General features: G+C 70.9%; 55 protein-coding genes, 1 tRNA gene and 1 other RNA gene (1 of these 57 running past the window's edge). 17 read left to right on the top strand and 40 right to left on the bottom strand.

The window, feature by feature from the left end; translation table 11 throughout:
- The 3 genes from JWR33_RS11680 to JWR33_RS11670 form a co-directional block, all read right to left on the bottom strand.
- Positions 1-333, bottom strand: partial view of an ABC transporter substrate-binding protein gene (locus JWR33_RS11680; protein ID WP_297412086.1) — the start only. 669 nt of this gene lie to the left of the window's left edge; 333 of the gene's 1002 nt are visible here — the first part of the coding sequence; its start codon is at positions 331-333; its stop codon lies beyond the left edge, outside the window.
- Between the two features lie 206 nt (positions 334-539).
- Positions 540-1559, bottom strand: a complete 1020-nt coding sequence (locus JWR33_RS11675; RefSeq protein WP_297412085.1) for an ABC transporter permease — start codon at positions 1557-1559, stop codon at positions 540-542.
- A complete protein-coding gene (locus tag JWR33_RS11670) occupies positions 1556-3073 on the bottom strand; it encodes a sugar ABC transporter ATP-binding protein (protein WP_297412084.1) in 1518 nt (505 codons plus the stop codon). Before JWR33_RS11670 ends, JWR33_RS11675 begins: the two co-directional genes overlap by 4 nt.
- A 222-nt stretch (positions 3074-3295) precedes the next feature.
- Here JWR33_RS11670 and JWR33_RS11665 point away from each other — a divergent pair, with 222 nt between their 5' ends.
- The gene (locus JWR33_RS11665) at positions 3296-4165 is read left to right on the top strand and encodes a sugar phosphate isomerase/epimerase (protein WP_297412083.1); all 870 of its coding nucleotides are present in this window, start codon (positions 3296-3298) and stop codon (positions 4163-4165) included.
- Positions 4166-4341: 176 nt separating this feature from the next.
- Positions 4342-7248, top strand: coding sequence for an aminotransferase (locus JWR33_RS11660; RefSeq protein WP_297412082.1), 2907 nt, complete (start codon positions 4342-4344; stop codon positions 7246-7248).
- Between the two features lie 67 nt (positions 7249-7315).
- On the opposite strand, the gene ssrA is transcribed toward JWR33_RS11660, so the two are convergent.
- From ssrA to prfB, 5 genes are all read right to left on the bottom strand, one after another.
- Positions 7316-7686: a transfer-messenger RNA gene (gene ssrA / locus JWR33_RS11655) on the bottom strand.
- Positions 7687-7863: 177 nt separating this feature from the next.
- Positions 7864-8340 (bottom strand): SsrA-binding protein SmpB, encoded by a 477-nt coding sequence (gene smpB / locus JWR33_RS11650; protein WP_297412081.1) that lies wholly within the window; start codon positions 8338-8340, stop codon positions 7864-7866.
- Positions 8341-8415: 75 nt separating this feature from the next.
- The gene (gene ftsX / locus JWR33_RS11645) at positions 8416-9330 is read right to left on the bottom strand and encodes a permease-like cell division protein FtsX (protein WP_297412080.1); all 915 of its coding nucleotides are present in this window, start codon (positions 9328-9330) and stop codon (positions 8416-8418) included.
- Positions 9327-10955 (bottom strand): cell division ATP-binding protein FtsE, encoded by a 1629-nt coding sequence (gene ftsE / locus JWR33_RS11640; protein ID WP_297412079.1) that lies wholly within the window; start codon positions 10953-10955, stop codon positions 9327-9329. The genes ftsX and ftsE overlap by 4 nt, the downstream gene beginning before the upstream one ends.
- A gap of 126 nt (positions 10956-11081) precedes the next feature.
- Positions 11082-12200, bottom strand: a complete 1119-nt coding sequence (prfB, locus tag JWR33_RS11635) for a peptide chain release factor 2 (RefSeq protein WP_297412078.1) — start codon at positions 12198-12200, stop codon at positions 11082-11084.
- A 63-nt stretch (positions 12201-12263) separates the two neighbouring features.
- Between prfB and JWR33_RS11630 the strand changes: the two genes are divergently transcribed.
- Positions 12264-13505 carry an MFS transporter gene (locus JWR33_RS11630; RefSeq protein ID WP_297412077.1) on the top strand — a complete coding sequence of 414 codons (1242 nt, stop codon included), beginning with the start codon at positions 12264-12266 and terminating at the stop codon, positions 13503-13505.
- Here JWR33_RS11630 and JWR33_RS11625 read toward each other — a convergent pair.
- Genes JWR33_RS11625 through JWR33_RS11610 form a run of 4 tightly spaced genes read right to left on the bottom strand, consistent with a single transcriptional unit; the run spans position 13487 to position 17165 of the window.
- Positions 13487-14305 (bottom strand): sugar phosphate isomerase/epimerase, encoded by an 819-nt coding sequence (locus JWR33_RS11625; protein WP_297412076.1) that lies wholly within the window; start codon positions 14303-14305, stop codon positions 13487-13489. The two genes, JWR33_RS11630 and JWR33_RS11625, sit on opposite strands and share 19 nt — an antisense overlap.
- Complete coding sequence (locus JWR33_RS11620; protein ID WP_297412075.1) at positions 14302-15375, bottom strand: Gfo/Idh/MocA family oxidoreductase; 1074 nt, start codon at positions 15373-15375, stop codon at positions 14302-14304. The genes JWR33_RS11625 and JWR33_RS11620 overlap by 4 nt, the downstream gene beginning before the upstream one ends.
- Positions 15376-15427: 52 nt before the next feature.
- Entirely contained in the window at positions 15428-16687 is a 1260-nt protein-coding gene (locus JWR33_RS11615) for an RNA polymerase sigma factor (RefSeq protein ID WP_297412074.1), read from the bottom strand.
- A gap of 52 nt (positions 16688-16739) precedes the next feature.
- On the bottom strand, positions 16740-17165 hold the full coding sequence (locus JWR33_RS11610; RefSeq protein ID WP_297412073.1) for a YciI family protein: 426 nt from the start codon (positions 17163-17165) through the stop codon (positions 16740-16742).
- Positions 17166-17403: 238 nt separating this feature from the next.
- Between JWR33_RS11610 and JWR33_RS11605 the strand changes: the two genes are divergently transcribed.
- Positions 17404-18450: an LLM class flavin-dependent oxidoreductase gene (locus JWR33_RS11605; RefSeq protein ID WP_297412072.1), complete on the top strand. Its 1047-nt coding sequence runs from the start codon at positions 17404-17406 to the stop codon at positions 18448-18450.
- On the opposite strand, the gene JWR33_RS11600 is transcribed toward JWR33_RS11605, so the two are convergent.
- The 7 genes from JWR33_RS11600 to JWR33_RS11570 form a co-directional block, all read right to left on the bottom strand.
- The gene (locus JWR33_RS11600; protein ID WP_297412071.1) at positions 18447-19769 is read right to left on the bottom strand and encodes an HNH endonuclease signature motif containing protein; all 1323 of its coding nucleotides are present in this window, start codon (positions 19767-19769) and stop codon (positions 18447-18449) included. The genes JWR33_RS11605 and JWR33_RS11600 overlap by 4 nt on opposite strands.
- Before the next feature lie 293 nt (positions 19770-20062).
- Entirely contained in the window at positions 20063-20500 is a 438-nt protein-coding gene (locus JWR33_RS11595) for a pilus assembly protein TadG-related protein (RefSeq protein ID WP_297412070.1), read from the bottom strand.
- Positions 20497-20865 carry a pilus assembly protein gene (locus JWR33_RS11590; protein ID WP_297412069.1) on the bottom strand — a complete coding sequence of 123 codons (369 nt, stop codon included), beginning with the start codon at positions 20863-20865 and terminating at the stop codon, positions 20497-20499. The genes JWR33_RS11595 and JWR33_RS11590 overlap by 4 nt, the downstream gene beginning before the upstream one ends.
- 34 nt (positions 20866-20899) lie before the next feature.
- Positions 20900-21283 carry a TadE/TadG family type IV pilus assembly protein gene (locus JWR33_RS11585; protein WP_297412068.1) on the bottom strand — a complete coding sequence of 128 codons (384 nt, stop codon included), beginning with the start codon at positions 21281-21283 and terminating at the stop codon, positions 20900-20902.
- A gap of 6 nt (positions 21284-21289) precedes the next feature.
- On the bottom strand, positions 21290-21466 hold the full coding sequence (locus JWR33_RS11580; protein WP_297412067.1) for a hypothetical protein: 177 nt from the start codon (positions 21464-21466) through the stop codon (positions 21290-21292).
- Positions 21467-21556: 90 nt separating this feature from the next.
- On the bottom strand, positions 21557-23221 hold the full coding sequence (locus JWR33_RS11575; RefSeq protein WP_297412066.1) for a GTPase: 1665 nt from the start codon (positions 23219-23221) through the stop codon (positions 21557-21559).
- Positions 23218-24927 carry a GTPase domain-containing protein gene (locus tag JWR33_RS11570; protein WP_366074151.1) on the bottom strand — a complete coding sequence of 570 codons (1710 nt, stop codon included), beginning with the start codon at positions 24925-24927 and terminating at the stop codon, positions 23218-23220. Before JWR33_RS11570 ends, JWR33_RS11575 begins: the two co-directional genes overlap by 4 nt.
- 252 nt (positions 24928-25179) lie before the next feature.
- On the opposite strand from JWR33_RS11570, the gene JWR33_RS11565 reads away from it, so the two are divergent.
- Positions 25180-25809, top strand: coding sequence for a histidine phosphatase family protein (locus JWR33_RS11565; protein WP_297412065.1), 630 nt, complete (start codon positions 25180-25182; stop codon positions 25807-25809).
- Positions 25810-26517: 708 nt separating this feature from the next.
- Here the strand turns inward: JWR33_RS11565 and JWR33_RS11560 are convergent.
- From JWR33_RS11560 to JWR33_RS11550, 3 genes are read right to left on the bottom strand one after another with little or no spacing between them, the layout of a single operon-like run.
- Positions 26518-27465, bottom strand: coding sequence for a type II secretion system F family protein (locus JWR33_RS11560; protein WP_297412064.1), 948 nt, complete (start codon positions 27463-27465; stop codon positions 26518-26520).
- Positions 27453-28313 (bottom strand): type II secretion system F family protein, encoded by an 861-nt coding sequence (locus tag JWR33_RS11555; RefSeq protein WP_297412063.1) that lies wholly within the window; start codon positions 28311-28313, stop codon positions 27453-27455. The genes JWR33_RS11560 and JWR33_RS11555 overlap by 13 nt, the downstream gene beginning before the upstream one ends.
- The gene (locus JWR33_RS11550) at positions 28310-29539 is read right to left on the bottom strand and encodes an ATPase, T2SS/T4P/T4SS family (protein WP_297412062.1); all 1230 of its coding nucleotides are present in this window, start codon (positions 29537-29539) and stop codon (positions 28310-28312) included. Before JWR33_RS11550 ends, JWR33_RS11555 begins: the two co-directional genes overlap by 4 nt.
- 176 nt (positions 29540-29715) lie before the next feature.
- Between JWR33_RS11550 and JWR33_RS11545 the strand changes: the two genes are divergently transcribed.
- Positions 29716-30312, top strand: a complete 597-nt coding sequence (locus tag JWR33_RS11545; RefSeq protein WP_297412061.1) for a sigma-70 family RNA polymerase sigma factor — start codon at positions 29716-29718, stop codon at positions 30310-30312.
- A gap of 280 nt (positions 30313-30592) precedes the next feature.
- Entirely contained in the window at positions 30593-31282 is a 690-nt protein-coding gene (locus JWR33_RS11540; protein ID WP_297412060.1) for a hypothetical protein, read from the top strand.
- Positions 31283-31389: 107 nt separating this feature from the next.
- Here JWR33_RS11540 and JWR33_RS11535 read toward each other — a convergent pair whose 3' ends face one another.
- A complete protein-coding gene (locus tag JWR33_RS11535) occupies positions 31390-32214 on the bottom strand; it encodes a DUF1206 domain-containing protein (protein WP_297412059.1) in 825 nt (274 codons plus the stop codon).
- 97 nt (positions 32215-32311) lie between these two features.
- On the opposite strand from JWR33_RS11535, the gene JWR33_RS11530 reads away from it, so the two are divergent.
- From JWR33_RS11530 to JWR33_RS11505, 6 genes are all read left to right on the top strand, one after another.
- Positions 32312-32393 (top strand) — tRNA-Leu (locus JWR33_RS11530).
- Positions 32394-32442: 49 nt separating this feature from the next.
- On the top strand, positions 32443-33153 hold the full coding sequence (locus JWR33_RS11525) for a GNAT family N-acetyltransferase (protein ID WP_297412058.1): 711 nt from the start codon (positions 32443-32445) through the stop codon (positions 33151-33153).
- A complete protein-coding gene (locus tag JWR33_RS11520) occupies positions 33047-35005 on the top strand; it encodes an amino acid transporter (RefSeq protein ID WP_297412115.1) in 1959 nt (652 codons plus the stop codon). Before JWR33_RS11525 ends, JWR33_RS11520 begins: the two co-directional genes overlap by 107 nt.
- Before the next feature lie 87 nt (positions 35006-35092).
- Positions 35093-35251: a hypothetical protein gene (locus tag JWR33_RS11515; protein WP_297412057.1), complete on the top strand. Its 159-nt coding sequence runs from the start codon at positions 35093-35095 to the stop codon at positions 35249-35251.
- A gap of 114 nt (positions 35252-35365) precedes the next feature.
- The gene (locus JWR33_RS11510) at positions 35366-35566 is read left to right on the top strand and encodes a hypothetical protein (protein ID WP_297412056.1); all 201 of its coding nucleotides are present in this window, start codon (positions 35366-35368) and stop codon (positions 35564-35566) included.
- Between the two features lie 111 nt (positions 35567-35677).
- Positions 35678-36430, top strand: coding sequence for a VTT domain-containing protein (locus tag JWR33_RS11505; RefSeq protein ID WP_297412055.1), 753 nt, complete (start codon positions 35678-35680; stop codon positions 36428-36430).
- Positions 36431-36451: 21 nt separating this feature from the next.
- Here JWR33_RS11505 and JWR33_RS11500 read toward each other — a convergent pair whose 3' ends face one another.
- The 6 genes from JWR33_RS11500 to JWR33_RS11475 form a co-directional block, all read right to left on the bottom strand.
- Complete coding sequence (locus JWR33_RS11500; protein WP_297412054.1) at positions 36452-37693, bottom strand: Nramp family divalent metal transporter; 1242 nt, start codon at positions 37691-37693, stop codon at positions 36452-36454.
- Positions 37694-37748: 55 nt separating this feature from the next.
- The gene (locus tag JWR33_RS11495) at positions 37749-38654 is read right to left on the bottom strand and encodes a cation diffusion facilitator family transporter (protein WP_297412053.1); all 906 of its coding nucleotides are present in this window, start codon (positions 38652-38654) and stop codon (positions 37749-37751) included.
- A 64-nt stretch (positions 38655-38718) separates the two neighbouring features.
- Positions 38719-39321, bottom strand: a complete 603-nt coding sequence (gene rdgB, locus JWR33_RS11490) for an RdgB/HAM1 family non-canonical purine NTP pyrophosphatase (protein WP_297412052.1) — start codon at positions 39319-39321, stop codon at positions 38719-38721.
- Entirely contained in the window at positions 39318-40061 is a 744-nt protein-coding gene (gene rph, locus JWR33_RS11485) for a ribonuclease PH (RefSeq protein WP_297412051.1), read from the bottom strand. The genes rdgB and rph overlap by 4 nt, the downstream gene beginning before the upstream one ends.
- A complete protein-coding gene (murI, locus tag JWR33_RS11480; protein WP_297412050.1) occupies positions 40058-40909 on the bottom strand; it encodes a glutamate racemase in 852 nt (283 codons plus the stop codon). Before murI ends, rph begins: the two co-directional genes overlap by 4 nt.
- A 51-nt stretch (positions 40910-40960) precedes the next feature.
- Positions 40961-41131, bottom strand: coding sequence for a hypothetical protein (locus tag JWR33_RS11475; protein ID WP_297412049.1), 171 nt, complete (start codon positions 41129-41131; stop codon positions 40961-40963).
- A 183-nt stretch (positions 41132-41314) separates the two neighbouring features.
- Between JWR33_RS11475 and JWR33_RS11470 the strand changes: the two genes are divergently transcribed.
- A complete protein-coding gene (locus JWR33_RS11470; protein ID WP_297412048.1) occupies positions 41315-42631 on the top strand; it encodes a nicotinate phosphoribosyltransferase in 1317 nt (438 codons plus the stop codon).
- A gap of 31 nt (positions 42632-42662) precedes the next feature.
- Here the strand turns inward: JWR33_RS11470 and JWR33_RS11465 are convergent, their stop codons facing one another.
- Both JWR33_RS11465 and JWR33_RS11460 read right to left on the bottom strand, forming a co-directional pair.
- Entirely contained in the window at positions 42663-42929 is a 267-nt protein-coding gene (locus tag JWR33_RS11465) for a DUF3039 domain-containing protein (protein ID WP_297412047.1), read from the bottom strand.
- 41 nt (positions 42930-42970) lie between these two features.
- Entirely contained in the window at positions 42971-44542 is a 1572-nt protein-coding gene (locus JWR33_RS11460; RefSeq protein ID WP_297412046.1) for a hypothetical protein, read from the bottom strand.
- Positions 44543-44689: 147 nt separating this feature from the next.
- Between JWR33_RS11460 and JWR33_RS11455 the strand changes: the two genes are divergently transcribed.
- Positions 44690-45349 carry a pentapeptide repeat-containing protein gene (locus JWR33_RS11455; protein WP_297412045.1) on the top strand — a complete coding sequence of 220 codons (660 nt, stop codon included), beginning with the start codon at positions 44690-44692 and terminating at the stop codon, positions 45347-45349.
- Between the two features lie 23 nt (positions 45350-45372).
- On the opposite strand, the gene JWR33_RS11450 is transcribed toward JWR33_RS11455, so the two are convergent.
- From JWR33_RS11450 to JWR33_RS11440, 3 genes are all read right to left on the bottom strand, one after another.
- Positions 45373-45609, bottom strand: coding sequence for a hypothetical protein (locus tag JWR33_RS11450; protein ID WP_297412044.1), 237 nt, complete (start codon positions 45607-45609; stop codon positions 45373-45375).
- Positions 45610-45804: 195 nt separating this feature from the next.
- Complete coding sequence (locus JWR33_RS11445; protein WP_297412043.1) at positions 45805-46161, bottom strand: hypothetical protein; 357 nt, start codon at positions 46159-46161, stop codon at positions 45805-45807.
- Positions 46162-46246: 85 nt separating this feature from the next.
- Positions 46247-47035, bottom strand: coding sequence for an ABC transporter ATP-binding protein (locus JWR33_RS11440; RefSeq protein WP_297412114.1), 789 nt, complete (start codon positions 47033-47035; stop codon positions 46247-46249).
- A gap of 1057 nt (positions 47036-48092) precedes the next feature.
- Between JWR33_RS11440 and JWR33_RS11435 the strand changes: the two genes are divergently transcribed.
- Both JWR33_RS11435 and JWR33_RS11430 read left to right on the top strand, forming a co-directional pair.
- The gene (locus JWR33_RS11435) at positions 48093-48785 is read left to right on the top strand and encodes an NTP transferase domain-containing protein (RefSeq protein WP_297412113.1); all 693 of its coding nucleotides are present in this window, start codon (positions 48093-48095) and stop codon (positions 48783-48785) included.
- Positions 48786-48869: 84 nt separating this feature from the next.
- A complete protein-coding gene (locus tag JWR33_RS11430) occupies positions 48870-49694 on the top strand; it encodes a hypothetical protein (RefSeq protein WP_297412042.1) in 825 nt (274 codons plus the stop codon).
- Positions 49695-49851: 157 nt separating this feature from the next.
- Here the strand turns inward: JWR33_RS11430 and JWR33_RS11425 are convergent, their stop codons facing one another.
- The 6 genes from JWR33_RS11425 to JWR33_RS11400 all read right to left on the bottom strand — a co-directional run.
- Positions 49852-51120: a CDP-glycerol glycerophosphotransferase family protein gene (locus tag JWR33_RS11425; protein ID WP_297412041.1), complete on the bottom strand. Its 1269-nt coding sequence runs from the start codon at positions 51118-51120 to the stop codon at positions 49852-49854.
- Between the two features lie 22 nt (positions 51121-51142).
- The gene (locus JWR33_RS11420) at positions 51143-52036 is read right to left on the bottom strand and encodes a glycosyltransferase (protein ID WP_297412040.1); all 894 of its coding nucleotides are present in this window, start codon (positions 52034-52036) and stop codon (positions 51143-51145) included.
- Positions 52023-52868 (bottom strand): CDP-alcohol phosphatidyltransferase family protein, encoded by an 846-nt coding sequence (locus JWR33_RS11415; protein WP_297412039.1) that lies wholly within the window; start codon positions 52866-52868, stop codon positions 52023-52025. The genes JWR33_RS11420 and JWR33_RS11415 overlap by 14 nt, the downstream gene beginning before the upstream one ends.
- A gap of 2 nt (positions 52869-52870) precedes the next feature.
- Entirely contained in the window at positions 52871-53962 is a 1092-nt protein-coding gene (locus JWR33_RS11410) for a glycosyltransferase family 2 protein (RefSeq protein ID WP_297412038.1), read from the bottom strand.
- A gap of 105 nt (positions 53963-54067) precedes the next feature.
- Positions 54068-55534, bottom strand: a complete 1467-nt coding sequence (locus JWR33_RS11405; RefSeq protein WP_297412037.1) for a trypsin-like peptidase domain-containing protein — start codon at positions 55532-55534, stop codon at positions 54068-54070.
- A gap of 125 nt (positions 55535-55659) precedes the next feature.
- A partial coding sequence (locus JWR33_RS11400; protein WP_297412036.1) for a hypothetical protein occupies positions 55660-56315 on the bottom strand: 656 nt, incomplete at its 5' end.

Here is a 56315-nt window from a genome sequence, read left to right as displayed (position 1 = left end):
GAGGACTGCCCAGCCGATGGCGTCGGGCTGCTTGTCGAGCGCGGCCTGGACCATCGAGAGCTGGTTGTCGATCTCGGTCTCGGAGGCGGGGCCATCGAACGTGATGGTCACCCCGAGCTCCTTGGCCTTGCTCTCGGCGCCCTGCTTGACGGCCTGCCAGAACTGGTGCTGGAAGCCCTTGGAGATGAGGGCGATGTACGGCTTGTCGCCGCTGCCCGTTCCTGCGCTCGAGCCGGAGCCCGAGCCGCCGCCCGAAGCGCCGGCACAGCCGGCGAGGGTGATGGCTGCTGCGGCAGCGACCGCGACGAAGGCGGCCCTTCTAGCTGATTTCATCGAGTTGACTCCATTGTTCATCGGCGGCCAGCAGCTTCGCTGGCGTTGCCAGGTTAGGTGGATCGAGGGGCCGGATCCGCAGAAAGATACAACTAGATACAAGATCGTTATCTTCGCTGTGATCGCGGGGCGGCGCAGTGCTGCGTGCGCCGCCGGAGGAGCGACCCGACCCCTCGTCGGAGTCGCTGCCCCACATCGGGGAAGGACTAGGAGGCGGACCGCCGCTGGCGCAGCGAATCGGTGAACACGGCGATCAGGATCACGATGCCGACCACCACGTTCTGCCACTCGGTCTGGATCGAGAGGATGCGCAGGCCGTTGATCAGGACGCTCATGATGAGCGCACCGATCAGGGTGCCGAGGATGGAGCCGCGGCCGCCGAGCAGCGACGTGCCGCCGATGATGACGGCGGCGATCGCCTGCAGCTCATAGCCGGAGCCGAGCTGCGGCTGGGCGGACTGGAGCCGCGAGGCGATGACCACGCCGGCGACACCGGTGAAGAGGCCGGACACCGTATAGATGATGATCTTCCACTTGCGGGTGTCCACACCGGAGAGGCGGGTCGCCTCCTCGTTGCTGCCGATGGCGAAGGTGTAGCGGCCGAGGATGGTCTTGCTGAGCACCAGGTAGGCCAGGATCGCGAGCACGAACAGGATGAGCACCGCATTGGGCAGTCCGGGGATCAGTGCGCCGAGGGCGATGTCCTTGTAGCCGACGACGCCGCTGAGGTAGATCGGCCGGACGCCCGAGATGACCAGGGCGAGCCCCTGCGCCACGAGCATCATCGCCAGGGTCGCGATGAAGGGTGGGAGCCCGAGGATCGCCACGTTCACGCCGTTGATGAAGCCCATCAGCGCGCCCGTGAGGATCCCGCCGATCACGCCGACGATCAGGGGCAGCCCCATGTTGGTGAGGAAGACCCCGGTCATCACGGCGCAGAGGGTCATGCCGGTGCCGATCGACAGGTCGATGCCGCCGGTGATGATCACGAACGTCGTGCCGAGGGCGAGGATGCCGACCACCGCGGTGGAGAGCAGGATGCCGGAGATGTTGCTGGGGGTGAAGAAGTTGCTGCTGGCGATCGAGAAGAAGACCAGCAGCACCACGAGGGTGGCGAACGCCAGCGACTGCTGCACCTGCTTGCGCAGGAACGCGCCGGTGCCGGCCCGGCCGCTCGTCGGCTTGACGGCCACATCCTCGGGCCGCTCGGTCACGGGAGTCGTCATTGAACCGTTCCTTTCTCGTCTTCACCGGTCATGGTCGCGAAGTGCATGATCTTGGCCTGGTCGGCCTTGGCGTTGTCGATCTCACCGGTGATCCGCCCGCCGGCCATCACGATGATGCGGTTGGAGAGCCGGAGGATCTCGGGCAGCTCTGAGGAGATCATGATGATCGACTTGCCCTGATCCGCCAGGGTGCGGAGGAGCTTGTAGATCTCCTCCTTGGCGCCCACGTCGATGCCGCGGGTGGGCTCGTCGAAGATCAGCACGTCGCAGTTTCGGGCGAGCCACTTGGCGATGACCACCTTCTGCTGGTTGCCGCCGGAGAGGTTCTTGGTCGTCGAGGTGATCGACGGGGTCTTGATGCGCAGCGATGAGACGTACTCGCGGGTCTTCTGCTTGCCCTTGCCGGTGTGCACGAAGCCGATCGCGTCCGTGTAGTCGCGGAGGCTGGCGAGGAGCACGTTGGTGTTGACGTCCTGCTCGAGGAGCAGGCCGAGCAGCTTGCGGTCCTCGGAGAGGTAGCCGACCCCGTTGCGCACCGCGTCGGCCGGCTTGGTGATGTGCACCGGCGTGCCGTTGATCGACACCGTGCCGCTCACCCGCGGGTCTGCGCCGATGATCGCCCGGGCCACCTCGGTCCGGCCGGCGCCCATGAGCCCGGCGAAGCCGAGGATCTCGCCGCGACGCAGCTCGAAGCTGACGTTCTTGAGGAGCCGGCGCGTGCTGAGGTTCTCCACCTTGAGCACCACGTCGTTCGAGGTCTCGCTCGCCTCGGGACGGTGGCCCTCCTCGATGTGCCGGCCGACCATCATCTCGATGACCCGGGGGATGTCGATCTCGTCCTTCGTGAGGGAGCCGATGTAGTGACCGTCCCGCAGCACCGTCACTCGGTCGGAGATGCGGCGCAGCTCGTCCATCCGGTGCGAGATGTAGATGATGCCCTTGCCCTGCGCCTTCAGCCGCTCGATGAGGCGGAAGAGAGTGTCGGTCTCCGACTCGGTGAGTGCCGAGGTCGGCTCATCCATGATGAGGACCTTGGCATCGAAGGACAGCGCCTTGGCGATCTCCACCATCTGCTGCTTCGCCACGGTCAGTTCGCCGACGATCGCCTTCGGGTCGAGGTCGATTCCGAGGTTCGCGAGCAGATCCCGCGTCTTCTTGTTGAGTGCCTGCTCGCGGAGGAAGATCCCGCCCCGCGGCTCCCGCCCGATGTAGATGTTCTGAGCGATGGTGAGGTGCGGCATCAGGTTCATCTCCTGATGGATGATGATGATGCCGTGCGCCTGGGCGGACTTGGGGCTGTCGATCTCGACGGGCTCGCCCTCGAGCTCGATGGTGCCCTCATCGCGAGCGTAGATCCCGGAGAGGATCTTCATGAGGCTGGACTTGCCCGCCCCGTTCTCGCCGACGAGGGTGAGGACCTCCCCGCGGTTCAGTTCGAACTGGACATCCTTCAGCGCTTGCACGCCAGGAAAGCTCTTGCTGATCCCGTGGACCTTGAGGAGCTGTGTCGGCACTGGTCACCCACTTCATCGGAGGATTGCACGGGCGACCGCCGGGTCGCCGCCACGATTCTGCCACGTCCGGCCCGGAAAGATCGGATGTTAAGCAGGTCGCTTCGTGTACTTCAGGTTGTACCCTAATGTGCTTACCGAGCCCTGGAGCCACGCTCAGATAACGATTTCTGAGGCGGCCGACCCGGAGCATCTTGCTCAACGATGAGGATAGGAGAAACCTCCGTGCAGATCGGCGCCCACGCCCTCGTATTCACAGGAAAATTCGACGAGGCCGGCATCCGGCTCGCCATCGAGGCCACCCGGCGCGCCGGCCTGGACCTCATCGAGATCCCCCTGATGGACCCTCAGAACTTCGATCGGAAGCTCGCCGCCCGGCTCCTCGAGGAGAACGGGGTGGAGGCGACCGCATCCCTCGGGCTCAGCGACTCCACCGACCTGACCAGCCCCGACCCGGCGATCGTCGCAGCCGGCGAGGCGATGCTCACCGAGTGCCTCGAGATCGTCGCCGCGATGGGCGGCAAGCACATCTGCGGCGTCCTCTACAGCGCCATGAAGAAGTACATGGAGCCCGTGACTGCCCAGGGCCGCGCCTCGAGCGCCGCCGCCATCGGCCGCCTCGGCACCCGGGCTGCGGATCTCGGCATCGCGCTGTCCCTCGAGGTCGTGAACCGGTACGAGACGAACGTGATGAACACCGGACGCGAGGCGCTCAAGTTCCTCGACGAGGTCGACAATCCGAGCGTCTCGATCCACCTCGACAGCTACCACATGAACATCGAGGAGGCCGACATGACCTCCCCGGTGCTGGACGTGGGGGACCGCCTCGGGTACGTGCACATCGGCGAGAGCCACCGCGGCTACCTCGGCTCGGGAACCGTCGACTTCGGCGGCTTCTTCCGGGGGCTCGCGAGGATCGGCTACGACGGCCCCATCGTGTTCGAGTCCTTCTCGTCCGCGGTCGTCGACCGGGACCTCTCCCGGATGCTCGGCATCTGGCGGAACCTCTGGGACGACTCGGACGACCTCGCCGCGCACGCCAACCGCTTCATCCGCGACCAGCTGCGCGCCGTCGAGTCCATCGGAATGCACTGAGCGGTCAACGGTCGGCTCCGCCAATGGTCGGCACTCGGCATCGTCCTGCCGCGCGGACGCCTGAGGGCCCCGCGGGAGTCAGGCGCCGCTGACCGGTGGCGGCGCCGATCCCGGTGATCCACGTGCCGCGGCCCGATCCAGGTCCAGAGACGTCTCACTTCTGCCAGATTGGAGGCGTGACCTCCGACTTCCTCTCCAGTCCCTCCCTGCCCAGGCCGCGGGTCTCGCCTGACGAGGCGAAGCGGATCGCGGAGGAGCACTTCGGGCTCTCCGGCGAGGTGCGAGAGCTCGGCAGCAATCAGGACCGCAACTTCCTGGTGGAGAGCGGCGGCGGCCGGTACGTCCTGAAGCTCGCGAACCCGGCGTTCGACGTCGCGGAGCTCGAGGCCCAGAACGAGGCGATGGAGCGGGCTGTCGGAGCCGGCTACGACGTTCCGCGCGCAGTGCAGTCCACGGCGGGGGCAACCGTGCTGCCCGTCGCCCTTCGCGACGCGACGCTGCACACCCGGCTGCTCACCTTCGTCGAGGGCGAACCGCTCGCGGCTCGCGGTGCCTTCTCCCGTGCAGAGGCACGCGGGCTGGGCGCGGCGTCCGGTGCTCTGGCGCGAGCGCTTGAGGGCTTCTCGCATCCGGGGCTCTCGCGGACCACCCAGTGGAACCTCCGGGTGGCGTCGGACGTGGTGGCGCTGCTCCTCGACTCGATCCAGGACGGCGAGCACCGCGAGGCGATCCGGGCGGCCGTCCTCCGTGCCGACGCTCAGCTCGCTCCCCTGCGCGAGCATCTCCGCGTTCAGGCCGTGCACGGCGACGTCACCGACGACAACGTCGTGTCGGACGGCACCGCAGCCGTGTCCGGCATCATCGACTTCGGCGACGTGGCGGAGGGCTGGCTCGTCGGGGAGCTCGCCGTGACCTGCGCGGCGATCCTGCACCACAACCCGGCGCAGCCGCTCCTCGTCCTCGAGGCGGCCGAGGCGTTCCACGCCCTCACCCCGCTGACCGAGCACGAGCTGGCCGCGCTGTGGCCGCTCGTCACCCTGCGGACCGCGGTCCTCGTCGTGAGCGGCGAGCAGCAGGTCGCCCTGGACGGCGACAACGAGTACGCCGACCTCAACCGGGCACACGAGTGGACGGCCTTTCAGGCCGCCGCGGGGGCCGACGCGGACCAGCTCACGGCTCTCCTCCGGTGGCGGCTCCTCGGCGAGGCGGTCGGCGCCGCTCTCGGGGGCGAGGTGCCTCTCGTCCACGGGCTGGCTCCGGAGTCGGTCCTGGATCTGTCGGTGACGAGCCGCGCCCTTCGAGCAGGAGCCTGGCTCGAGCCGGACGCCGAGCGAGTCGTCGCCGCCGGCCTGGTGAGGGGCACCGGGTCGGCGGTCACCCGATGGGGCGAGCATCGCCTGACCCGCACCGGGCTGCGCACCGCCGGCGATCAGGCGACCCTCGCGCTCGGCGTCGAGCTGTTCCTGCCGGCCGGGACGCCGGTGCGGGCACCGGTCGACGGAACCGTCCGCGTCGACGGAGATGCCGTTCTCCTCGCCGCTGAGGGAGTGGACCTGCGGCTCTCCGGCGTCGAGCCGACAGCGGGGCTGGCCGGCGAGGTGGCCGCCGGCACCGTGCTGGGCTCCGCTGCCGGCGATGCAGACGGGATGGGACGAGTGGTGGTGCAGGCGTGCCGCGTCCCCGGCATCACTCCCCCGCTGTTCGCTCTGCCCGCGGACCGCGACCTGTGGCTGTCCGCCTGCCCGGATCCCTCTGCACTGCTGGGCATCCCGGTCGCCGCGCCTCAGCCTGACGCCGGGGACGTGCTGCGGCAGCGGAACACCACCTTCGCGCAGGTTCAGGAGCACTACTACGCCGCCCCGCCGCTGATCGAGCGCGGCTGGCAGGAGCACCTGATCGACACCGAGGGCCGCAGCTACCTGGACCTCGTCAACAACGTCGCCGCGGTCGGGCACGGACACCCTCGCCTGGTCGAGGCCGTGTCGGACCAGTGGGCGCTGCTCAACACGAACTCGCGGTTCCACTACTCGGCGCTGTCCCGGTTCACCGAGCGCCTGGCTGCCCTCACGCCGGACCCGCTCGACACGGTCTTCCTGGTCAACAGCGGCAGCGAGGCGGTCGATCTCGCCATCCGCCTGGCCACCGCCTACACCGGCCAGCCCACCGTGCTGGCGGTGCGCGAGGCGTACCACGGCTGGACGATCGGCTCGGACGCCGTCTCCTCCTCGATCGGCGACAACCCCCGCGCGCTGGAGACACGGCCCTCCTGGGTCGAGCTGCTCGACGCCCCGCACGCCTACCGCGGACGGTACCGGGGCGCCAGCTCCGCGCCCGACTACCTCCGCGATCTGGAGCTCGACCTGGAGCGGCTCGACGAGGAGGGCCGCGGCGTCGCCGCCTTCCTGGCCGAGCCGGTGTTCGGCAACGCGGGCGGGGTGCTGCTGCCCGACGGCTATCTGCAGGGGGCGTACGAGGCCGTCCGCAGGCGGGGCGGACTGTGCATCGCCGATGAGGTGCAGGTCGGCTATGGCCGGCTGGGGGCGCACTTCTGGGGCTTCGAGCAGCAGGGCGTCGTGCCCGACATCGTCACCGTCGCGAAGGCCATGGGGAGCGGGCATCCGCTCGGCGCGGTGATCACCCGGCGGGACATCGCGGAGCGCTTCGCCCGCGAGGGAAGCATGTTCTCCTCCGCCGGCGGCAGCCCGGTGAGCTGCGTGGTCGGACTCACCGTGCTGGACGTGCTCGAGGACGAGGGCCTGCAGGAGAACGCGCAGGTGGTCGGCGGCCACCTCAAGGCGGGACTCGAGGCGCTCGGCGCGCGGCACCCGCTGATCGGCGCGGTCCACGGCATGGGGCTGTACCTCGGCGTGGAGCTCGTGCTCGACCGCACCACGCTGGCACCCGCGACCGCGGCAGCAGAGGCCATCTGCGACGAGCTCCTCGCGGAGGGCTGCATCGTGCAGCCGACCGGCGACCACAAGAACGTGCTCAAGATCAAGCCGCCGATGTGCCTCACGGCCGAGAGCGCCGACTTCTTCCTCGCCGCGCTCGAGCGGGTGCTCGAACGGCACGAGCCCGCCTGACCGCAGCGTCCGGCAACACAGCAGGGCCGCCCCGAAGGACGGCCCTGCTCGTTGCGATGGTGACCTGTTGTGGAGATGGGGGGAATTGAACCCCCGTCCATTGCTGTAATCCCACGCCTTCTACGGGCGTATCTTGTGGAAACGCTCTACTCGGCCCCGATCCTTGTCACAAGCATCTGAATCGGCGGGCCCAGCCTCGGTGAAAGTCCCGCGGCGCCCAGAGGCGCAACGCCGCAGCGAGCTCCCTTGATGACGCCAGTACCCGGGGCGGAAGCGAACCCGGGCTGACGGACTCACGACTCTTGCCTAGACGGCGAGAGCGAAGTCGGTGCGCTTGGAATTGGCACCTGTTGTTTGCGGAGGGCGTTAACGAGTTAACTCCGCATCCTCGGCCCGCTTCTCGTCGTCATTCAGGCAATGTCGAAACCGATCATCCCCATGCTGACCTTCCCGGGACGCGCTGCGCGCATCCCGTTGGGAAGGGGCCACCATCGCACTGTGGAGTTGTCTCCCGGGTCTCCCCGGGCATCACAGGGTACAACAGCCCCGCCACATGATCTATGCCCGCACTCGAAAGGGCCCCGGAGAGAGCTCCCAGGGGCCGGCGCCCGAAGGCTAGTCGCCGAGGTGCTTTCGTGAGGACATCGCGCGATCGGCCTCGCGCTTGTCCTGCCGCTCGCGCAGCGCCTGGCGCTTGTCGTACTCGCGCTTGCCCTTGGCCACAGCGAGCTCAACCTTGGCCCGGCCGTCGCTGAAGTAGATCGAGAGCGGGACGAGCGTGTAGCCGCCCTCCTTGACCCGGTGGCTGATCTTGAGGATCTGCTCCTTGTGCAGCAGCAGCTTCCGCTTGCGCCGGGGAGCATGGTTGTTCCAGGTGCCCTCGGTGTACTCGGGGATGTAGACCGCGTCGAGCCAGGCCTCGCCGCCGTCGATGAAGGCGTAGCCGTCCACGAGCGACGCGCGCCCCATCCGCAGGGACTTCACCTCGGTGCCCATCAGCACCAGGCCGCACTCGTAGGTGTCCTCGATCGTGTAGTCGTGATGAGCCTTGCGATTCCTCGCGACGACCTTCTGTCCGCGCTCCTTCGGCATGGCTCACCTCCTCGATCCGGCCGGGCCCGCGAGTGCAGGCGGCCGTCCATCCTACCGGGCGGAGATGGGACCGGATCAGACCCTGAGGTGCCGCCGGATCGCGAGCTGGGCGGAGAGTCCGGCGAGGAGCACACCCACCACGACGAGGACCGGCACCACGAGAAGGGCGTCCTGCAGCGACACGAACGAGAAGCCGAGCTGGGACTCCGCCAGGTAGCCCTGCACGAAGAACTGCACGACGCCGACCACGACGGCGCCCGCGAGCAGCGAGCCGACGAGGGACGCGAACATGCCCTCGAGGATGAACGGCGTCTGGATGAACCGGTTGGAGGCGCCGACGAGCCGCATGATCCCCAGCTCTCTTCGACGCGAGAAGGCGGACAGCCGGATCGTTGTCGAGATCAGGAGACTCGCGGCGATGAGCATGACCACGGCGATGCCGATGGCGGTGATGCTCGCCGTGTTGAGCACGGTGAAGATCTGGTCGAGGAACCGGCGCTGGTCCACGACGCTGTCGACGCCGGCGAGGCCCGCGAAGCTCTCCTGGATGACGTCCGACTGGGACGGGTCCTTGAGATTGATCCAGAACGCCTGGTTGAGCAGATCCGGCGTCACGTAGTCGACCAGCGAGTTGCCCTTGAACTGCTCGGCGAACTTGGCGTACGCGTCGTCCTGGGACTCGTAGTAGTACTTGTCGACCAGCGGCGCGAGGGTCGGCGACTCCAGCTGCGCCTTCACCGCGGCGACCTGCTCCTCGGTGGCCCCGCCCGACGCGCAGGCCTCGCTGCCCACCGTGCCGTTGCAGAGGTAGACCGCCACCTGGGCGCGGTCGTACCAGTAGTTCTTCATCTGCCCGATCTGCAGCTGCAGCAGAGCGGCCGCCCCGACGAAGGTGAGGGAGATGAAGGTGACGAGGATGACCGAGATCACCATCGAGACGTTGCGGCGCAGGCCCTGGCCGACCTCCGACCAGATGAGCGCGAATCTCATGAGGTGGGTCCGATCTGCTGGGCGGACGTCGAGTCGGGCGGAGCATCCTCCGTGCGCAGCCCGAGTCGCACGGCGAGGGAGAGGGCATCGTCCTGGCCGACGACCGGCACAGGACCGGTCGCCGCGCCGCGGAGCAGATGCCGCAGCGGGCCGCTCGGCGCCTCGACCGCCTCGGCGGGTGGCGGAACCGAGGCCGTGGACGGCGGGACCGCCGCGGGCGGGATGATCGGGTTCTCGCCGGTGACCGAGAAGTCGTGCTGAGCGGAGGACCGCAGCCGCGCGGCCAGAGAGATGCCGTGCGCGGGGGTGTCCGAGGCGTGACGGCGCTCGGTCGCATGCTGGCCGCCCACCGCGCTCCGCGGGGAGGTGGTCTCGTCGATGGGCATCGCCTCGACGGCGACGGAACCGGCACGGGGAGCCCCAGTCGGAAGGGGCGGCTCCTGCGGCGGGGCGAACTGGAGCTCGGGCTCGAAGGACCGCGGGCGGTGGAGCTGGTTCGGAACCCACTGGGTGGGCGTCGACTGGGTGATCGTGGGGGTCGGCGCCGGCGCGGCGACCGGGGCGGCCTGGTCGACGGGTCCGGTCGCGGGCGCAGCCGCGGGCTGCGGCGCCGGAGCAAGGGCCACGGGGGCAGCGGGGGCGGCGGGGGCATGCTCGAGGAAGGCCGGTCCGGCGGCCGCGCCGCTGCGCAGCGTCATGCGCGGCAGGTCGATCGGAGTGGTGGAGGTGGAGACGCTCTGCGCGGTGAAGACCGGCACCTGGCCGGTGCTTCCGGAGGACGCGGGCACGACTGCGACGGGAGAGGTGATCGGCGCGGAGCCGAACGAGTGCTCGGCGGTGCCCGCGGAGAGGATCGCGCCGGTCGCCGCACCGACCCCTGACAGCGCACTCGCGCCGACGCCGGCCCCCACGAGCTCGCGCTCCGGCTCCTGCACCGGGATCGTCGTCGTGTAGCCGCCCTCGACCTCGTCGCGCACGATGTCGCCGCCCACGAGCTCGATCACCCGGCGCTTCATCGCGTCGACGATGCCCACGTCGTGGGTGGCCATCACCACTGTGGTGCCGCTCTGGTTGATGCGCTCGAGCACCTGCATGATGCCGCGGCTGGTGGTGGGGTCGAGGTTTCCGGTTGGCTCGTCGGCCAGCAGGATGGCCGGCTTGTTGACCACGGCGCGGGCGATGGCCACCCGCTGCTGCTCACCGCCGGACAGCTCGTGCGGGAGGCGCTCCTCCTTGCCTTCGAGGCCGACCATCTGAAGCACATCGGGGACGGCCTCCTGGATGAATCCCCGTGACTTGCCGATGACCTGGAGGGTGAACGCGACGTTCTGGAAGACGGTGCGGTTGGGCAGCAGCCGGAAGTCCTGGAAGACCACGCCGAGGCTGCGCCGGAAGTAGGGGATCTTGCGGTTCGAGATCGAACCGAGCCGCTGGCCGAGCACGTGGATCTCACCCGTGGACGGCTTCTCCTCCTTGAGCACGAGCCGCAGGAAGCTGGACTTGCCGCTGCCGGATGCGCCGACGAGGAACACGAACTCCCCGGCCTTGATCTCCACATCCACTGCATTCAGTGCGGGCTTGGAGTTGCCCGGATACAGCTTGGTCACGCGGTCGAAGCGAATCATGGCCTTCCGAGGGTATGCGGAGCGACTGCTCGACACACCGCGACACCCGGCACTCGGTCAAAGTGCCCGTTGCGGCGGAATGTGGGCGCTACAGCGCACACATTCCGCCGCAACGGGCACTTCGGGTCAGTCCTGGGGCCGCTTGCGCCAGCGGATGCCCGCGTTGATGAAGCCGTCGAGGTCCCCGTCGAACACCTTGTCCGGGTTGTTCACCTCGTGCCCGGTGCGCAGGTCCTTGACCATCTGGTACGGCGCGAGCACGTAGGAGCGGATCTGGTCGCCCCAGCTGGCGGTGATGGTGCCCGCCAGCTCCTTCTTCTTCGCGTTCTCCTCGTCCTGCTTCAGCACCAGGAGCCGCGACTGCAGCACCCGCATGGCGGCGGCCCGGTTCTGGATCTGGCTCTTCTCGTTCTGCATCGACACGACCGTGCCGGTGGGGATGTGGGTGAGCCGGACCGCAGAGTCGGTGGTGTTGACGGACTGCCCGCCGGGACCGGATGAGCGGAACACGTCGACCCGGATCTCGTTCTCGGGAATGTCGATGGACTCGGTCTCCTCCATCAGAGGGATCACCTCGACCGCGGCGAAGCTCGTCTGCCGCTTGCCGGCGGCGCCGAAGGGCGACATCCGGACGAGGCGGTGGGTGCCCGCCTCCACCGAGAGGCTGCCGAAGGCGTAGGGCGCGGCGACCTCGAAGGTGGCCGACTTGATGCCCGCCTCCTCGGCGTAGCTGGTGTCCATGACGGTCACCGGGTACTTGTGCTGCTCGGCCCAGCGCAGATACATCCGCATCAGCATCTCGGCGAAGTCCGCCGCATCGACACCGCCCGCGCCGGCACGGATCGTGATCACCGCGGGCCGCGCGTCGTACTCGCCGTTCAGCAGCGTCTGCACCTCGAGCTCGCCGAGGACCTCCTGCAGCCCCACGAGCTCGGTCTGCGCCTCTTCGGCGCTCTCGCTGGCGAGCTCGTCGTCGCCCTCCGAGTTGACCAGTTCGACGAGCACCTCGAGGTCGTCGAGGCCGCGCTGGATGCGGGCGAACTTGGCAACCTGGGCCTGCGCGTGGCTCAGCTCGCTCGTCACCTTCTGGGCCCTCGCGGTGTCGTCCCAGAGGTCGGGAGCGCCGGCCTGCTCGGACAGGACTGCGATCCGCTCGGTCAGCACGTCCACGTCGATCACCGAGCGGATGTCGGAGAAGGTGGAGCGCAGCGAGGCGATCTGTTCAGAGAAATCCAAGTCAGCCATGGCCGCACCAGCCTACCGGCGCGCGGCGGGCTGCCCCCGGCCGAGGGTAGGGTCGAGCAGATCATGACGGATCCGGAACGCCGCTTCGAGTGGCGCTCGATCGTCCTCATCGCCTTCCTGCCGACCCTCCTCTTCTCGATCGGCGAGGGCGCGATCATCCCGCTCATCCCGCTCGCGGCCGACAACCTGGGGGCGACGCTGGCGATCGCCGGCGTCGTCGCCGCCATGGTCACCCTGGGTGAGCTGGTGGGCGACATCCCGAGCGGCGTGATCGTCGCCCGGATCGGCGAGCGGACCGCCATGATCGGCGCGGCCGGCGTGGCCGTGGCCGGCCTCCTCGTCTCCCTGGTCGCTTCCACCCCGCTCGTGCTGGGCGTCGGCATCTTCCTCGTCGGCCTCGCATCCGCGGTCTTCGCCCTCGCCCGGCACGCGTTCCTCACCAGCTATGTCCCGCTGGAGTTCCGGGCGAGGGCCCTGTCCACCCTCGGCGGCACGTTCCGCCTCGGCTACTTCGTCGGCCCCTTCCTGTCCGCCGCCGTCATCTCCGTCACCGGCTCCGTCGCCGCCGCATTCTGGATCTTCGTCGTCGGCTGCGCGGGGGCCGTCGTCACCCTGCTGGCGCTGCCGGACCCGGAGGCGACCTTCGAGGCGGTCCGCCGCTCACGAAAGAGCCTCACCGCGGGCGAGCGCTTCGTGGCCGACGAGGCCACCGGGCTGGGGGCCACTCTCGCCCGGAATCGCGGGCTGCTTCTGCGACTGGGATCAGGCTCGGCGCTGATCGCCGCGCTGCGGGCGGGGCGGCAGGTCGTGCTGCCCCTCTGGGCGGTGAGCATCGGGCTGCCCGAGGCGGAGACCGCGATCATCATCGGCATCGCGGGCGCCGTCGACTTCGCTCTCTTCTACACCGGGGGCCAGATCATGGACCGATTCGGGCGGCTGTGGACGGCGGCGCCATCGGTGATCGGACTCGGTGTGGGCCACCTCGCGCTGGCCTTCACCCACGACCTGCTCACCCGCGAGGGCTGGTTCATCGCGCTCGCGATCTTCCTGTCCCTCGCCAACGGCATCGGGGCCGGAATCCTGATGACCCTCGGAGCGGACCTGGCACCGCCCGGCAACCCTGCTCCCTTCCTCGGCGCGTGGCGCTTCACCAACGACTCAGGCGGCGCCGCCGCCCCGCTGCTGATCGCGGGCCTCACCGCGGTGGCGTCGCTGCCCCTCGCCGTCGGCGTGCTCGGCGTGCTCGGCTTCGTCGGCGCGGGAGCGCTGATCCGCTACCTGCCTCGCTACTCCCCGCGCACCTGATCGGCGCCGGGTTCCGCCAGGAGGGCCCGCAGGTGCTCGACGGAGCGCCGGGTGTCCTCGAGCATGGACCGCTCAGGCCGCATCGTGTCGGGGTGCCAGAGCTCGAGCGTCAGCCAGCCGGAGTAGCCGGGAGCAGCGTCGAGGAGCGCACGGATGTCGATCTCGCCGCTCAGCAGATCCTCCGTCGGCACCGCTCCTCGCTGGTTCCGCAGGTGGAAGGCCTGCACCCGCTCGGCATGGGCGCGGACGATCCCGACCGGATCGGACCCGGCCACGTGGGCCCAGCCGATGTCGAGGCAGAGCCGCACCGCGGGATCCGAGTGCAGCAGCACCGAACGCAGGTCCTGCTCGGCGTTGTGCGGGTCGGCGGCGTGGTTGTGCAGCGCGACGGAGAGCCCGAGGGGCGCCACCAGCTCGGCGATCCGGGAGAGGTTCTCGCCCTGACGACGGGCATCGTCGTCCGACTTCTGCACCGGCTTCGACCAGTCGACGAGGTCGGCGTTGAGCAGCAGGTCCCGGCCGCCCGCCGCCGAGAGCCGCTCGGCGATCGGCAGCAGGGAGTCCTCCACCGCGAGCCGGCCGAAGGGCAGGGTGAGCGGCAGGCCGACGTAGGAGGCCGACACCCGCAGGCCGAGGTCGGTGAGGATCGCGAGCTTCTCCGGCGACGGGTCGGTCTCGACAGCATCCACCCCCGCCGCGGCGCAGTCGCCGTACAGCCTGGCCCAGTCCCACTCCACGCCGTCGCGCTGGTAGCGCTCGGTCCAGCCGTAGAGGGCGGTGGAGATCCCGGCCGGCGTCACCGGCGCACCTCGATGCGGACCGCAACGCCCGTGCGAGCCGTCTCGTAGATCGCTCGCAGGCAGCGGAACTCGTCCACCGCCGCGGCGCCCAGGGTGGCGGGCGACGGGCGCCCGCGCACGGCGTCGACGAAGGACACGAGCGGCCGATCGAAGATGGTCAGGTCCGAGCGCGGCGGCGGCGGAACCTCCTCCTCGACGATCTCGCCGTCCCGATCGGTCCGCAGGAAGACGGGCTGCTGCGAGTCGAACGGCGTCCAGTGCACGGCCCCGCGCGTCCCCTCGAACTCCGCGCGGGCGACCTCCTCGCCGTGCGTGCCGTTGGCCCGCTCGTAGTCGACCCGGACGACCCCGTCCGCGGTGGTGAAGCGCAGCGTCGCGCCCGCATGGGTCTCCGTGTCGAAGACGACATCGGTGGGGTCCGCGCCGGTGCGCGGCTGGGCGATCCAGGCGTCGACGACCTCGACGGCCGATGGTTCGAGCAGGTCGAAGAGCGTGGACATGTCGTACGGGCCCCAGTCCATGACGACGCCGCCCCCGCTCAACCGCGAGTCGAGGAACCACCTGCTGGCGGGCTGGTACTCGATCCCCGCACGGCTGCGCGGCCACTTGGTGACGAAGGACAGGTGGTACACATCTCCGAGCACCCCGCTCGCGCGCACCCCCTTCACTGCGTCCGTGTGCGGAAGTGCGCGGAATCGGGTGCTGCACGAGCCGAAGAGGCGTCCCGCGGCCTGGGCGGCGGCGAGCATCTCCTCCGCCTCCTCCACCGACATCGCCAGCGGCTTCTCGCAGAGCACGTGCCGTCCGCTGCGGAGCGCGGCGACGGCGGGGCCGGCATGGATCGCGGGAGGGGTGGCGACCAGCACCACGTCGTCGTCGGCCGCCGGCTCGGACGCGAGCATGTCCTCTGCGGAGGAGAACGCGAGCGCATCCGGGTAGGCGGCGGAGAAGCCGGCGAGAACGGTGGCGTTCGGGTCCGCCACTCGGAGTTCGACGGGCTCGCCCAGCTTGGCCGCAGCGTCCGCGTGGGTGCGGGCGATGACGCCCGCGCCGATCAGGTACACCCGCATGACAGCTCCACTCCGTCGTGTGTGGGTACGTTCCCACCCGCTACCGAGCAATCTATCCGAGCGCCGCCCGGGCCAGGAGGAGCGCCTTGGTCCGCTCGTTCGCGGTCAGCACGGCGGCCCGGGCGAACTCCGCGCGGGACTCGGACTCCCGGCCCAGCCGGGCGAGCAGATCCGCTCGCACCCCGGCTACCAGGTGGTGGCCACGCAGCGTCTGCCGTAGACCGAGGGCATCCACCACGGCCAGGGCCGCAGCGGGGTCGCCGGCCATCGCGACGGCGACGGCCCGGTTCAGCTCGATGACAGGCGACGGGGTTCTCCGCAGGAGCTCGTCGTAGATGCTCACGATCCGGGGCCAGTCGGTGGCGTCGGCCGTGCGGGCGACCGCATGGCACTCGGCCAGCGCCGCCTGCAGCAGGTAGGGCCCGGATTCCGCCGCCAGACGGCGGGCGACCGCCAGCTCGGAGCGCCCGCGGACGATCGCCGATCGGTCCCACCGGCTCCGGTCCTGGTCGGGCAGCAGCACCGGTGCCCCTGCCTGGTCCAGCCTCGCCGCGAAGCGGGACATCTGCAGCTCCATCAGGGCGAGGAGCCCGTGCACCTCCGGCTCGCGCGGGAGCAGGGCCGCCAGCACGCGACCGAGCCGGAGCGCCTCGCGGCAGAGTCCGGGACGCATCCAGTCGGCGCCGGCGGAGGCCGCGTAGCCCTCGTTGAACACGAGGTAGAGCACCTCGAGCACGGCCTCGAGCCGGGCCCCGAACTCGGCAGGCTCGGGCAGTTCGAAGGGCACCCCGGCGTCGGAGAGAGTGCCCTTCGCCCGAGAGATGCGCTGCCCCATCGTCGTGGACGGCACGAGGTAGGCCCGGGCGATCTCCTCCGTGCTCAGCCCGCCGATCAGTCGCAGGGTGAGGGCGACCCGAGACGGGCGGGGCAGGACGGGGTGGCAGGCGATGAACATGAGCCGCAGGACCTCGTCCTTGATGGGCTCCGCCGCCATCTCCTCCGGTCCCTCGACCGGCTCGGCATCCAGTGCATGTCCGAGCTCCACGACGTGACCCTCGAGTCGGGAGCGGCGCCGCCAGACGTCGACGGCGCGGCGCCGGGCAACCGTGGTGAGCCAGGCGCCCGGGTTCCGGGGAACCCCGGTCTCCGGCCACTGCTCGAGCGCCTGCACCAGGGCATCCTGCGCCGCCTCCTCGGCCGCGTCGAGGTCGCCGAGGGAGCGGGTGAGGACCGCGACCACCTTGGCCGCCTCGATCCGCCACACCGCTTCTACCGCCGCCCGGGTCGTGCCCCGCTGGGCGCCCGAGCTCATCGCCGCCTCCTCGAGGATCGCGGCGACGAGCGCCCGAGCGGCGTCTGACCGCTCAGACGCCGAGCTTCTCGCCCTGGGCGATCCGCCACTCGCGCTCCCTCTGAACGTGCGCGTCGTCCTGGGAGAACTCGGCGATGCTCGGCACCCGGCGCACCACGATGCTTCCCACCTGCAGGGGCGCCCGGCGTGCCCACTCCACGGCCTCCTCCTTCGTGGCGGTCTCCAGGATCCAGAAGCCGGCGAAGACCTCCTTCGCCTCAGCGAATGGGCCGTCGGTCACGATGCGGTCCTCACCGGCGTAGTCGATCCGCACGCCCTCCGACTCCGGCTCGAGGCCCTCCATGGTGAGGAGCACACCGGCGTTGATCAGCTCCTCGTTGTAAGCGCCCATGGCGGCGATCGCCTCGGCCATCTCGGGCGAGTCGAAGTCCGGGGCGGCCTCGGACGGGGACTGGTTCATCACGAGCATGTACTTCATGGGGATCTCCTCCAGGTATCGGGCGGGTTTGCCCTCACTGCTACGTCGAACGGCCCAGCGGCTTTTCGACATCGGCTGGGGGCCGATGTCAGAGCAGCCCGCGGGCACGTCCCGACCCACAGCCTTGCCTGTCGATGCCTCCCTCCGCTATCCCGGGAATGCCGACCCCGCAGGAGAGGTTGTCCCGGCCACGGAATGAATACGATCGCATGAACTGCGGCGGGGAGAGGGAGACACTGTGTCCGATCGACTGGAACTGGGACTCGACACGTTCGGGGACGTCACCCGAGGGCCCGACGGCTCCCCCACCTCGTACCCGCAGGTGATCCGCGACGTGATCGAGGAGGGCGTGCTCGCCGACCAGGTGGGCGTGGACTTCTTCGGCATCGGCGAGCACCACCGCGACGACTTCTCCATCTCGGCGCCCGACGTGGTGCTCGCCGCCCTCGCGGGGCGCACCGAGCGCATCCGCCTCGGCTCCGCGGTCACCGTCCTCAGCTCGGACGACCCGGTCCGCGTCTTCCAGCGCTTCGCGACCCTCGACGCCGCATCGAATGGACGCGCCGAGGTGATCCTCGGCCGCGGCTCCTTCACCGAGTCGTTCCCCCTCTTCGGCTACGAGCTCAGCCAGTACGAGGAGCTGTTCAGCGAGAAGCTCGACCTGTTCGCCGCGCTGCTCGAGGAGGGGCCCGTCACCTGGCAGGGCACCGTGCGCGCGGGCCTCACCGATCAGGAGGTCTACCCCAAGACGGATTCCGGACATCTGACGACCTGGATCGGCGTCGGCGGCAGCCCCGAGTCGGTGATCCGCGCGGCCCGCTACCGGATGCCGATGCTGCTCGCGATCATCGGCGGCGATCCCCGGCGCTTCGCGCCGTACGCCGACCTCTACCGGCGGGCCCTGACCCAGCTCGAGCTCGACCCGCTTCCCATCGGCGTGCACTCCCCCGGGCACATCGCCGCCACCGACGAGCAGGCCCGCGAGGAGATGTTCGTCAACTACAAGGTGATGCGCGACCGGATCGGCCGGGACCGGGGCTGGCCGCCGATGGGCCGCGACGAGTTCGAGCAGGAGGTCGAGCACGGCTCGCTCTATGTCGGCTCGCCGGAGACCGTGGCGCACAAGATCGCGGCCACCGCCCAGGCGCTCGACATCGACCGCTTCGACCTGAAGTACAGCGCGGGTCCGCTCCCCCATGCCGCGATGATGGCGAGCATCGAGCTGTACGGCACCCGGGTGATCCCGATGGTCCGGGAGCTGCTCGCCCAGCAGCCCGCCGGCTAGAACGGCGGCGACTCGTCCTTCGGCCATTCCGTCTGGGCCACCGCGCCGCTCGGAAACCGCAGCTCCGGATAGGTCCGGTAGGTCCTGCCGAGCGGCGAGACCCAGTCGAGGGTGCCGACCTCGTCGACGTGCCTCCCCTTCCAACTGCTCGCGTGTTTCACGTGGTGGTGGCTGGGGCAGAGGTGGGCGAGATTGCCGGCGCTCGTCTCGCCGTCGTAGACCCAGTCCCTGGTGTGATCCAGGTCGCAGAATCGCGCCGCACGGTTGCAGCCGACGAACCGGCAAGTGGCATCCCGCGCCCGCAGGTGGGTCTTCAGCTCTGCCGGGACGACGTACCGGTCCCGACCGAACGAGACCACCGCTCCGGTCTCCGGGTTGGTCAGGATCCGGAAGAAGCCGGTGGCGGCACCACACAGTCGGCGTGCGGTCTCAGGATCGATGGGGCCGTAGCCGTCGAGGCTCGCGGGCTGATCGCCCGTGCCGATCGCGGTCATCACCGGAACGGTCACGTGCACGGAGGGGACGATCCCCCGCCCGACCCTGCGCTGACGCAGCGTGCCCTCCCCCTTCCCTGGCGGCAGGAGCGCGCCGTCGTCCAGGAGCAGGTCCGCGAGCACGTCGGCGCGGAGCTGGGTGAGGGTCCGCTCCTCGCCCTCGACCTGCAGCCCGCGACTGATCTCGGTCAGATAGCCGTCGATGGCGTACACCTGAGGCGCGGCCATGAACGCGACCAGGTAGGCCATGCCGTCTCGAGCCGGTTCGGTGCGGACCGACCGCTCGACCATGGCTTCCCGGTGGCGTTCCGTCGCCGCGGAGGGCTGCAGCATCTCGCGCAGGACGCGGACCTTCCGGTCGAACTTCGCCACGGTCAGGCACTCCGCCCAGTCCAGAGCCCGCCGCTCGAACTCGGCCAGCACCGCCTCGTGCACGCCCACCGAGGCCTCGGCCAGCACTCGGGCGTGACGTTCGCTGAACCGGCCCTCCGCCAGGCGGTCGAGGGTGGTGGGCAGCGAGGCGACCAGGATCTCCGCGATGCCCAGCATCGACTCCACCGTGCGCTCGGGCAGCCGCAACGCGGCCGCGATCTCGGCCCTGAGGCTGCGGAAGGAGATCCGCGCCCGATCCTCCGGCTCGGCCCGGTCCGCTTCCCACGCGATGCGGAGGCCGTGCAGGAGCCGGAAGCGGGTGGCGGCGAGCCCGGCGGCGTCCCGCGTGACGCTCTCGATCACATTCAGCAGCCCGCACGCCGAACCGGCGATCCGCCCCTCCGGGAAGACCTGTTCCTCGATCCGATCGAGGCTCTCCCAGTCGTCATCCATACCTGCACTACACCACCACCCACCGACACTGCCACTGACGGCGAAGGCGCTTCTGCACAGGGGAAACGCTTCCGTCGGCTACGCGGGGAGCGGTTCTTGCGACGTGGTGAGGGACGTGGAGGGCGCCGATCTCGAGGAGACTCCTCGCGTCCGCATTCGCCAGGGTCAGTTCGCCAGGAAAGCCCGAGACCGGTCAGTCGCTGAACCGGGTGAGGCAGCGAGCACCGTCGCGGCCACCTACCAGGGGGATCGCGGCGCCGCTGGGCCCCTGCTCAACGCTCGAGCCTGACGGCTCACCGGAACTCGGTCCGGGCGGTCGCGGTGACCTCGATGCGCAGCTCCGCGGGCACGAACGCGGAGAGGAGCGGCGCCCGCCACCGTCCGGACAGGGCCACCGTCGCAGTGCGCCCATCCGGGGTGTCGGCGTCCTCCAGCCGCAGCGCCTCGACGCTCGACTCCGGCATCGAAGCGAGGTACCGCTCAACCGTCGAGCGGACCTCCCCGTCCGTGAGCAGGGGCACGACCTCGTCCCCCCGGAGCGACACCGACTCGAGCGGGAACGACTCGGCTGCGGCGAGCGCGGCGGCGTCGGCGAGGGACAGCAGTCGCTTCCGCTCGAGGTAGAGCGAGCTCGCGGCGGTGACGAGCAGGATCACCGCCACCGTCAGGGCGAAGAAGCCGGCGAGCAGGGGGAGGATCGATCCCTCCTCTCGGTCGGCCGCCCGCCTCATGGGGCGTCCGGCCGGAAGCGCGACACCGGGAAGGTCGCCTCGCCCTCCACGGGCACGACCACGGCCAGCCCCTGCGGCACGAACGGCAGCCGCACCTCCGCCCGCACGCTCACGGTGACAGTGAGGGCCCCGTCCCCGCAGCGTGGCGCGCACTGCACCCGGGCGGTTGCTGCGGAGCGGGTCATCCCGACGTCGCCGAGCGCCACGAGGATCGCGCGCTCGGCGGCGTCCCGGCCCGTTGCGGGGTCCGCCTCGCGGGCAAGGATCCGTGCGGCCTCGCGAGCGGCTCCTTCGGTGGCGAACGCGGCCGATTGCAGGCTCGCGAGGGTGAGCACCAGGTAGACGAGCGGCACGAGCAGAAGCATCCCGGCAGTCACGAACTCGACGGCCGCGGAGCCGTCATCCGGCCTCGCGGTCCTCCAGGGCCGCATGCCCGCTCACCTCGATCCCGCCGGTCACCCCGAGCAGCCCGATCACGGGGAGGGGCGCGCGCACCGCGACCTCGGCGACCCGCAGGTCGAGCCAGGTGGTCTCGCGCGCCTCGACCCGCACGGCGTAGCCGCCGCCGAGGGCGGCATGGATGAGCTCCTCCGTGCGGGCGGCGCCCTTCTCGAGTGAGCCGCCGGCGAGCGCAGCGGTGCGAGCCCCTTCCGCTGCCGCATCGGTGACAGTGTTGCGGACGTGCAGGGCCAGCCCCAGCTGGAGCACCGAGAGGGTTAGCACCGCGAGCAGCGCCCCGACCATCACGAACTCGGCGGGGGCGGACCCCTCCTCGCTCCGCATGGGGCGTCAGAACGAGCTGACTCGAGAGATCGCCTGCTCGAACAGCCCGGTGAGCGCCGGCCCGGCGACCCCCCAGAGCACGAGCACCAGCCCGGCGGTCATCAGGGTGATGAGCACCCAGCCCGGCACGTCACCCCGCTCGTCCGCACATCGTCCCGTCGCCTTCACCAGCACCCTCGTCACCGGTCCTCCTCTGTCGGGGATCAGTGTGAGGCGGCGAGGTCCATGCTCGTCGCGCTTATCCACAGCCGTGAGCCAGCGGTGCCCGGCGACTCAGCGGGCGGCGCGGTCGAGCTGTTCACGAGTGGCCCGATGGCGGTCCAGCGCCGCAGCGACCGGCCGGACCACGCGCGCGGCGGTCACCTCGGCGATGGACGCACGGAGCCGGTCGGCGGCGACGCCCGTGCGCCGCCGTGCGCCCAGTCGGGCGAGCCATCGGGCGAGGCCGGCGAGCAGCATGCCGAGCAGTGCGCCGCCGACGAGCAGGAGGAGAGGCACCGGCACGACGCCGACCGTGGGGGTCTCGGGTCGGGGCAGGGCGAGGAGTCCCAGCACATGGAGCCCGCCGAGCCAGAGCGCCCCGACCACGGCGGCGAGGCCGAGAAGCCAGTGGAAGACGTTCGCCACCGACCACCACAGCGGCCTCCGGAATCGGAGCGGGGTCGCGAGGACCGCCTGGTCGAGGGCGTCGGGCAGTTCGTCGCTGCCCGCTTCGACCGTTCGCTCCACCGCGCGGGCCCAGCGGTCGGGGAGCCCTTCGGACGCCTGCTGGACGAATCCTCGGGCGGCGACCTCGACCGCTGACCGGGTGGCGAGACTCGGCGTCGCGATCGACGAGCGCTGAAGCGCGGCCCGCGCATCGGTGCCCGTGAGGTCGGCTGTCCCCGGGCGGAGCTCTCCCGCTCTCGCGAGTCGGAGCCGGCGCAGCGGATCCGGTCCCCGGCGGCCGACCCATCGGCTGAACAGCCAGCCGGTCCTTGCGAGGGCGGCCCGCCGGTAGTCCCGCCGGACTGCGTCGAGCACGATCGGCACCCCGGCCGCTCGGGCGAGGGCCGAGTCCAGAGCTTGCCGAGGCAGCCGGTCCGCGTGCGCTTCGCCGTCTCCCACGCCGTCCCGCAGCATTCGAGCGACGGTGATGACGTCCGCAGTGAGCCGCTGACGCGACGCGTTCCTCGCCTCGACCCGAGTGGCGATCCGCTCTGCGAGAGCGTGCATGCCGGCACCGGTGCGAGCCGAGGTGGCAAGGACGGTCGCGTCCGCGATACCGTCGCGGGCGAGCAGGCCGCGCAGGTCGGCGACGCAGTCGCTCAGGGCGCCCTCGGGCAGCAGGTCGGCCTGGTTGAGGACGGCAAGCGTCACCGCCTGGTGCTGGGAGAGGAGTCTCACGAAGTCGTCGTGCAGCCGGGCGTCGGCGTACTTCTGTGGGTCCGTGACCCACACGAACGCGTCCACCAGCTCCAGGAGGCGCTCCGCCTCCACCCGGTGCGACGCTTCCCGGGAGTCGAAGTCGGGCAGGTCGAGGAGCACCAGTCCGTCGAGCGCCTGCCCTCCTGGCCCGCTTCGGACCAGATGCCGCGAGTCGACCTTCAGCCAGTCGAGGAGCGCTCCCGCGTCGGTGTCGCCCCAGATGGCGGCCGTCGCGGTGGACGTCGTCGGCCGTCGGGCACCGGCCTTCGACACGTCGGCGCCGACGAGTGCGTTGAACAGTGAGGACTTGCCGCTCCCGGTGGCGCCGGCGAGCGCAACGACGGTGTGCTCACCCGCCAGGGTGATGCGCTCGCTCACCTTCCCGACCACCGAGCGCGCCCGGTTCACCGCCGCAGGATCCAGCTCTGCCGAACCCAGCTCCAGGGCTTCCTCGAGGGCGCCGGTCCTCACCCTGAGCTCGTCGGTCGCCAGGGCGACCGACTTCGCCGCACGCGTCCCGGCCGGACTCATCCGGCCTCTCCCAGCCTGCGGACCGCGACGGTGAGCGCCTCGCTCTGATCCGCCAGGACGCTGAGCGTGCGCACCGCCTCGTCGAAGCGTTCCAGCTCCTCGGCGTACACCGTCTCCACCCGCTCGAGCAGCCGCTCGCGCGCCGCCTGGGCGAGCTCGCGGACGGCCTGATCGCCGAAGACGGCCTCCAGCACCTTCTGTCCCAGCACCGCCGTGCCACCGGCGATCCCCACTTCGATCAGCGCGAGCCCCGCGGTCGCGGAGAAGGCCACCAGCATGAGCACGACACCCATGCCGTTCACGCCATATGCCATGACCCGTGCGGTCGTGCGGCGATCCTTGCCCTCGTCGCGCACCATGTCGAGGATGTCTCCCTGCCAGTCGCGCACGAGGCGCTCCACACCAGCCTCCAGATCCCGGCTCGGGCGAGCGAGGCCGGGATGGAGGGCGAGGAGCTGCTCGCCGCCGGGCAGGGCCCGCCAGGCGCGGGTGGCCGCGGTGGCCGCGAGCGCAGCATGGTTTGCGACGAGGAGCGCGGCGCCGGACTGGAGGGCCTCGCCCAGCTTCTCGGCCGGCGGGGGCTCGCCGCGGAAGAACGCGGTGACCCGGTCCCGCACGCGGGAGACGACCGTCTCGACCTGCCGGGTGAGTTCCCCGGTACCGACGAACTCCTGCCAGCGGGCGAGCACCTCGCCGCGGAGCAGCGTGCCGTCCTGCATCCCCGCCCGCACCCCGGCCACCGCGTCGACATAGGCGCGACCCGAGGAGGCCATCAGGGCCTCTGTGGCTGCGGTCTGCTCGGCGGCCGCCGCGGCAAGTGCCAGGGCGCGCGGCCGGAGGGAGGCGAGCGCACCCTCCAGGGTCTGCCGGACCACCGCCGCCCGGGCTCGGGCGTCGCCGGCCAGGTCGTCGAGCCAGCGGCGGAGCTCGGCCGTCTGGCCGGCGGGCAGGAAGCCGCCCTCGAGCTCGGACTCGAGAATCGCGAAGACCGGCGCTCGGGCGAGCCCCTGGTCGTCGAGCATCTCGGCGAGGTGGGGGCGGATCTCGTGCAGCACGTCGGCGGGCACCCGGTCGAGGACGATCGCCACCGCGGTGCCGCGCTCGGCCGCCTGGCGGAGCAGGTCCCAGGGCACCGCGTCGGCGTACCGGGCCGCGGTGGTCACGAAGATCCAGAGGTCGGCCGCCGCGAGGAGCTGCGCCGCGAGGTCCCGGTTCGCGGCGACGACGCTGTCGATGTCCGGCGCATCGAGCAGCGCGAGCCCCGGATGGAGCTCGTCGGTCGCGACGAGACGCACCGAGCCGTCGCCCGACGGGTCCCCCGATCCGCCGGTCACGCGGGCGAGCCCAGGCAGGACCCGCTGGTCGGCGAACCAACGAGCGTCCGACGGATGGGAGACCAGCACCGGCGAGCGGGTCGTGGGGCGCAGCACGCCGGACTGGCTCACCTCGTGCCCGACGAGCGAGTTGACGAGCGTGGACTTGCCGGCGCCGGTCGAGCCGCCGATGACCGCCAGCAGCGGAGCGTCGATCGAGGTGAGCCTCGGGATCACGTAGTCGTCGAGCTGATCGAGGAGGCGACTCCTCGACTGCTGGGCCTCCCGGGCGCCGGGGAGGTCGAGCGGGAGGGCGGTCCGCTCGACGGTCTCGCGGAGGCCGCGAACGGCAGCCAGCATCCGCGAGTGATCGACCGCCGGTTCCGTGGACACCCGGCCATTTTCCCGCGGCCCCTCCCGCCCGCGGGAACCCTTGACGGGAGGCGCTTCCGAGGAGCTTCTCCGGCGTCGCCCTCCCGCGCGGGCTGGCCGTCCTCAGGAGTCGAGGGGCCTCGAGCAGCGCGGCGGCGACCGGACGGAGCGCGTCGAGTGTGCCCTCGGTGTCCGAGGCACCAGGCGGCGACCTGTCAACCACGCCCGCTCGCTCCCCGCACCCGCGACACTGGGAGCGAGGAAGGGAAGCACATGGCGATCGCGCACGACACCGGGCATGGCCCGAACGATCCGCGGGTGGTGCTCGTGCGCCACGGCGAGACCGAGTGGAGCCGGACCGGTCAGCACACGGGCCTCACCGACATCCCGCTGTCCCAGGCCGGCGAGTACAAGGCTCAGCTGGTCGGCGATGCCCTCGCCGGCATCAGCTTCGGACTCGTGCTGACCAGTCCACTGGCGCGCGCCCGGGAGACGGCCCGACTGGCAGGGTTCCCCGCCGCCCTGCCGGACGAGGACCTCCTCGAATGGGACTACGGCGCCTACGAGGGCACCACCAGCGCGGAGATCGCTGAGCGCCTCGGAACCTCGTGGAGCATCTGGACCGACGGCGTCCCAGCCGGCGACACGCCGGGCGAGAGCGCCGAGGACGTCCGCCGGCGCGCGAGGAGCCTCTGCGACCGCGTCCACTCGCACCTCGAGAACGGCGAGAAGGTGCTGCTGTTCTCCCACGGCCACTTCCTGCGCGCACTCGCCGCCGTCTGGCTGGGCCTGGAGGTGAAGGACGGCTCCCTGCTCGCCCTCGACACGGCTTCCATCAGCTCGCTCGGCTTCGAGCACGGCCGTCGGGTGATCGTCGGCTGGAACCGCGTCCCCGGGCGCTGACCCGACGGCTGGTGCGGGGCGCGCTCGTCCGGCGGGCCGCTCCTGCCGCCAGGCTCTCCTTCGCTGGCCCGCTCCTCCGGCGCACGCGCGCTTTCGCTCAGCAGGCACTCTGCTCGCTGCGGGCCAGAATCGTGCCGGTTCTGCCTGCTGGACGGAATCGTGCCTGCTGACGCCGAACACCGGAAGGCACCCGGTCTGCCACCGCTCGAGCCGCGCGGCCGGCGTCCGGCCGGCGTGCGCCCGCGAGGACAGCCACCCAGACCTCCCGAGGTCGACGACCAGCAGGATGTTCGGCCCGGGGGCGACCACCCGGTCGGCGGTCAGGCCGAACTCGCGGATGCGGCCGAGCATCGAGCCGAGGACGAGGAGGTCGAGGTCGAGCAGGATCGCGGCGACGAGCGCCAGGCGAACGGCCTCCGCCAGCCGCGCCTCGAGCGGCTCCCGGGCGGACAGCCCATGGAGGACCAGGCCGAGCACGACGGCCGACCTGGTCGTCGAAGCCGATGGCCCGCCGGTCGGCTCGAGCGGACTCCGGACCCGGCAGAGTCCGCGGATGCACGGCATGACCGGTAGCGGTCGGCGCGGGCGCCACCTGTGTCCCACGACGACGCATCGAGCCAGAAGCGGGGGATCAGGTTCGCCTCCGGTCCGGCGCTGCCTCGCCCTCCGACATCCTCCAGCCCTGGTGCCCAGGCCTCGACCCTCCGCTCAGAAGCCGGTCTGCAGCACCAGCAATCCGGGGAAGATCGCGATCGCCACGGTCGTCGGCAGAATGAGGAACACGAGCGGAACGAGCATCAGCACTTCGCGGCGTCCCGCCAGCTCGAGCAGGTTCTGCTTGGACTCCCTGCGGCAGTCCTCGACCTGCGCCCGCAGCACATCCACGAGCGGCGCACCGCGCTCCAGGGCGGCGGCCAGGTGTTCCAGCGCCCGCACCAGAGGCGGCAGCGGCAGCTCCCGGCCGAGCCGCGAGAGAGCGGTGCCGAGCGGCACGCCCGCCTGGACCTCGGCCATCAGCGCGGCCAGCTCCCCGGAGAGCTCGCCCGATCCCACCCGGGACACCCGCCGCAGCGCCTCGCGGATGCCCTCCCCCGCCGAGAGCGCCAGGAGCAGGAACTCGAGCACCGTGGGCAGCTCTTCCCGGATCCTGGCCAGCCTCCTCGAAGCCCGGCGGGCGAGCAGCCAGTCGGGCAGCGCGAGCGACCCGGCGGCCGCGGCGCCGGGAAGCACGATCAGGGCGGCCGGAGGCAGCGCTGTCGTCGGGGCGAGTGCGACGGCCAGCAGCACGCCGGCTGTGGCACCGCCCACGAGGAACCCGAGCTGTCGGGTGCGGTACCGCTCGACGCTCTGGGTGAGGCCTGCGGCTCTGATGCGGCGGAGGATGGTCGCACGGCCCCCGAGCAGGCGATCCAGCCCGTTCCGGGCGGCAGCGATCACTGGCCCGCCGAGCAGCCCCAAGACCGGCAGCGGATCGGCCGTGCGGCGGGACACGATCCGCCGCGCCTCTGCGGAGACATCGGCGAGGTAGGGCGCCATCCGAGCCGCCAGCCGGGGAGGCGCGAGCCGCGGCACCGTGCCGAGCAGCGCCCAGAGGCCGATGCCGAGCGCAACTCCGCACAGCGCCGCCCAGCCGAGGGAGGCCGTCACCGGAACCACCGCCCCTCCTCCGGCAGCCGGCCGATGGCGAGCATGACCCGATAGGCGACGATGGAGACGCCGACGCCGCCGAGGATCAGCGTCACCCCACCGGGGCTCGCATAGGCCGCGGCGGCCTCGGGACGTGTGCAGAGGAGCAGGAGCACGAGCCACGGCGCGGCGACGCCGAGCTTCGCCGCGTTCGTGACCCAGGACTGGCGAGCCTCGAGCTCGGCCCGGGTCGCCGCCTCCTCCCGGAGGCCGGAGGCGAGCGCCCGCAGCACGGCGAGAAGCTCGGTCCCGCCGACCTGCCGGGCCAGGCGGAGCGTCTCGACGATGCGGTCGGCCACCGGATCCGCCAGCTGCTCCTTCACGCCGTCGAGGCAGAGCGAGAAGTTCGCCGTCGCCTCGTAGTCCCGGCCGAACCGGGCGAAGGCGACGCGCAGCGAAGCGGGGCCTGCCGTGGCGAGGGAGGCGAGGGCCTCGGGAAGCGGCACGCCTGCGCGGAGCGAGGCGACCAGGTGATCCAGGAGGTCCGGCCAGGCACCTCGTGCCGCCCTGCGGCGGGCGTTCGCCCGCCAGGACACGATGCCCGACGGGAGAGCCCCGGCGACCGCCCCCGCGACCGCGGCCACCACCGGGATGCCGGTCACCCCGAAGAGGAGGCCCCAGCCGGCGATCGCGAAGAGGAGACTCACGGCGGCGAAGGCGCGCAGCGGGATGCCCTGCAGTCCTGCCGCAGTGAGCCGATCGACCAGGCGGCGCGCGAGTCGTCCCGTGGATGGCCGACGTGAGGACCGCGGCCACAGCCAGGGCGAGAGCACGAGCAGCAGGCCGGCTCCGAGGGCCGCCCCGAGCAGCGCCGTCATGCCGCCCCGCCCAGCACGTGAGCGGGATCGAAGCCGGACGCCTCGAACTTGGTCGTGCGGGCCGGGCGGAGTCCCGTCAGGCGCAGCGCCCCCTCCTGCATCGCGAAGATCGGCCTCGACTCCGGCGCCCCGCCCTCGACGCGCCCCGTCGGCGCGAGGATCTCGACCGCCTCGCGGGATCCGTCCCGGCGCAGGCGGCAGTGCACCACCAGATCCACCGTGCTCGCCACCGTCGGCACCACGAATCCGGCGTCCACGTTGCGACCGGCGAGCAGCGGGAGCGTGCACAACTTGGTGAGCGCGTCGCGGGCGGTGTTGGCGTGGATGCTGCACATGCCCGGCACGCCGCTGTTGAGGGCGATGAGGAGGTCGAGCGCCTCCGCCTCCCGCACCTCGCCGACCACCAGCCGATCGGGACGCATCCGCAGCGCCTCCTTGACCAGGCGCCGCAGCGTCACCTCCCCGGTCCCCTCGAGGCTCGGCTGCCGGCACTGCATCGCCACGACGTCGCGGGCGGTGATGTCGAGCTCGAAGGTCTCCTCCACCGTCACGATGCGCTCGCCGGGGCGCGCAGCAGAGAGGAGCGCACCGAGGAGGGTGGTCTTGCCCGCCTGGGTTGCGCCGGACACGAGGATGTTGAGCCCCGACAGCACGCTCATCCGGAGGAACTCCGCGGCGACCCGGTCGAGCGTCCCGTTCGCCACGAGCTGGGGCAGCTCGCGGATGCGACGCGGGAATTTGCGGATGTTGACAGCCCAGTGCCGCTGCGTGACGTCGGGGATCACGACGTGCAGGCGCGAGCCGTCGGGCAGCGAGGCGTCGACGAACGGCGACGACAGGTCCACCCGTCGGCCCGAGAACTGCAGCATCCGCTCGACCAGGTTCCGCACATCGGTCTCGGTGAGCACCAACGTCGTGAGCTCGGCGATGCCGTTGCGAGCGGCGAAGACGCGGGAGGGCGAGTTGATCCAGATCTCCTCCACGTCGTCATCGTCGAGCAGAGGCTGCAGCGCGCCGTAGCCGGTGATGGCGGCCAGCACCTCCGCGCCCGCGGCGGCCTCGTCCGCGAGGAGCGGCTCCGCTCCGCCGAGCGCGCGCTCCGAGTATCGCTGCACCTCGTCCCGCACATAGCGCGAGGCCACGTCCCTATCCGCCGCGAGATCGACCCCGTCGTGCCGGATCCGCGCCCGCACGAGGTCGGTGATGGCGCCGACGGCGTTCGTCATGCCGGAACTCTGCCGCGCCCGCGTGACGTGCGGGGCCGCTTGTCCACAGCCCCAGCAGTCGAGGTGCCACTTGTTGACGCTTCCGGGCCCGGATAGCGACATCAAGTGACCCCTCGGTCCCGCACCGGGCGCGTCGTGCGCCTCAACCCGCGGAAGCCCATCAATACTTGGGCCCCATGAGCAGCACCGACGCCGGCCTCAGGGACGAGGTCTTCTCCGGCGTCCTGGCCGCGGCGCAGACCGGTGCGTCCTGGGCGCTCAGCGACCTGTGGTGCCGCTACTCCCCCGCGGTGCTCGCCTTCCTCACGGCGCGCGGCTCCGATGAGCCGGAGGACCTCACGAGCGAGGTGTTCATGGCCGTCTTCGACGCGCTCCCCCGCTTCACCGGTGGCGAGAGCGAGCTGCGCTCCTTCGTGTTCACGATCGCCTATCGGCGCCTCACCGACGAGCTCCGGATGCGGTCGCGGCGTGGCCGCACGGTTGAGTGGGTGGACGAAGGGGACCCGCGTCGGGCGCCGAGCGCCGAACAGGGCGCGCTGCACTCCATCGGCGACGCCGAAACGCGAAAGATCCTGGACCAGCTGCCGCCGGATCAGCGGGACGTGCTCGTGCTGCGCATCATCGGCGACCTCACGATCGACGAGATCGCCGAGATCGTGGGCAAGCGCCCCGGAGCGGTCAAAGCCCTCCAGCGCCGGGGCCTCGAAGCGCTCCGAAGAAAACTTTCGCCAACCCGTACCCCTGCGACCCTCTCCAGCGATAGCAGGGAGTGAGATGAAGAATTCCCGCCTGTCCGACGACGACGTCCTGGCCATCCTCGATGGCCAGGTTCCCGAGGGACGCCCGGACCTTGAGTCCGTGGCGAATGTCGTCCACGAGATGCGAGTGGATTCCCTGGGAAGCGCGCCCCGGCCTAGTGCCGAGCTCGCCGCCCGACTGGACCTCGACAGAGTCGCCGGCATCTCCGCTTCTGCAGGGGGTCTGCCGGAGCGATCACGAGAGTGGGCGTCGGCGCAGACATCGCGCCGGCTCCCGACAAGGGGGAGAGCAAGAATGATTTTCAGCTGGTTCGCGGGACTGGGTCTCGCAGCAAAGATCGCCATCGGAGCAACGACGGTCGCCTTCGGCGCCGCCGGCGCGGGTGCGGTGGGGGTCCTTCCTCCCACCGTGCAGCAGGGATTCGATGACGTCGTCGAATCCGTGGCACCGCTTCCGGACAGCTCCTCGTCTGACGAGGTCTCGTCGGACGAGACCGTGGACGGAACGACAGTGAGCGACGACACGACCGTGAGTGACGACACGACCGTCACCGACGACGGAACGACCGCGGTCGGGACGGACGGCACCGAGGTTCCTACCACCGGCGGCACCGATGACGCCACGGACAGCACGGAGGACGGGTCGCACTCACCGACGGACCACACCGCCGACGTGCGGGAGGCAGCCCACACCGAGACGGACGATTCGACCCGGCACGGCGAGCTCGTCCGCGACGCGGCCCATTCCGGCAAGCCGAACCACTCCGATGAGGCTGACGACGAGACCGAGTCGGACGACTCGAACGACGACAACGAGGCCTCGTCCGGCCAGGACGAGAGCGACGACGACTCCGGTTCGGACTCCGACTCCCACTCCCACTCGGGCGAGTCGACTTCCGTCAAGTCCGACTCGCACGTCTCGGGTTCCGTGAAGTGGGGCTCCGACCGCTCGAATGAGCACGAGGACCAGTCGAAGGACGACTGACACCACCGCGCGGCTCGTCCGCGTCCTTCCGGGGGGAAGCACAGCGTCCCGCCGACTCGACTGAGTCGGCGGGACGCTTTCGTTCTCGGTGCGCCGCTCTGCGGCGATCAGAGCCGGGCTCGCCAAGCCCTGACGAAGAAGAAGACGCCGTAGGCGAGGAAGCCGAGCCCGATCGCGATCAGGATCCCCACCCCGAACGGCAGGGCGGCCAGCGCCTTGAGCGCTCCGTCGAGCCCGCCGGCACGCTGCGGATCCGCGGTGAACACGGCTGCCGCGAGGAGGATCCCGACGACTGTCACCGCGATGCCCTTGGCGATGAAGCCCACCTGGCCGAGGACCGTGACCCCGCGTGCGGCCGCCCCCCGGGGCGGCGTGATCGTCGTCAGAAACCTCTTCTGAAATCCCGAGACGACGAATCCGATGCCTACTGCGACCACGATCGCGGCCACCGCGAGGAGCACCGCCGCACCGAGCGGGCTGCCCAGCAGACCCGCCGTCGCCTTCTCCGTGCTCTTCTCGCCGCTGCCGCCCCCTCCGGTCGCATATCGCAGGGCGGTGATGGCGAGGACGAGGTAGGCAGCACCCTTCCCCGCTTCCTTCAGCTGCGCGCGCACGCGCTCGGACCCGTCGGACTCCCGCACGGTGACGGCCTCCAGCACCTGCCAGATCGCCAAGGCGAAGAGGCCAGCCACCATCACCCAGAGAAGGAGCGCTCCGGCCGGGGTCGACGCGATGGCGGACAGCGCACCGGTCTGGTCCGCCTCCCCACCTCCTCCGCCGACGGCGATCGAGACCGCGAGAGCACCGATCAGGATGTGGAGAAGGCCCGAGACCGCGAAGCCGGTGCGGGCGCCCGCGCGGAACCAGGAGCTGCGGCGCAGCCTGCCGGCGTCGCGCTTCGCCGTGGACGCTGCGGACGAGTTCTTCGACATGCCCTCACGTTATGGCCGCATCCCGGCCGCAGACAGGGCTTGCATCGCGGCCTTCGGCCCGGAGCGCCGCGTTCCCCGCGGATACACTGGTCGCTCCGCGGGAGTGGTGAAACTGGCAGACACGCAGGATTTAGGTTCCTGTGCCTTCGGGCGTGTGGGTTCAAGTCCCACCTTCCGCACGGAGCAGAGGCGCGGAATCCCGCGGGAGTACAGGCCTCGGCGGGGCGCATGACCACCTCGGTCCGCGCCGGATCGGCAGAGGACGTCTCCGCGCTGCGCGGACTCTGGCCGCAGATGCTGGCTCACCACCGCGATCTGCTCGACGGCCTGGCCCCTGGCACGCCGGACGACCGATCCTGGGCGGCGACAGCGACCGACTACCGGTCCTGGCTCGAGCGGGACGAGGGCCTGCTGCTGCTCGCTCACGGCGACGACGGCGCACTGCTGGGCTCCCTGGCGTGCCGGATCGAGCCGAGCGGCAGGACGGTCGACCTGGGGCGGCACGGGAACGTCGACTCCCTGGTCGTGACCGACGCCACGCGAGGGCGCGGGGTCGGCTCGCAGCTTCTCGATGCCTGCCGCTCCGCTCTGCTCGCCCGCGGGACGCGCTTCTGGACGATCGGGGTGGTCGCCGGCAACGAGGGAGCGTCCGCGCTGCACGCCCGGCCCCGGGGGGTGACGGCCCACCCCTTGTACACCTCGACGCGAACTCCCGAAACCCGGCGGCGGGCGGGCAATCCGTTCGGCCACCGGATGCGAAGATGCTCTGCGCACGACTGCGCCACGAACATCTCGTCGAAGGACCACAGTGACCGATCCCACTCGGTACGCCATCCCCGCCAGCGTTCCCCGCTCCACGCCACCCAGCGCTCCGAGGGGGCGCCTCGCCGAGTGGATGCTCGCCAACCGCGTCCAGCCGGAGGGCCCCCAGAGCTCTGAGGGCAATCGGGACACGCACGCCTGGTGGAAGGTGATGTGCCTCACCGGCGTCGACTACTTCTCCACACTGTCCTACCTGCCGGCGATCGCGGCCCTTGCCGCGGGGGCCCTCTCGCCACTCGCGACGCTCCTGATCGTCGCCCTCACCCTGGTCGGCATGCTGCCGATGTACCGGCGCGTGGCCAAGGAGAGCCCGCACGGTCAGGGTTCCGTGGCGATGCTCGAGCGCCTGCTGCCGTTCTGGCGGGGCAAGATCTTCGTGCTGGTCCTGCTCGGCTTCGTCGCGACCTCGTGGATCATCACGATCACGCTGTCCTCGGCCGACGCCACCGTGCACCTGGTCGAGAACCCCTACGCCCCGGCGTTCCTGCACGGTCAGGAGGTCCTGATCACGGTCCTCCTGCTGGTGGTGCTCGGCGGTGTCTTCCTGCTCGGCTTCAGCGAGGCCGTCAACGTGGCGATCCCGCTGGTGGCGATCTTCCTCGCCCTGAATGCGATCGTGATCGGCGCCGGCGTGGCCGAGATCGTCCGCGACCCGTCCCGGCTGGCCGACTGGACGCAGGCGTTCGCCGCCGCCGGCAGCGGCTTCGGCGGCATCTTCGGCCCGGCGGTGATCGCGTTCCCCCTGCTCGTGCTCGGCCTTTCCGGGTTCGAGACCGGGGTGAGCATGATGCCGCTCATCTCGGCCCGCGGCGCCACCGAGGAGGAGCGGCTCGAGAACCGCATGCGCAATACGAGGAAGCTGCTGACGGCGGCCGCGATCATCATGAGCGTCTACCTGATCGCGTCGAGCCTCGTCACCACTGTGCTCATCCCTGCTGAGGAATATCAGCAGGGCGGCGGCGCCAACGGGCGCGCGCTCGCCTATCTCGCGCACGACCTCCTCGGCGAGGGGTTCGGCACCGTCTATGACATCAGCAGCGTGCTCATCCTGTGGTTCGCGGGCGCCTCCGCGATGGCGGGGCTGATCAACATCGTGCCGCGCTACCTGCCGTCGTATGGGATGGCGCCCGACTGGAGCCGGGCCGTGCGGCCGGTCGTGCTCGTCTACACCGGGGTGAGCATCCTCATCACGATCGGGTTCCGCGCCGACGTGGACGCCCAGGCCGGCGCCTACGCCACCGGCATCCTCGCCATGATGGTGTCCGGGTCGGTCGCGGTGACGATCGCCGCCCTCCGCGCACACCGCAGGCGATCGGGCATCGCGTTCGCGGTGCTCACGGCCGTGCTGCTGTACGCGCTCCTGGCGAACGTCGTGGAGAAGCCGGACGGCATCGCGATCTCCGCCCTCTTCATCGGCGGAATCATCGTGATCTCGCTGATCTCCCGGGTCACCCGGACCACCGAGTTGCGCGCCGATCGCGTCGAGTTCGACGACGAGGCCCGCCGATTCATCACCGACTCGCTCCGCCGCGACAACACCCTGCACGTCATCGCCAACAAGCGCCAGGCAGGCGACACCGACGAGTACTCGGAGAAGGAGTTCCGGCAGCGGGACATGAACCCGGTGCCCGCCTCGACCGATGTGCTGTTCCTCGAGATCGACGTGGTCGATCCGTCCGCCTTCGCAGGTGTGCTCACGGTTCGGGGCGTGGAGGTGGACGGCTACCGGATCCTGCGCGCCGACAGCGCAGCAGCGCCGAACGCGATCGCCGAGATCCTCCTCGCGCTCCGCGACGCCACCGGGGTGCGTCCGCACTGCTACTTCGAGTGGTCGGAGGGGAACCCGATCGGTCACCTGATGCGCTATCTGCTGCTCGGCACCGGCGACACCCCGCCGGTCGTGCGGGAGATCATCCGCGAAGTCGAGCCGGATCCGAGTCGGCGCCCGGGCATCCACGTCGGCGGCTAGCTCCTCCCCCGGCAGGTGGCAACCGAAGTTCCGGCCGGACGGCCTGTCGGACACTGCTCGGCCATGCGGCTCCGATAGAACTGGCGAGTGATCGCGCGCGGCTTGCTCCAGCTACTCGGTGTCCTCGTCGGAACGATGTGCGTCGGCGTCATGTCGGTGTTCGTGCTCGCCTGGCGCACCGCGTCGTGGTTCACCGGCACCGGACGCGGCCGCAGCGGCCGCGCCGACTACGCCCCCGCCGCCTGATCCGCCGCACGCGGGCCAGATGCCCTGGGCGTTCCTGCCCGCTACCCTGGACCGCACTCGCCGGACTCGGGGCTCGCGCCGCCGACAGCGGCGCCACGAGGCAGGAGGCAGCGCATGAGCGGGACACCCGAGGAGATCGCCGCCCGGATCGACGAGCGGGTGCGCCGCGAGTGGCCCGGCACCCACGCTCCCGCTCGAAAGCTCTTCATCGCGCCGGAGGTTCAGGAGGGCGGCGTCACCGACACGCTGCTCAGATTCGTGCAGCGGATCGTGGAGGAAGAGCTCCGGACCGAGCTGACGGTCTCCTCTACGTGAGCGACGGGCGCCCCGTGGCTCATCCCTCGCGCCGGAGTTCCCCGCTAGCCTGAGGGGCATCCGCTGCACGCCGGCCTCTTCCGGGCGCGCAGTGCCGACGTCAGGAGCACCGTGCATCCCACCGCACTCATCCCGTGGCTGGACCCGGACGCCCTCATCACCAGCTTCGGCGCCTTCGCACTGCTCGGCGTGTGCTTCATCGTCTTCGCGGAGACCGGGCTCCTCATCGGCTTCCTGCTGCCCGGTGACACGCTGCTCATCATCACGGGCCTGCTCACCTTCTACGGAATGCACGACCTCGCCGCCAAGGGCGGGATCAGCGTCGACATCTGGTGGGTCTGTCTGGCCATCGGCGTCGCCGCCTTCGCAGGCGGAGAAGTGGGCTACCTGATCGGGCACAAGGCCGGGCCGCGGGTGTTCGAGCGCAAGGAGACCGGGCTCTTCAGCGTCGAGAACGTCCGCCGCACCAACGGCTTCTTCGAGCGCTTCGGCGGCTTCGCGGTGATCGTGGCGCGCTTCGTGCCGATCGTCCGCACCTTCGCCCCCGTGGCCGCCGGAGTCGGTCACATGGACTATCGGAAGTACTCGCTCTACAACCTCATCGGCGCCCTGATCTGGGGAGCCGGTCTCACCCTCGTCGGCTACTTCCTGGGCTACATCCCGCCTGTCGCCGACTTCGTGCGGCACTACATCGACGTCATCCTGCTCGGCGCGGTCGTCCTCACGCTGATCCCGACCGTGTACCACTACGTGCAGAGCACGCGGAAGGCGCGCAGGGCGCGCGCGGCAGGCCGTGCGGCGGCGGCGGTAGACACCGATCAACTGGTGCTCGGCCACGACGCGTTCGAGCAGAAGCGGGACTGACCCCCTTTTCCGCCGGCTCGGTCAGCCGCCGGTGGCGAGCAGCCAGAGCAGCGTCAGATTGAGCACGATGAGCAGCGCGGCCGCGATCACCGCGAGCACGGTGGTCAGCGGGCGGTTCGACCAGTTCCCCATCAGCGAGCGCCGTCCGGTGAGCACCACGAGCGGGATCAGCGCGAACGGGATGCCGAACGACAGCACCACCTGACTGATCACCAGCGCGAAGGTGGGGTCGACTCCCACGGCCAGCACGGCGAGCGCAGGGACGAGGGTGACGAGCCGCCGGGCCATCAGCGGGACGTTGATGTGCAGCAGTCCGCGCATGATCTCGGCGCCGGCGTACGCGCCGACCGAGGTGGAGGCCAGGCCGGACGCCAGCAGCGCGATCGCGAACAGGGTGGCGATCGGGGTCCCGAGGCCGACGGCAAGGGCGGCGTGCGCGCCCTCCAGCGTGTCGGTGCCGGGCACCCCGCGAAGCGACGCGGCGGCCACGAGCAGGATCACCACGTTCACGGTGCCCGCCACGGCCAGTGCGATGGAGACGTCGATGCGCGTCGCCCGCATCAGCACCCGGCGGTCCGAGGCGCCGAGCACGCCGCTGAAGCGGTCCCGGGTCAGGGCGGAGTGCGCGTAGATCGCGTGCGGCATCACCGTCGCGCCGAGGATCGAGGCCGCGAGCAGCACCGAGCCGCTGTCCTCGAACCGCGGCACGAGTCCGGCGAGAGCGGCGGCCGGATCGGGCGGGCCCACCACGATCCCCGCTCCGAAGCCGAGCGCGATCACGAGCACGAGACCGGCGATGATCCGCTCGAAGGGGCGGGGCCCCCGTCTGCTCTGCAGCACGAGCAGGAGCAGGGACACGGTGCCGGTGATCAGCCCACCGAGGAGGAGGGGCAGGTTGAACAGCAGCTTGAGCGCGACCGCCCCGCCGATCACCTCGGCGATGTCGGTGGCCATCGCCACGAGCTCCGCCTGCACCCAGAAGGCGTAGCGCGTGCCCTTGCGGCGGAACCCGGCCCCGAGGTTCTCGGGGAGGCTGCGCCCCGTGATGATGCCGAGCTTCGCGGAGAGGTACTGGATGAGCCATGCCATCGCGTTGCCGGCCACCACCACCCAGATGAGCAGGTAGCCGTAGCGGGCGCCGCCGGTCATGTTGCTCGCGACGTTGCCGGGGTCGAGGTAGGCGACTCCGGCCACCACAGCGGGTCCGAGGAGCGGCCAGAGCCGGATCCGCGGGGGGGCGACGCTGACAGCCGCCGTCTCCATGGGGGAACTCTAGTGCGGGCGGCACGAGGCTCGGCGTCGCGCCAGCCAGGGTGCCTCAGGCGTGCCGGTGCTCCTCATGCTCGGCGTGGCCGGCGGGCTCGAGCTGGAAGGTGGAGTGCGCCACATCGAAGTGACCCTCGAGGCAACCGGCGAGCTCGTCGAGCAGGCGATCGGTCTCCCCGCGACGGAAGACGTCGGCCTCCACCACGACGTGCGCAGTGAAGACCGGTGCGCCGTGGGTGATCGCCCAGACGTGCACGTCGTGCACCGCGACCACCCCGGCGGCCGAGCAGATGTGGTCGCGGATCGCGGCCAGGTCGGTGCCGGACGGGACCGACTCGGTCAGCACCGACATCACGTCACGGAGCAGGCTCATGGCGCGGGGCAGGAGGAGCACGGCGACCACGAGCGAGGCGAGAGGATCGGCCCGCTGAAACCCGGTCAGCAGGATGACGACTGCGGCGACGATCGCCGCGACCGAGCCGAGCAGATCCCCCAGCACCTCCAGATAGGCACCCCTCAGGTTGATCGTCTCCCGGCGGCCGCCGCGCAGCACCCCGAGCGCCACCAGGTTCGCGAGCAGTCCCGCGGCGGCGACGAGGAGCATCGGCACCGGCTGCACCGGGGCGTCTTCGGGGGCCGAGAGGCGGCGCACCGCCTCCACCCCGACGAAGCCGGCGACCGCGACGAGCACCAGCCCGTTGATCAGCGCGCCGAGCACCTCCGCGCGCTGATAGCCGAAGGTGGAGCGCTCCGTGGCGGGCTTCGCCGCCACGAGGGTCGCCGCGAGCGCGACGCTGAGGCCGATGAGGTCGGACACCATGTGTCCGGCATCCGCCAGCAGGGTGAGGGAGCCGGAGACCAGCGCCCCCACCAGCTCGACCACAAGGAACACCGCGAGCACGCCCAGCGCCACGAGCAGGCGGCGGGCGCTCGAAGGAGCGGCGTGCTGGTGTCCCATGGCTTCACCGTAGGGGCGGGCAGGGACGACGGGAACCCTCGCCCAGCCGCGCTCGCAGCGGGGGTCAGCCCAGCCGCTCCCGCAGCCAGGGCAGGAGGGCGGAGAAGGCCTGCCGCCGGTGGCTGATCGCGTCCTTCTCCGCCGCCGAGATCTCGGCCGAGGACACGGCGAGGCCATCCGGACGGAAGACGGGGTCGTAGCCGAAGCCGCCTCCGCCGGCGGGCTGCTCGAGCACCTCGCCGGGCCACTCGGCCACCTCGACGTGCTCGCTGCCGTCGGGAAGGACGGCCGCCGCGGCGCACACGAACACCGCGCGACGATCCTGCACGCCGCGCATCCGCTCGAGAAGGAGCGCGACGTTGTCCTCGGAGCGGCGGGTGCCGGCATAGCGTGCGGAGTGGATGCCGGGAGCACCGCCGAGCGCGTCGACCGCGATGCCGGAGTCGTCGGCGAGCGCCGCGAGTCCGGTGTGCACTGCCGCCGCTCGCGCCTTGATCAGGGCGTTCTCCGCGAAGGTGACGCCGTCCTCGATCGGCTCGGGTCCGTTGTAGACGACGAGCTCGAGGGAGCCGAGGTCCGCACCCAGGATGCGCCTCAGCTCATCGACCTTGTGCGGGTTGTGGGTGGCGAGCACGAGGGCCGTTGCGGCCGCGGGCGCGTCCGTCACGACGCGGCCGCGACGCCGAGCGCCTCCCGCTGGATGGCGGCGAGGGCGTCGGTGCCGCTCAGCGCGAGATCCAGCAGGGAGTTGAGCTCGCCCCGGTCGAAGGGCGCCCGCTCCGCTGTGCCCTGCACCTCCACGAAGAGCCCACGACCGGTGGCGACGACGTTCATGTCGGTCTCCGCCCGCACGTCCTCGGTGTAGGCGAGGTCCAGCATCGGCTCGCCGTCGATGATGCCAACGGAGACGGCGGCGACGCTGTCGATCAGCGGGACCGACTTCTGGCCGATGAACTTCTTTCCGCGCGCCCACTCGATGGCGTCCGCCAAGGCGACATAGGCGCCGGTGATGGCGGCCGTGCGCGTGCCCCCATCCGCCTGCAGCACGTCGCAGTCGAGCACGACGGTGTTCTCCCCGAGCGCCTTCAGGTCGATGACGGCACGCAGGGACCGGCCGATCAGCCGCGAGATCTCGTGGGTGCGGCCGCCGATGCGGCCCTTCACCGACTCCCGGTCGTTGCGGGAGTTGGTGGCCCGCGGCAGCATCGCGTACTCCGCGGTGACCCAGCCGGTCCCTTTGCCGTTCAGCCAGCGCGGGACGCCGTTGGTGAACGACGCTGTGCAGAGCACGCGGGTGCCCCCGAACGAGATGAGCGCGGATCCCTCCGCCTGATCGCTCCAGCCGCGCTCGATGACGACGTCGCGGAGCTTGTCGACGGCGCGGCCGTCGACTCGGGTGCCGGTCATGCGGCTCCTCTCGGTAGGCCGTGCGGAAGAGGGATGGATCCCGTGAGCACGGAGGTTGCGGCAGGCGCCTCCAGGCCCAGGAAGCGGCGGGCGAGGCGGGTGAACTCGTCGGCGTCGTCGCCCGTCGCCTCGAAGACGCGCGTCGGCGGCTCGGCCCCGGTGCGCAGCATTCCGTGCTCGACCAGCATCCGGTACACGTCCTGGGCGGTCTCATCTGCGCTCGAGACGAGCCGGACATCGGGGCCCACGACGTACTGGATGGCGGCGGACATCAGCGGATAGTGGGTGCAGCCGAGGACCAGGGTGTCGATGTCGGCGTCGATGAGCGGCTGCAGGTACTCGCGGGCCACGGCGAACAGCTCGTCCCCCGTGGTGATGCCCGCCTCGACGAACTCGACGAAACGGGGACAGGCCGCCGAGAACAGCTGCAGGTGGGGCGCTGCCGCGAACGCGTCGTCGTAGGCGCGGGACGTGATCGTGGCGACGGTGCCGATGACACCCACCCGAGAGTTGCGGGTCTGGTGCACCGCGGTGCGCACGGCGGGCAGGATGACCTCGACCACCGGAATCCCGCGACCGACGGTGTAGCGCTCGCGCGCGTCACGCAGGACGGCCGCGGACGCGGAGTTGCAGGCGATGACGAGCAGCTTGACGCCCTGGTCCACCAGGTCGTCCATGATGCGCAGAGCGTGCTCGCGGACGACAGCGAGCGGGAGGGGGCCGTACGGCCCGTTGGCGGTGTCGCCCACGTAGAGGATCGACTCTCGGGGCAGTTGATCGAGGATCGCCCGAGCCACCGTGAGACCGCCGACTCCGGAATCGAAGACTCCGATAGGCGCGTCCGTCACGGTTCCCCAGTGTAGGCGCGAGGCCTGACGGAGGGGCGCGAGGGCCCGCCGCTACTCGTGCGGGGCGTCCTTGCGGCGGACGGAGGAGATCACGAGTGCGGCGCCGAGCGCGGCGAGGACCATCACGGCGACCACAGCGGGCACGAGCTCGAGTCCGGCGACGCTGATCTCGGCGGCGAATGCCTCCACGACGTCGCCGTCGGGCAGGGTGAAAGAGAGCATGGGTGGGCCTCTCGGGCAGAGAAGACCGCTGGGGTGAGCGGTCGCCCTTCCGGTGGGGTGATCGGAAGGCACTGGAAATGCTAGGGACGCCCACGCCGCCGCGATAGGCCGCCGGAGTACCCAGTTGGGGGGTGCTTCTCCCCCCGGTGAGGCGCTTCGAGGTCGGCGAACTAGGCTTGCCGGGTGACGCAGAGCACGGCGCTTCTCACCGACAGGTACGAGCTGACCATGGTGGATGCCGCGCTGCGGGCCGGGACCGCACTGCGGCCGAGCGTCTTCGAGGTCTTCGCGCGCTCCCTGCCGGGGGGCCGCCGCTACGGCGTGCTGGCCGGGGTAGGCCGCCTGCTCGACGCCGTCGCCGACTTCCGCTTCGGCGACGAGGAGCTGGCCTTCCTCGCAGAGCACCGGGTGGTGAGCGAGACCACGGCCGCCTGGCTCGCCGACTATCGCTTCTCCGGAATGATCACTGGCTATCGCGAAGGCGAGCTGTATTTCCCGGGCTCCCCGGTGCTCGTCGTCGAGGGCACCTTCGCCGAGGCGGTGCTGCTCGAGACGGTGCTGCTCAGCGTCCTCAACTACGACAGCGCGGTCGCGACGGCTGCCGCGCGGATGGTCTCCGCCGCAACCGGGCGCCCGCTCGCCGAGATGGGGTCGCGGCGCACGGGTGAGCGCTCCGCGGTGGCGGCGGCCCGCGCCGCCTGGATCGCCGGCTTCTCCGCCACCTCCAACCTGGAGGCGGGACGCACCTGGGGTGTGCCCACCATGGGCACCGCCGCCCACGCCTTCACGCTGCTGCACGACAGCGAGGAGGCCGCCTTCCGGGCCCAGATCGAGGCCATGGGCCCCGGCACGACCCTGCTCGTGGACACCTTCGACGTGCCGACCGCGGTGCGCCGGGCGGTGGAGCTCGCCGGTCCCGGGCTGGGCGCCGTGCGCATCGACTCCGGCGACCTGCCCAGCCAGGTGGCCGAGGTCCGTGCGCTGCTCGACTCGCTCGGCGCGACGGCGACGAGGATCACCGTCACCAACGACCTCGACGAGTACGGCATCGCCGCCCTGGGCGCCTCCCCGGTCGACTCCTACGGAGTCGGCACGTCCCTCGTCACCGGGTCGGGATTTCCGGCCGCCGGGATGGTCTACAAGCTGGTGGCCCATCAGGACCACGACGGCGAGTGGGTCTCGGTGGCCAAGCGGTCGACCTCGAAGTCGAGCCGGGGCGGCCGCAAGCACGCCTATCGGCGCTTCGACGGAAAGGGAGTCGCCGAGGCGGAGCTCATCCGGATCGACGACCACGGGCCGGAGGCCGGCGAGCACGCGCAGGCGAGCGAGCGGTCGCTGCACGTGCCGCTCGTGCTGGACGGGGTCCCGGACGAGCAATGGCGTGGGCGCGCGGGAGCGGCCGCCGCCCGGGAGCACCACGCCATCGCGATCGCGGAGCTGCCACCGCAGGCCTTCCGGCTGAGCGCCGGAGATCCGGTGCTGCCGACCGTCTACGCCTGAGCCGAGATCGCCCGGCCAGGCCGGCCCGCCGTCACTCGGCGAGCGACTTGTAGATCTCCTTGCAGGTGGGGCACACGGCGAACTTCGACGGATCGCGGCCGGGAACCCAGACCTTGCCGCAGAGGGCGATGACGGGCTTGCCGGTCACCGCCGACTCGACGATCTTCTCCTTGCGCACGTAGTGCGCGAAGCGGTCGTGGTCGCCCTCGTCGACCTGCTCGCGCTCGAGGAGCTCTTCCAGCTCACGGTCGAGCGTGGAGGTTCCTCCGCCGGGTTCGGTGCTGGAGTCGACTGGCATGCGCCCGATTGTACGCGTCGATCCGGAGGCCACCATGGAGGTCAGTTGAGCAGGGCGGCGCGCAGGATCTCCGGGCCGCGGCGGTCGAACATCCGTGCGCCGATGCGCACACCCAACAGCAGCGACGCGATCCCGACCAGGATCCCCGAGGCCAGGGATGCCCAGAACCACGTGTCGGAGCCGAGGAAGCCGAGAGCCGCGAACACGATCGCGGGCAGCGCGAGGAGCAGGGAGGCCAGGAACGACACCGACTGAGCCAGGGCGGTGGTCGCGCCGGTGCTCTGGGGCTGACTGAAGGGGCTGTCCCCCGGACGGACCACCGGATACGGGAAGCGGGCCGACATGATGCTGGAGAACCCCATGCCGCCGAGCAGCAGCGCAGCGCTGACGCCGAGCAGTCCGCCGAGCGCGCTCCAGTCGCCGACGATCGCGGCGCTGATCACCGACCCGACGATCAGCACGGGGATGCCGAGCACGAGTGCCGGGAAGAGCCGCCCCCAGCGGTCCGATCGCCCCCGGGTGCCGGAGGCGACGTGCAGCCAGATGGCGCTGTTGTCGTAGGCCACGTCGTTGTGCATCGTCCAGCCGAGGAAGAGGCAGAAGATCGGCACCGGGATCATGGCGAGGATCGAGGCCGGAACGCCCACCACCATCAGCGGAACGATCATCAGGAACGGCGTGATGGGGATCATCAGGAGCGACACCCGGTAGCGCGGGTCACGCGCCCAGTAGGTCGCGCTCCGCGCGGCGATGGCGCCGGTCGGGTTGTCGGGCAGGCGATCGAACCAGCCCAGCCCGCCGTAGCTGCGCGTGCGCGCCTCGCGGGCGGGCGTGACGAGCATCCAGGCGACGAGGGCGCGCCAGCCCAGCCACAGGACACCGACCGTTGCGGCCGCGATGATCAGATGCAGCACCGCGAGCCCGACGCGGCCGGTTGCCGCGTCGCCGGGGAAGGCCCATGCGGCGCCGAGGGGTGTCCAGGCGAGGATGTCGGTGATGCCGCGGCCGGCGGTGCCCCCATCGTCCTTCCAGTCGATCGTCGAGAGCACGACGATGACCGGCGAGATCAGCACGAGCGCGAGGATGCCCACCACCGCCATGAACTCCCGGGCCCGCCGGGTGGCGAGGAGGAATGCCGCCAGCGAGGTCGTCACGCGCGCGCCGAGCACGCACGTGGCCACGATGAGCGGCACGGACAGGATGGCGAGCAGGAACGAGCCAGGGTTGCGCGCCCAGGTGACGAGCGAGGCGAGAGCGACGATCGTGAGCGCGACGGCCGGCACGCTGATCAGCGCGGCCATCGCGAGGCCGGTCGCGAGCCGGGAGTTGTCGACGCCGAAGAGCGCGAAGCGCCGGGGGTCGAGCGTGTCGTCCACGCCGAAGGCCAGCGGCACCACGAGGAAGCCGAGCACGACCGCCGAGCCGGCGATCACTGTGGCGGAGCGAGCGAGATCCGCCTCGCTGAACAGCAGCGCGATGAGGGCGACTGCCCCGAGCACTGCCACGCCGAGGCCGTAGACGACGCCGACCACGAGACCGACGACCTGCCACGGGCTGCGCCGAAACGCGTTCGCCAGCAGCCGCACCTTCAGCCGGAGAAATACAGGTAGCACAGTGTTCCTCTTGCCTGCTCGCGCCCGTCTCGATTACGGCTGTCCAGCCTACGGCAGGGCCACCGGCGCCCCGACCCGCGGTGCGCCCGACAGCTGTGCTTGCATGGGAGGCGGCCCGGACGAGCCGGGACGCGAGAGGGCACGGGAATGAAGGCGCGAACGACCAGCTCCCCCCGCATCGGCGCGTTCCGGTTGCCGCCGCTCACGGAGGGCGACCCGGAAGAGCTGGGCTCGGAGGCGACGCTCGACGGCGTGCGCTTCACAAACCTCGACGTCACGGGGATCGACCTCTCGGGCAGCACCTTCAGCGAGTGCGAGGTCGACGGCCTCCGGGCTCGCGACGCGGGCATGCGCGGAGTGCGGATCGTCGAATCGGTGGTCCGGGGACTGGATGTCCCCGTGCTGCGGGCCGCGCGCTCCACCTGGCGGGACGTGATCCTCGACGGGGGACGAGTCGGCTCCGCCGAGCTCTACGACTCCTCGTGGTCGTCGGTGAGGATCACTGGCTGCAAGCTCGGCTTCATCAACCTCCGCAGCTCCAAGGTGCTCGATGTGCTGTTCGAGGACTGCACGATCGACGAGCTCGACCTGGGCGGCGCGACGGTCGCCCGGATCGCGTTCCGCGACTCGTCCCTCAAGACTCTGGATGTGCAGGGCGCGCGCCTGCAGGACGTGGACCTTCGGGGACTCGAGTTCGACCGGGTGTCCGGAGTCGACAGCCTCGGCGGCGCGATCATCGACAGCGGTCAGCTGTCGATGATCGCGCCGCTCCTGGCCGAGAGCATCCGGCTGCGCGTCGTCGACTGACCAGGACGTGCGCGACGCCGGCGTCAGGAGACCAGCGCGACGATCGCGAGTCCTTCCACCACGATCGCGGCGGCCAGGACATAGGAGGCCGCCGCCGCGAGCGGCGCCCGGCGCCCTCCGCGGGCCGCCGACCGGCTCATCGAATATTCGGCGCGCCCCTGCTCGTCCTGCACGGTCCGAGTGGCCGGCACGGGCAGGTAGGGAGTGCTGTTGGCGGGAGTGGGGATGTCGGCGGGAGAGAGGGGGACGGTGTCAAGCATGGCGTGTCCTGGTGCAGGAGAGCGTCGAGGGGAGGCGACGAGAAGGGCAGGGAAGTGGGTGAAGGCGGAAGGGTCGAGTCCGCGGCGTGTGCTGTGCTGCTCAGGGTACGGCGCGGCTCCTGCTGTCGCAGTGCCGTTGACACCGTCCGCCCGGATGTGTAGGCATGCCCTAGGCGGGCGCAGCGCCGCCGCTCGTCAGCCCTCGAGGTAGTCGACGTCCGGCACCGCAGCGGCCAGCTCGTCCTCCGTCAGCACCTGGGCCTTCACCGACTTGAGCGTGATCTCGACACGGTCCGCCCGCTGCGCGAGGTCCTGGATGACCGCCTTGTCATCGAGCGGAAAGTCCTCGTCGCCGACGACCTCCAACGTGGTGATCTGGCTCGCCGGCCCGATGATCAGCTCCGCCCAGGTCTCGTGCCCGTCGACGACGACGGGCACGCGGACCACATCGCTCGTGTCCCCGTGGGCGAGCAGCATCGAGTACCGGAGGACGGCACTCGCCACGTCGTCACTGGTGCGGAAGTGCTCGTCCGCGTACGACACGATTCTCATGCCGACAGGCTGACACACCCGCGGCGCGCGGCTTCGGGGGTTGACCACCGCCGGTCTGACGGGCGGTTCGCCGCTCGTCCCGGAGTCAGTCGGTGAAGCTGTGCAGCCACTCCATGCCCTCGGCGGCCTTCCTGCCGCCGGCGAGCTCCACGAAGCGATCCTCCAGGGTCTTGGTACCGCGCACCTCGTCCATGGTGCCCGCGGACAGCACCCGGCCGGCCACGATGATCGCCACGTGGTCGCAGACGCGCTGGATGAAGTCCATGCCGTGGCTGGAGAGCACCACGGTGCCTCCGCTCGCCACGTACTTCTGCAGGATCTCGTTGAGGTTCGCGGCGGAGACCGGATCCACGGACTCGAACGGCTCGTCGAGCACGAGCAGCCGGGGCGAGTGGATCATGGCGGCGGCGAGCGCGATCTTCTTCGTCATGCCGGCGGAGTAGTCGGTCACGAGCCGGTCGACGGCGTCCTCGATGCCGAAGGCGGCGACGAGGTCCGCCGAGCGCTGGCGGACCGTCTCGTGGTCGAGGCCGCGCAGGGTGCCCGAGTAGTAGAGGAGCTGAGCACCCGTGAGACGGTCGAAGAGTCGCAGGGCGTCGGGCAGCACGCCGATGGTGCGCTTGGCCTTGACCGGGTCGCGCCAGACGTCGATGCCGTGCACCGAGATGCTGCCCACGTCGGGACGGAGAAGGCCGGTGATCATCGACAGCGTGGTCGTCTTGCCCGCGCCATTGGGGCCGACGATCCCGTAGAAGGACCCCTCCCGCACCTCCAGGTCGAGGTCGTCCACCGCGATGTTCTCGCCGAACCGCTTGCTCACGCCCCGCAACGACAGGACGACGTCGCCGACCTCGCGCCGGGGGGCCTGCGGGATGTCCGACCGGCGCCGCGGCTGCGGCCGGGGCGAGAGCGGCGCGGACTGCACGGTGAGGGTGGGCGTCAGGAACGCGTCTGGGCGGGGCTCGTCCTGGGCCCCGGGCGCCGGCGGGTCCTCAGGGCGGGCAACGGCGTCGATGGCCTCCTCGGCCGGCGCCGCCGGAATGGCTTGCTCCGCCGGGTCCTCCGGCTCGATGAGCGGAGTGGGAACGGGAGCCGGATCGAGGGCCGGCTCCGGTGCGGCGCGCGTCGTGGGGCCCTCCTCGACGGCGGCCTCCAGCGCGGGCTCGGTCGCAGGCTCTGCCTGCGCGTCCGCGAGGGGCGGCTCCGCGGTCTTGGCGATCCTCTTCGCGGCGATCGCGCCGCTCCGCGGGGCTCGCGGACTGCGTGCGGCCGTTCCGCCCGAGGAGGTCTTCGCCGCCGCGGATCCGGCGCTCCTCGACGATGCCGGGGACTTCGCCGTACCGGCGGCCTTCCCCGCCGCGGGAGCCTTCGCGACCCCTGCGGCCTTCGCCCTGCCCGCCGCCTTCCCGGCCGCGGGCGTTGTGGTCCCGTCGTGCGCGGTCGTGCCCGTCCCGTGGGGAGGGCGGGCCGTGACCGGCTTCGCCGCCGCAGACTTCCCCGTCGACCTGGCCGGTGCGGTGCGGGCGGTCGTGGCCTTCGTCGAGGGAACGCGCCGGGCCGGCGTCCTGCCCGGACCCGTCTCCGGCGTCGCGTGCGGCTCCTGCGTACCCTCGACGTTCTCGGGGGCGACCCGCGCGGTCGGCCCGCTCCTGGCATCGCGACGTGGGTCGTCGAAGGAAAGGTCGGTCTCCTCCGGCACGTCACTCACCTGCTCAACGCTATCAATCCCCACATCCGCGGATCGCCGCAGCGGGGCCACTCACGCTAGCGGGGAAGATTCGCCCGGGACGCCGCGTTGCGTCTGAAGCAGTTAACGATCGGGACACGGAACAGCGGCGGAGCATACCAAAGGCCGCCTGTCGCCCGATAGCATCTTGTCGATCGCTTGGGCGTCGAATTGTCTATATGTGAGTGAATTCCAGGAGAAGAACGTGACACCCCAGATCGTCATCCTCGCCGCCGGCATGGGTTCCCGGCTCGGCCGCTCTCTTCCGAAACCCCTCACCGAGCTGGCCGACGGTCGCACCATCATGGGCCAGCAGTTCGACAACGTGCACTACGCCTTCGGCCGCAACGCCTCGATCACCACGGTGGTCGGCTACAAGCTCGAGCACATCATCGACGCCTTTCCCGAGGCCACCTACGTCTACAACGAGAAGTACGACCAGACGAACACCTCCAAGAGCCTGCTCCGGGCCCTGCAGGCGTCGGCTCCGGGCGGCGTGCTCTGGATGAACGGCGATGTCGTGTTCGCCCCCGAGGTGCTCGACCGCTGCATCCCCCTGATGGCCCGCGACCAGTCCTTCGTGACCGTCAACACCTCGTCCGTCTCCGACGAGGAGGTCAAGTACACGACCATGGCCGAGGGCTACATCAAGGCGCTCTCGAAGACGGTCAAGAACGCCCTCGGCGAGGCCGTCGGCATCAACTACGTATCCAGCCGCGACAAGGCGACGCTGATCCGTCAGCTGGCGCGTGTCGGCGCACAGGACTACTTCGAGCGCGGCATCGAGCTCGCGATCGAGAACGACGGGATGCTCGTGGAGCCGCTCGACATCTCCGACCTGTACGCGGTGGAGATCGACTTCGCCGAGGATCTGGAGCGGGCGAACCTCTTCGTCTGACGCCGTCGCTGCGCCTCCTTGGCGGCGAAGCACGCGGCTGTCCAGCCCCATCCGGCGCCGAGGTCCGACTCGTAGACTGCCGACATGTCCGACCAGACCGAGCTTCCGGCCACCGTCGTCAAGGGATTCGAGCGCCTCCTGTCGGTGCAGCGTCCCCTGGTCGTCGCCAACATCAGAGCCATCCGCAAGCGCCGCCCCAACGCCTCCCCCGCGGACATCATCCGCATCCTGGAGCGCCACTACCTCACCGCCGTGACCACCGGCGGAGCGGCCGTGGGCGCGAGCGCGGTGGTGCCCGGCATCGGCACGGTGGCCTCCCTCGGGCTGTCCGGCGTGGAGACGGCCGGCTTCCTCGAAGCCAGCGCGCTCTTCGCCCAGTCGGTGACCGAGGTGCACGGCATCGCGATCGTCGAGCCCGAGCGAGCACGGTCCCTGGTGATGGCCCTGATGCTGGGCTCGACCGGCCAGGATCTGGTGCGGCAGTTCGCCGGCCAGGTGGGCCGGGGCAGCGGCAACCGCAGCGCCTACTGGGGCGAGCTCATCACGAGCAGCCTCCCCAAGGCGATGGTCGGCCAGCTCACCGACCGCTTGAAGCGCAGCTTCATCCGCCGCTTCATCACCCGGCAGGGCACCTCCGTTCTCGGCCGCCTCGTTCCCTTCGGCGTCGGCGCGGTCGTCGGCGGAGCCGGCAACCATCTGCTCGGCCGCCGAGTGATCAACGCCGCGCGGGAGGCGTTCCCGCCGCCGCCACTGGAGCTCCGCGAGGAGCTGGAGGCTCGCCCCCGCCGCACCGAGGAGCTCACGGCAGCGCCGTCGCGACGCCTGCGTGTGCCGCGCCTGGGCAGGAAGCCCGCGGCACGGTCGGGGCCGCTGGAGCCGCTGGACCCGTCCGGTCCGCTGCGGGATTGACCCGCTGCGGCGCCGCCTCCGCCCGAGCGCCGAGCACGCGAGCGCCGAGCACGCTGCACGCTGAGCATGCGCTGAGGATGCTCTGCGCCGAGGGCGGTGCCCCTCATCCAGCGCCGAGCGGGCGGCAGCGGCGGCTGCCGCGGGTGACCGGCGGCGGTCAGTCGTCGGTCTCGTCGGGGTCCGTGAAGGTCAGCTCGTCGTCGCGATGCAGGGCGGCATGCTCGTCCCATGAGGCCATCAGTCCCTCGATGGCCGCGTGGAAGCGTGCGGTGCTGGCGCCTGGGGACGTATCGCCGAAGTAGTGCTGCACCCAGCCACGGAGGCGTTCGGAGGCGCCCTCGTCCTCCTCGAGGCCCTCGATGCGGTCGACCACCCGTGATGCCTCTGAGGAGGACAGCCACTCCGCATCGCTCAGGTATCCCCCGGCGTCGATGATCGCGGTCGGGCTCACCGGGCGGGTGACGAGCAGGGGCTTGCCGGCCGCGAGCCGGTCGTAGACCATCGCCGAGATGTCGACGATCGCGACGTCGGCGGCGGCGAGCTGCCAGCCGATGTCGGCGCCCGTGTCGTGCACATGCTGGGCTCCACGGTCGGAGTTGTTCGCACGTTCGAGCATCGCGACGATCTCGCGGTTCGCCGCGCCGTACGCCGAGTCCACCACGCCGCTGCGCGGATGCGGCCGGTAGATCACGCGATGCCGACCGGTGGCGACGAGAGCCCGCACCAGCTGGACGCCGTGCGTCGCCACGGAGCCATAGGCGGCCGCCGCGCGGTCACCCTCCCAGGTGGGCGCGTAGAGGATCACGGTGCGCTCATCGGGCGAGTAGGGAAGGCTGCCCGAGTAGTGGTCCGCCTGCGGGCGGCCGATCTGGAGAGCCCGCTTGTCGAAGTCGTAGTCCCAGAGCACGCGCCCCAGCCGGTCCCGGGCGGCCTGGCCCGCAATGAGGCTGTAGTCGTACGCCTTGAACTGGTTCGTGGTCATGTACATCTTGTCGCTCTCGCCGTGATTGATGAACACGTGCCACCGGCGGCCGTATCGCATCATCTGGAAGTTGCGAGAGTTCTGGTTGACGTAGAGCACGATCTTCAGCGGCTGCTCGGACACGATCCGCTCGAGGTCCTCGACCCGGCGGACGTAGGCGAGGGGGAGCGGCGACTCGGCGAGGATCTGCTCCGCTGCGGGGGCCGTCCTGCTGAGGAGGAGCACCGGCCAGCGCTCACTGAGCTCGAGGAGCGGCTTGTACCACTGCCGGATCTGGTACAGGTTCACCACAGGGTCCGCGAAGTAGATGGCGATCTCGTAGCGCCCCTTCGGCAGGGAGGCCCGCGCGGAGAGCAGCCGCTGCAGCCGCCGCTGTGCCAGTCTGCTGCGCACCAGGCGCTGGGCGGTGGCCGCGGCAAGGCCGATGTCGCGTGAAAGTCCCACGGCACCAGGCTAGCCGGAGGGCTCAGACGATCGGCGGCCGTCCGGCGCGGGTCATCCGCGCGACGGTGCGCCAGCTCATCGGCCGGCGCCCGCCCGGGTCGACCCGCCAGCCTTCGAACCAGCCCGCCCACCAGGCACGCAGACCGCTCCGGTCCCGGGTGAAGCGCAGCGTCTGGATGCAGGTCCAGGCGAGCACGTAGAGCGGCACCAGGACCCTTGGCAGGTTTCGGCGCGCCAGCCAGACCCGGTTCCGCGCGTTGAGACGGTAGTAGTGGTCGTGCCGGGTGGGCGCGATGACGGGGTGATGGGCGATCAGCTGGCCGGAGTACCAAGCCCGCCGCCCGGTGTCCCACACCCGCCACGCGAGCTCGATCCCCTCGTGCGCATAGAAGTAGGGGTCGCCCCACCCTCCGGCCGTATCGAACACCTTGCGCGGCAGCAGCACGGCGCCCTCCCACACGGAGAACACCGGGCTGGAGTGACCGGGATCGCCCTTGCGGATCCGCGGGATCCAACGTCGGGGCGACGCGACCCCCGTCGGGTCGACCACCCGGGGCTGGATCAGCCCGATGCGGCGATCGGCGCGGATCAGAACGATCGCCTCGGCGAGGAACCGCGGGGAGGCGAGCGAGGCGTCGTCATCGAGGAAGAACAGGTACTCGCCCGTGACCCATGGGACGCCCGCGTTGCGACCGGCGGGAATGCCGATGTTCTCGGGCAGTGCGACCGCGCGGACTCCCTCGGGCAGGCCGCCGGGCAGCTGCGACGGATCCCATCCGTTGCCCACAACGGCGACATCCACTGCCACGCCGCGCTGCCCGAGCACGCTGTCCAGCCCGCGCCTCAGGTCCTCGGGACGCGTTCCCTGGGTGAGGACGACGACACCGACGGCGGGCAGCGCGTCAGGTGCGGACACGCTTCGAGGCGAGGATGGCCACGAAGTGACCGGCGAGGGCGAGCAGGGACAGCGGCACGAGCACGCCGACGAGCCAGCGGTCCGCCACGACGGGAGAGTCGATGGCACCGGTCGCGGCGAGCACCGCGCCCGCCACCGCCGTGGCGAACGCGAGAAGCGTGAGCTCGACCGAGTGGTAGAGGCGGTGGAAGGGGACGAACCGCGCCAGTCGCCGGAGGCGGGCGACGAGCCGCTGCGCGGGCACCGCCTCATCGCGGTGATCGGCGAGCTTCTCGAGGCCGGCGTTGGCGCGGGCCACGTGCACCATGTCGTTGAGCGCCTTGTTGAGCACGATGAAGAGCGCGAGCAGCAGCCCGAGAGTCGTCCAGAGGAAGTCCTCTGGCGCGTCGAACGGAAAGCCGGCTGCCCGCACGCCGAGCGCGATCGGGATGAGAGCCTCCGTCGTGTAGTGACCGACCTTGTCGAGGAACACACCGGCCGGCGAGGAGGTGCCCCGCCAGCGCGCGACCTCCCCGTCACAGCAGTCGACGAGCATCTGCAGCTGGCCCAGGACCACGGCGAGCGCGGCGCCTGCCAGGCCCGGGACGAGCAGCGCGGCGGCCGTCGACCAGCCCACCAGGATCATCAGCCCGGTCACGCCGTTGGCGGAGATCGACGTGCGCAGCAGCAGCCAGGTCAGGTAGGGCGAGAAGGAGCGCAGGTAGAGCGACGCGGTCCAGTGCTCGGCGTTGCGCCGCTGGCGCACCTCGGGCGGCTGGGCCACCCGGCGCAGCTCGGCGATGGAGGAGGGCGGCCCGGGCAGATGCGACGGGCTCGCGGAGGCAGACGTCATCGTCACCTTCCGGTGTAGGCCTGGATGTTGCGCGTCAGCTTCGCCACACCGAAGAAGAATCCGATGCCCCAGCAGAAGTGGATGCAGGGCAACACTAGAAGAAACCACAGAGCCGTGGGCAGTCCCGACCGGCCCGCCACGAGCACCGTGGCGAGGAGGACGAAGGCGACATAGAAGCCGGGAATCAGGAAGCCGAGGAGCAGCCAGGTGGCCCCCTGCCCGGCGGCGGCCTCGATCAGCCCGGCGATGCCGAGGAGGAGGCCGACGACGACGCCGAGCACCATGACGGGCGGCACGAAGTAGCGGAGACCGTTGGAGGAGGGGAATCGACGGGCGAGTTCGCCTCGCCAGAGGCCCGTGCTGAGAAACTGCCGGGCCAGCTTGCGGTAGCTGGAGCGCGGACGATAGGTCACGTGCAGGGCCGGGTTGAACCACACCAGGTCGCCGGACGCCCGGAGGCGCCGGTTGAGCTCCCAGTCCTGCCCGCGGCGGATGTTCTCGTCGAAGAGCCCGGCGGCCTCCAGGCGGTCGCGCCGGAATACGCCGAGGTACACGGTCTCGGCGGGCCCCTCCTCGCCGCCCACGTGGTGCGGCGTGCCGCCGAGCCCGACGCGCGACCCGTAGGCCAGAGCCACCGCCTTCTCGAACGGGGTGACGCCTTCGGCGGCCATCACTCCTCCGACGTTGGCGGCTCCCGTGCGGACCAGGGTGTCTACGGCGATGCGGGTGTAGTCGGTCGGCAGGGCGGAATGGGCGTCGACCCGCACGACGACAGGGTTGGCGGTGGCGCGGATGGCGATGTTGAGGCCCTCCGGGGTGGTGCCCAACTCGTTGACGACCGAGCGCACGCGGGAGTCGGCACGACTGAGGCGCGCGACGAGCTCGTCGGTGCCGTCAGTGCTCGGGCCGAGCGCGAGCATGATGTCGAACGGGCCGCGATAGTCCTGGGCGACGAGGCTGGCGACAGCCGCCTCGATGTGGTCCGCCTCATTGAGGACGGGCATGACGTAGGAGACCGCGGGCAGGGCGCCGAGAGCCGCGGATCCCCCGGAACTCTCCGGCTCCGGAGCGGCGTCCGGGCGATGCTCTGCCATCGTTTCGGAGTGTATCAGCGGGCCGGAACGCGGTCGGACGTCTGGCCCGACACGACGAAGACCGGCGCGGATGCTCCCGCGCCGGTCTTCGTGCCGTGCTGTGAATCAGCTGCCGAGCGTGCCCAGCGTGACCGTCGCCTCGGCGGCCTTGCCGTCCCTCACGTAGGTGAGCTTGGCCGATGAGCCGGCCGCGAGGAACCGGACCTGAGCGGTCAGGTCGGTCTGGGAGGTGATCGCGACACCGTTGAACTGGGTGATCACATCGCCGTGCTTCAGGCCGGCCGCCTCAGCCGCCCCGCCCGAGGAGACCTCGTCGAGGTACGCGCCGGCGTTGGTGGCCTTGTCATCGACCGCCGTCACGTCGGCGACCGTCGCACCGAGCAGGCCGTGCGTCGCCGCGCCGTTCTTGACGATCTCGTCAGCGACGCGCTTGGCGAGGTTGGCCGGGATCGCGAAGCCGACCCCGATGCTGCCGCTCTGCCCGCCCGAGGTGCTGCCGGCGCTCGCGATCGCCACGTTGACGCCGATCAGGTCGCCGCTCGAGTTGAGCAGCGCACCCCCCGAGTTGCCGGGGTTGATGGCCGCATCGGTCTGGATGACCGGAAGGGCGATGCTGCTCGACGCGTTCGTCGTCTGGGTCTGACCCGGAAGGTCGAAGTTCCAGAAGTCGTTCGGCGCGCTGCCGTTCTGGTCGGTCGAGGAGCCCGAGCTGTCGGGCACCGCGGACGAGGCGACGGTGATGCTGCGGTTCAGCGCACTCACGATGCCGTCCGTGACGGTTCCGCTGAGTCCGAGCGGCGCACCGATCGCGATGGCGGAGTCGCCCACGTTGAGCTGGTCGGAGTTGCCGAACGTCATCGGGGTGAGCCCGCTCGCCCCGTCGAGCTTGATGACGGCCAGGTCGACGATCGGATCGGTGCCCACCACGGTGGCGCTGTAGATGCGGCCGTCGTTGGCGGTGACATGGATCAGCGGATCCGCAACCGCGCCGTCGAGGGTGACCACGTGGTTGTTGGTGAGGATGTAGCCGTCGGCGCTCAGCACGATGCCGGACCCGGTCCCGGCCGAGTTGGTGCCGCTGACCGCGATCGTGACGACCGAAGGCGAGGCCTCCGCGGCGACCGCGGTCACCGTGGTCGCGTCCGCCGTGCGGTTGACCGTGACGTTGGGGCTGGTGGGCGAGGACTGCGAGACGGTCTGGGTGCTGTTGCTCTGATTGGCGAGCAGGGCGATCGTCGCTCCCGAGGTGCCACCGACGAGTGCGCCGATGGCGAGGGCCGCGATCACCGGGAGCGCAGTGCGGCGCTTGGGCCTCTCTGCCGTGTCGGCGGCCGGGTAGGCGGCGGCACCGAAGGAGGCGCCCTGGGGAGCGGCGGTGACGCCGGGCGCCTGAGGCGGCTGCTGCTCGGCCGGGCTCGCGGCTCGTGTCGCCGAGGTGACGGGCGTCTCCGGGGAGACGGCCGTCGGGTGAGCAATCGGCGCGGTCTGCGCACTGTCGGTGCTGCCCGTCGAGGATTCCTGCTCGGGGCGGCCGCCCGGCTGGCCGTCGGGGGCCTGCGGGGTCTCAGTCATGGTGGTGCTCCTTCCAATGACACCAAGCATGTACTGGATTTCTGTGGGCTTGATAAGGCGACACTTGCAGTACACCGACCGTTTCCTATGAACGAGCTATCGACGGCGGGCTGTCCCTGCCCCGGTCAGGCGCGGTCCACGAGCATCGTGGAGGCGATCACGACGCGGATCTGGGCCCCGGGACTCGCGATGTCCAGCGTGCCGAGCACCGGGATCCAGTCGGGTCCGAGAAAACGGTACTCGGCTCGATAGGTGACGGTGAGCAGCGCCTCCACGGTGCCGCGATCCTCGTACACATGGGACGTCGGCGTCGGCGAGAACGCCTCGGCTCCCGAGCTCGTCCAGGTCTCCCCCGCACTCGCGGTGCTGCGGGTGGCGCCGTCGCCATAGCTCCAGCCGAAGGAGAGCGGAGTGAAGCGCACCTCCGCCGGCTGGCCCAGCAGCTCTCCCACGACGACCTCTTGTGGAGCATCGGCCACGAAGTTGGCCGGAAGCCCCGCGATCGCCCACCCGTCCGGCTCACCCGAGATGGTCGGAGGCGCCGGCCGGAAGCTGGCGATGTCCGCCATCGTGATCTCCTGCCACGGGATGTTCGTTCCGTCGAGCGTGATCGTGATGTCGTCCCGGCAGGCCACCTCACTCGCGATCGGGTTGTCGGAGGAGCAGTCGTTGGCGTCCGTGTAGACGAAGGGAGGCGCGGTCACGGCGCCACCTCCCGTGTCGTCGCCTGCGTCTTCTTCGTCGTCCCTGCCGATCGTGACACCAGCGGAGACGTCGACGC

This window comes from Naasia sp., from assembly GCF_025465545.1.
In the GTDB taxonomy this organism is placed as follows: domain Bacteria; phylum Actinomycetota; class Actinomycetes; order Actinomycetales; family Microbacteriaceae; genus Naasia.
This window is presented reverse-complemented; position numbering and strand designations above follow the sequence as displayed.

Excerpts from the sequence above, each read along its gene's own strand:
- JWR33_RS11675 (WP_297412085.1), bottom strand. The coding sequence starts at position 1,559 with ATGACGACTCCCGTGACCGAGCGGCCCGAGGATGTGGCCGTCAAGCCG.
- smpB (WP_297412081.1), bottom strand. The coding sequence starts at position 8,340 with ATGCCGAAGGAGCGCGGACAGAAGGTCGTCGCGAGGAATCGCAAGGCT.
- ftsX (WP_297412080.1), bottom strand. The coding sequence starts at position 9,330 with ATGAGATTCGCGCTCATCTGGTCGGAGGTCGGCCAGGGCCTGCGCCGC.
- ftsE (WP_297412079.1), bottom strand. The coding sequence starts at position 10,955 with ATGATTCGCTTCGACCGCGTGACCAAGCTGTATCCGGGCAACTCCAAG.
- prfB (WP_297412078.1), bottom strand. The coding sequence starts at position 12,200 with ATGGCTGACTTGGATTTCTCTGAACAGATCGCCTCGCTGCGCTCCACC.
- JWR33_RS11630 (WP_297412077.1), top strand. The coding sequence starts at position 12,264 with ATGACGGATCCGGAACGCCGCTTCGAGTGGCGCTCGATCGTCCTCATC.
- JWR33_RS11620 (WP_297412075.1), bottom strand. The coding sequence starts at position 15,375 with ATGCGGGTGTACCTGATCGGCGCGGGCGTCATCGCCCGCACCCACGCG.
- JWR33_RS11615 (WP_297412074.1), bottom strand. The coding sequence starts at position 16,687 with ATGAGCTCGGGCGCCCAGCGGGGCACGACCCGGGCGGCGGTAGAAGCG.
- JWR33_RS11610 (WP_297412073.1), bottom strand. The coding sequence starts at position 17,165 with ATGAAGTACATGCTCGTGATGAACCAGTCCCCGTCCGAGGCCGCCCCG.
- JWR33_RS11600 (WP_297412071.1), bottom strand. The coding sequence starts at position 19,769 with ATGGATGACGACTGGGAGAGCCTCGATCGGATCGAGGAACAGGTCTTC.
- JWR33_RS11595 (WP_297412070.1), bottom strand. The coding sequence starts at position 20,500 with ATGAGGCGGGCGGCCGACCGAGAGGAGGGATCGATCCTCCCCCTGCTC.
- JWR33_RS11590 (WP_297412069.1), bottom strand. The coding sequence starts at position 20,865 with ATGCTTCTGCTCGTGCCGCTCGTCTACCTGGTGCTCACCCTCGCGAGC.
- JWR33_RS11585 (WP_297412068.1), bottom strand. The coding sequence starts at position 21,283 with ATGCGGAGCGAGGAGGGGTCCGCCCCCGCCGAGTTCGTGATGGTCGGG.
- JWR33_RS11575 (WP_297412066.1), bottom strand. The coding sequence starts at position 23,221 with ATGAGTCCGGCCGGGACGCGTGCGGCGAAGTCGGTCGCCCTGGCGACC.
- JWR33_RS11565 (WP_297412065.1), top strand. The coding sequence starts at position 25,180 with ATGGCGATCGCGCACGACACCGGGCATGGCCCGAACGATCCGCGGGTG.
- JWR33_RS11555 (WP_297412063.1), bottom strand. The coding sequence starts at position 28,313 with ATGACGGCGCTGCTCGGGGCGGCCCTCGGAGCCGGCCTGCTGCTCGTG.
- JWR33_RS11550 (WP_297412062.1), bottom strand. The coding sequence starts at position 29,539 with ATGACGAACGCCGTCGGCGCCATCACCGACCTCGTGCGGGCGCGGATC.
- JWR33_RS11545 (WP_297412061.1), top strand. The coding sequence starts at position 29,716 with ATGAGCAGCACCGACGCCGGCCTCAGGGACGAGGTCTTCTCCGGCGTC.
- JWR33_RS11540 (WP_297412060.1), top strand. The coding sequence starts at position 30,593 with ATGATTTTCAGCTGGTTCGCGGGACTGGGTCTCGCAGCAAAGATCGCC.
- JWR33_RS11535 (WP_297412059.1), bottom strand. The coding sequence starts at position 32,214 with ATGTCGAAGAACTCGTCCGCAGCGTCCACGGCGAAGCGCGACGCCGGC.
- JWR33_RS11525 (WP_297412058.1), top strand. The coding sequence starts at position 32,443 with ATGACCACCTCGGTCCGCGCCGGATCGGCAGAGGACGTCTCCGCGCTG.
- JWR33_RS11510 (WP_297412056.1), top strand. The coding sequence starts at position 35,366 with ATGAGCGGGACACCCGAGGAGATCGCCGCCCGGATCGACGAGCGGGTG.
- JWR33_RS11500 (WP_297412054.1), bottom strand. The coding sequence starts at position 37,693 with ATGGAGACGGCGGCTGTCAGCGTCGCCCCCCCGCGGATCCGGCTCTGG.
- JWR33_RS11495 (WP_297412053.1), bottom strand. The coding sequence starts at position 38,654 with ATGGGACACCAGCACGCCGCTCCTTCGAGCGCCCGCCGCCTGCTCGTG.
- rph (WP_297412051.1), bottom strand. The coding sequence starts at position 40,061 with ATGACCGGCACCCGAGTCGACGGCCGCGCCGTCGACAAGCTCCGCGAC.
- JWR33_RS11475 (WP_297412049.1), bottom strand. The coding sequence starts at position 41,131 with ATGCTCTCTTTCACCCTGCCCGACGGCGACGTCGTGGAGGCATTCGCC.
- JWR33_RS11465 (WP_297412047.1), bottom strand. The coding sequence starts at position 42,929 with ATGCCAGTCGACTCCAGCACCGAACCCGGCGGAGGAACCTCCACGCTC.
- JWR33_RS11455 (WP_297412045.1), top strand. The coding sequence starts at position 44,690 with ATGAAGGCGCGAACGACCAGCTCCCCCCGCATCGGCGCGTTCCGGTTG.
- JWR33_RS11450 (WP_297412044.1), bottom strand. The coding sequence starts at position 45,609 with ATGCTTGACACCGTCCCCCTCTCTCCCGCCGACATCCCCACTCCCGCC.
- JWR33_RS11445 (WP_297412043.1), bottom strand. The coding sequence starts at position 46,161 with ATGAGAATCGTGTCGTACGCGGACGAGCACTTCCGCACCAGTGACGAC.
- JWR33_RS11430 (WP_297412042.1), top strand. The coding sequence starts at position 48,870 with ATGTCCGACCAGACCGAGCTTCCGGCCACCGTCGTCAAGGGATTCGAG.
- JWR33_RS11415 (WP_297412039.1), bottom strand. The coding sequence starts at position 52,868 with ATGACGTCTGCCTCCGCGAGCCCGTCGCATCTGCCCGGGCCGCCCTCC.
- JWR33_RS11410 (WP_297412038.1), bottom strand. The coding sequence starts at position 53,962 with ATGGCAGAGCATCGCCCGGACGCCGCTCCGGAGCCGGAGAGTTCCGGG.
- JWR33_RS11405 (WP_297412037.1), bottom strand. The coding sequence starts at position 55,534 with ATGACTGAGACCCCGCAGGCCCCCGACGGCCAGCCGGGCGGCCGCCCC.